We start from the raw sequence: 57,671 nt of genomic DNA, 5'->3' as shown, positions 1-57,671 counted from the left end.
CGTCGCCAACCAGCCCCTCCTGCGGAAAAGCGGTGACGACCATGTCGATGATGTCAGCGCATGCTTCGCGGGCCGCGAGCACGCCCTCGACCGAGACGAGTCCCGTGACAGAGTCGATGTCGGCCTGCCCGGCCACCACGCCGACCCCCTCGATTGCGCAGGCCCGCAAGAAGCGGGAGGCGCGGTCGGTGACGTCTTCCAACGTGAACGCCGCCTTGAGGACCCGCTGCCGCTGCATGAACACCTCGCGCGGACCGCTGGTCGGCAGCCCGAGTTCGGCGATGCGCTCACGGCTGTACACCTTGTCGGGGTGGCTGTGCGGCTCGGCGAACGGCACCGTGGCAAGTCCGCCTCGCGCATCGATGCGCATGGCGGCGGTGACCCCCTCGGCGGAACCTGGGCCGATCGCGGCGATCAAGCCATCTCGCACCACGATGTCCACTGGGTCGTTGGAGCCACCGTCGAGCCGGCAGCCGTCGACGACCAACTCGGCCGGGCCCAATGCGTGTGTCTGCGCGATCGCGCCGTTCTGCTCAGAAGCCATCACGATTCACATCCTTATAAAGCAGATAGGCTGACGGACCCGACCCTGTCGCCGTGAAGGCCTGGGTGCAGTATGGCGCCATGTAGATGAAGTCGTCCTGCTGCACGTCGAGGTGGTCTCCGTCGAGGTGGTAGACGCCACCGCCTTCAAGCAGATAGAGGCCATGCTCCTGATGGTGGATCTCGACCATCCGGAACCGGGCGCCTCCCCGGAAGCGCATGATGTTCATCGCAAGGTCGAAGCGCTGGTCGCCGGGCAGCAACCGACCCCAGCTTCCGTCGATGCTCTCGTCGTCGGCGCCGGCGACCTCGGAGAGCCGGCCAGTGACGACCGGCGGCGCCTCGACACCGTCAACGGCCAGGTAGCGCTTCTTGACCCAAAGCAGGCGAGCAGCGGTCCTTGCCGCCAGTGAGAAACTGCGGCCCTCGGGGAGGAAAAGATAGCCGCCGTCGCCCAGCGCCCACTCCGCGCCTTCCTCAGGGGACGCGACCATGACCTCGCCCTCGAGTACGATAAGGAAGTTCTCGAAGCTCGCGCCCAGCGGCAGCGCACTCGCCGCGCCAGCCGCGAGCTTGAGCAGGTACTGGCCGAAGCGGGCCGGGCTGCCTTGGGGGGCGGCTAGCACGACGGCTGCGTATTCGGGCAGGCCCGGCAGGGTGTTCTCGACCATCGTGTCCGGCGTCATCAGGTAGTAGCGATTGCCGACGCGGCCTCGGCTCGCGCTCAGATGGTCGTTTCGGTACGGCGTCGTCACGCGGGGCTCCGTTCGAGTGTGGGGGAGGAGATGGTGGGAAGCGGATCGAGGTAATGGCCGCCGACGATGAGCGGATGGCCATCCACGGTGATCGTCGGCCGGTCAACGACGAGGTCGACATGCACGCCGGAGCTCCAGTCGGCGCCGGTGTAATCGCCGAAGGGGTGTCCGAGCGCGATGTGGCAGCCGGGCACGTTCTCGTCGAACAGCAGGTTGCCGGTGAGCGCGGTGGACTCCCGGTTGGTGCCGACAGCGAACTCCCCTATGCGGCCGGCATGCTCGTCGCGGTCGAACCATTGGCGCAGCCGCGCCGCCAGCGCGGCATCGGAATGGTCAAGTCGCACAAGCCGTCCCGCCTGTATTTCGAAACGCACAGGTTCGGCCAGCAGGCCGGTGGCGGCGTTGAAAGGGTAACCGATCACGGACGCGGCGATGACGCCGTCGGCGGAAAGCGGCGTACAGAACACTTCGCCCTGCGGCAGCCGGCCTCCTTGGCCGGCGGCGCGGTACAGCCCGGTGAGAGCTATCCACGGTCGCTTGGGATCAAGCTCGAAGCGAATGTCGGTGCCGAGCGTACTGCGCACCGTGATTTCGCGGGCCCCGATGAGCAGTCCTCGCACCTTTTGGCTGAACGCGGCCACCTCGCGATAGTCGGTTGCCATGCCCACGCCCAGACTCGTCGCATCGAGCGCGGGCATCTGCGCATGCCTGGCCCCAAGCTCGTCGAGCCTCTCCCAGAAGCGTGGATCCCAGGCCAGGCGGTCGGTGGCGTCGCGCGCTGCAAAGACGGTGACAGTCGGTCTCATTTCGTCGAGGGCGCGTTCGATGGCAGCGAAGGCAGCGGGGTAGTCGGCGTCGAGGTCGCCGACGAGGCGGACGGCGGTAGGTGCGAACGCGGATGCCGCATCCACGATGTGCTGTGCGAGGTCCCGCGTCGCAAGGTCGGTGAGCACAAGAACCCGGTCGTCATGGGTGACCGCAAGGCAGGTGCGCAGGAGTTCGTCGGCGCCACGGGCTAAGTCGGCGGCGTTGGCCGCAGGCGCGCGAGCGGACGCTTCGCCTGTATCTGATTGTCCGGGGTTCACCGGATGCCTCCATCTGTCACCGCCGCGGGTGCTCCAGCCGACAACGGAATAAACTGTCCCGAACCGGCAGAGCCGACGAGCCGGCCGTCGAGCACGACGGGTTTGCCGCGCATAATCGTCGAGATCAGCTGCAGGGTGCTCGGCCGACCGTCATATGGCGACCAGCGGTCCGGCCCGAATTGCTCTTCGGCGTTGACAGGATGCTCGGCACCGGTCCGCAGCACGGCGAAGTCGGCATCGGCTCCAACGGCGATGCGGCCCTTGCGCGGCGCGGCGGCGCAGAGGTCGGCGGGGCGGCTCGTTACCAGGGCGAGCGCCTCGGGAAGCGTCCAGCCACGCCGCAACGCCTCGTCGAGGAACAGCAACGCGAACTCACGCGCGCTCTGGATGCCGAAGGGGCCGTCAAGCGCGTTGGTGGCGGCAGGCGCCTTGTCGGAGAGCGAATAGGGGCAGTGGTCCGAGACAACCGCATCGATCACGCCGTCGCGCAACCGTCGCCAGAGCGCCTCGACGTCGGAGCGCGGGCGCAGAGGCGGGGCGCATAGGGCACTCCAGCCGAGTCGCAGGAAGTCGTCGCTGTCGAGCAGCAGGTGATGCGTCGTTGCCTCGCAACTTGCTTTCACGCCTCGCTCGCGCGAGGCGGTGACGAGATCAACGGACTCCGGCACGGAGAGGTGTACGAGATGCACCGCGCCCCCGGTCTCCTCGGCGAGTTCGAGCACCCGGCGGACCGCCTCGATCTCGATCTCGGGCGCCCGTGCCGCGAGGACGGCCGCGCAGTCGATCCGGCCCGCCGCGCGCTCGTGGCCGATCGCGGCTCGCAGCCGGTCACGGTCTTCGGCATGCACGAGCACGAACCCGCCTTCGCGGGCGGTATTGGCGAGCCCTTCCCGTAGCTCGTCATCGGTTGCTGGGGGAAAGTCCATGTTGTTATCGGGCAGGAATGCCTTGAAGCCGGCGGCGCCAAGCGCGCGCTGCCCGTCAAGCTCACGGAGGCTGGGTTCCGTAAGCGCGCCCCAGAGGCCGAAGTCGACAACCGCCCCTGTGGCGGCGCGCTCGCGCTTTGCGGCGTAGCGTTCGGCGGTCGTCGTCGGCGGCGTCGAGAACGGGTGCTCGATGACGAAGGTGCAGCCGCCGAGCGCGGAGTTCGCCGTGCCGACGTGGAAGTCGTCGGCGAGGTTGATGGCGGGGTTGTCGAAGTGCACATGAAGGTCGACGAAACCCGGGGAGACGACGTCGCGACCGGCGTCGATCATCCGAGCGGCGCCCGCCGACGTCGTCGGATCGCAATTCGCCTCGATCGCGCTGATGCGGCCGGCATGCACGAGGATCGTGGCTTGCACGAGTTCACCGTCAATGAGTATCCGTTCGCCGCGTACCGCGAGGTCGGGGGCGGTCATCGCGGGATGACTCCGCGTGCCGGCCGAGCGGCCGCACCGCCGCCCAAGGCGGCGCCGAACGCATCGACGTCCATGATCCGCTCCTCGACGGTGCGCCGGGCCACCACGCGCCCACCCTTGATCGTGGTGACCGGCCCGCCGGGCCGGCGCAGTGCCTCAAGCCGGTCATGCGCGCCGAGCAGCACGAGATCGGCGACCATGCCGATATGCACGTCACTGGCTGACTCGACGGCGGTATCCGCCCGAGAGCGGTTGTCGAGCGCGTGCGCCGCGCCGCCCGCGACCATGTGCCAGACTGCATCGACCTCGTCGTCAGCGAAGCCGCCTCCGACGACCGCCATGTAGATCCGGTCGAGCGGATTGAGGGTGCCTAGCGCGTACCAGCCGTCATTGAGGTTGTCGCTTCCGACGATGACCTGGGCTCCCGCCTGCCGCAGCATGTGCGGACGCGAGAGCCCTCGCAGGATGCCGTCGACGAGGTTGAGCGGAATGACGGCGACGCGCACGTCCGCCTCGGCCACCTTGTCGGCGACATAGCGTGCGTTGTCGTGGTAGCACTCGATGCCGCAGCAATGGCTCGCCATGACCCGGCCGTGCAGGCCACGGGTCATCGTCTCTTCGGCGATCACTTCGAGCATGCGCTCGCGCTCCTCGATCCAACAGTCGGCGTGAATGTCGATGTCGACGTCGAATTCCTCGGCAAGGTCGAACACGGTCGCGACATGCGCGCGCTGCGCGTCCTCGCCCTCCTCGACGTTCGGCCAGCCGCCAATGAGGTTGGCGCCGGAGCGCAGCGCCTCGCGCAGCAGGTCATAGGCGCCCGGGTCGCGGCCGAGTCCCTCCTGCGGAAAGGCAACGAGATCGACGTCGAGGATGCTCGCGACCTCTTCGCGCGCCTGCAGCACGCCCTCGAAGCCGCGCAGTCCCGCGATCGAGTCGATGTCGATGTTGGCACGGAGTCTCGTAACGCCGTTCGAGACGGCGAGTTCGAAGGCCCTGCGGGCGCGCCGTGCCACCTGTTCCGGCGTGAACGCAGCCTTGATGCGCGAGGCTCGGGCGAAATGGTTGAGGCCGGAGGCTTCGGCCGCCGGCAGTTCCGACAGGCTGAAGGATTTGTCGGGATGCAGGTGCGGTTCGACGAAGGCGCGAGCGAGGAGGCCGCCGCGTGCCTCGATGACTGTGGCGGGTGCCGCATCGGGCCGGGCCGTGCCTTCAGTCCGGGGTGTCGTGCCGGTCGGTTCAATGCAGGCAACCAGCCCTTGCTCAATAACCACGTCGTGACGGCCGGGGCGGCCGTGGATCGAGGCATCGGTAATGATCAGCGATGTCATGTGCGGTTCACCATTCCCATTCGTTGGCCGGTACGTCGAGGTCGCCTCCGGCATGCGAGATGGCGGCCTCGACGGCGACACGCAATGCCTCGGCCTGCAGCCGCAGGTCCATGCTGGGACCGTTACTGCCGACCCACGCGACGTGCTGGGGCGTGTCGGGCAGGTGGATGAAGCCGGCGCGCGTCGGCAGGTTTCGTTCGGCAATGAGGTGCAGCGCGGTGTACATGACCGAGTTGCAGCCATGCGTGGAGGCCGAGTTCGAGATGAGCGCTGGGATGCCCCGGCTGCGCATCGCATGCGTCATCGCCTTGATAGGCACCGTCGCGAGATAGGCGGTCGGACCGGCTTCCTCGACGGGCTCGCCCGCCGGACGTTGGCCATCGTCACCGGCGAACTGGAAGTCCCGCACATTGACGGCGGTTCGTTCCACGGTGACCGTGGTGCGGCCCGAGAATACCCCGGTCGACAGCACAATCGCCGGCGGCGCGTCCATCGAGGCATCGAGGATCGGGGCAAGCGCCTCGACCGGACGATGCCGCCAGTCGAGCGTGCGGCCAACCACTCGGTGGCCGGCGATCACTTCACCGTCGAGCTCGGTGGCGAGCAGCGAACTCGGGTTCACCGCATAGCGCAAGTCGACCCGCTCGGCGGTGTCTCCGAAGGCGCCGTTGCCGGTGATCAAAATCCACGGTTCGCTCACGTCATGCTCCTCTGCAATGTGCCGGCCGAGGCGTCCGGAATCTGGTCCGGGCGCCTCGCAACGGACGTCACTGTAATGCATCTGTTATCAAAGAGGAACGTTATTTTTATCAAAAAGAACGTTACACTAGCTTGACAACGATTGAGCGTCGCGCCTTTAATTCGTGGACAGCTGGCGCATGGGTTCGCGATTGGCGAGCACCCTTTCAAAGAGACCGGCGGTGGTCCCGGGCACCGATTCTCGGATGAGGTGAGGAGCAGTCATGAAGCGCGCATCCACGGTCGCATGCAGGGCCATGTTCAGAGGAGGAGCGGTGGCTGCCGTCGCGCTGGTCGCCTGCATCGGCCACGTGCAGCCGGGGCAGGCCGGCGGCCATGACATTAAGCTCGTCGAGCTCACCCCCGAGCCAAGCAGCGAACTGGACCGCATCGCCTGGGCCGTCTCTAGCGAGCCAGCTTCGCTCGACTGGATCCGCGACGCGGACACCTCGACCGGGTCGATCCTGGCCAATGTCTGCGAAGGCCTGCTGCGGCTTGCGCCGGACCTCACGCTTGAACCCGCGCTCGCCAAGTCGTTCGAGCATCCAGACGCCACCACCTGGATCTATCACCTCCACGAAGGTGTGGCCTTCCATGATGGCTCGCCGCTGACAGCCGCCGACGTGGTGTTCAGCCTGAAGCGCAACCTCGATCCCAAGGCGGGCTCTTTCTGGTCGGGCGCCTTCACCAAGGTGAAGTCGATAGAGGCGACCGGCCCGCTTGAGGTCACGGTGCGCCTGTCGGCTCCCGACGAGCTCTTCAACGCCTATATGTCGAGCCCGGCCGGCATCGTCGAGCAGGCCGCCACGGTGCAGCGCCTCGGCCAGCAATACGGCACCCCGCAGGGTGGGGTGAACTGCGTCGGACCCTACAAGTTTGCCAGCTGGCAGTCGGGGCAGTCGATCACCCTCGCGCGTGACGACAACTATTTCGACACCAAGCTGCGTGCGAAGACCAAGACGGTCGAGTTCGACATCGTGCGCGACCCCGCCGCGGTCGTGAACGGCTTGCTCTCGGGTTCGCTCGACGGCACCTGGGAAGTCGCCCCGGCCTCGATCGAGCGGCTCTCTTCCAGCGGCGTCGGCGCGGTATATTACGGTCAGAGCACACAGGGCTACAACGCCATCGTCATGGACCCCACCGGGCCGTTGGCCGATCCCGTCGTTCGCAAGGCGCTGTCGATGGCGATCGACCGGCAGGCGATCATCGACGTCGCCATCAAGGGGGCGGGTCAGGAGCAGCGCGCGCCGGCCGTGCCCGGCAGCTGGGGCTATGAGCGCAAGGCCTTCCAGGCAGCCTGGGACGACATCGAGAGTGCGACCCTCGACATTGAAGGGGCGAAAAAACTGCTAGCCACCACCAAGGCGCCCGCCAAGCCGATCGTGCTGGCGACCACCAACGCCGAGGCCCAGTCGTCGGTGATTGGCGCGGAGATCCAGTCGGCCGCTGCAAAGATCGGCCTCAAGGTCGAGCTCAAGTTGATACCGGCCGATCAGTACTACGCGGTCTACACCGACGCCGCGGCCCGCAAGGGCATCGACCTCTACCTTACCGGATGGGGGACCGACTTCGCCGATCCGTTGCAGATGTACCGCTATTTCAAGACCGGGGACCTGTACAATTTCTTCGGCTTCTCGAACCCGGAATATGATGCACTCGTCGAGCAGGCCGACGCCCAGTCCGAGCCTACCGAGCGCGCGCAGTCGATCATCAAGGCGCAGAAGATCGTTGTCGGCCAGACGCTGTGGATCCCGCTCTATGCGTCCTACAACACCGTGTTCCTGAACGCTCGAGCCACAGGCGCGCCTGCGTCCTATGTGCAGTTGCACTCGCCGTGGGCGGCGCGGATCGGAGCCGCAAAATGACACTCTGGCTGATGCCGTTGGCCCGACGGCTCGGGTCGGTCGTGCTGGTGCTCCTGGCCACTTCCTTCATCGTGTTCGGAGCTATGTACCTGGCGCCCGGCTCTCCGGAATCGTTCCTGGTGCGCGGCAACTCGGTTACCGCCGAGACGCTGAAGGCGATCCGCGACCAGTACCATCTCGACCAGCCCTTCCTCGTTCAGTACGCGCTCTGGCTGGGCGGCGTGTTGCATGGCGACTTCGGACTCTCGATCCAGTTCCGCCAGCCGGTCTCCGAGCTCATAGCAAGCCGGGTGCCGACCACGGCGCTGCTCGTCGCCTATGCCGCGTTGCTCATCCTCGTCGTCGGCGTGCTGATCGGCGTTCTCGCCGCCGTGAAGCGGGGGGCTGTCGACAGCGCCGCGATCATTCTGAGCACGGTTGCAATGGCGACGCCGTCATTCGTTGTGGCCATGGCGCTCACCTCGTTCTTTGCGGTCACCCTCGGTTGGTTCCCCGCCTTCGGGGCCGGCACCGGCTTCGGTGATCGGCTATGGCACCTCACGCTGCCGGCCGTAGCGCTCGCGCTCTCTTCAACCGCGCTTGTGCTGCGCACCACACGCACCTCGTTGATCGGCGCCCTCGGCAAGGAATATGTCGAGACAGCCCGAGTGCGTGGCTTCTCGTCGAGCCGGGTGATTTGGGCGCAGGCGTTCCGTGGCGGCATCGTGCCGGTCGTCACGCTGGCCGGGCTCGTCATCTCCGGCCTGCTGGTGACCACGACGATCGTCGAGACGGTGTTCGGCCTGAACGGCATCGGCTCGTTGCTGGTTCAGGCGGTGAACGTCAAGGATTTTCCGGTGGTGCAGGCCGTGATCCTCATCATCGTGGCGGTCTTCGTGTTGTCGAACATCGTTGTCGACCTGCTCTATCCGCTGCTTGAGCCGCGTGCACGGTCGAACGGCGGTGCCCGATGACCATTGAAACCCGGGGGGCGATCCGCTTGCTGAGGCGCCGTTCAAGATCCGTCATCCGTTACCAGGGCAACGTCCTTACGGTCGCGGCAATGATCGCCCTCGGCCTGTCGGTGCTCGTTGCGATCCTGGCGCCTGTCATCGCGCCTTACGATCCCGACCAGGTCTCGCTCGTCGACGCGCTGCAGCCATTGTCGTTTGCGCATCTTCTCGGCACTGACGAGGCGGGGCGCGACGTGCTCTCGCGCGTCATCTGGGGGGCGCGCATCTCGCTGCTCGGGCCCCTCGGCGTCGTGGCCGGCTCAACAATTATCGGCGTCGTGATCGGGGTGCTCTCCGCCTGGCGAGGCGGCTGGGTCGACAGCATACTCTCGCGCATCATCGAGATACTCTTCGCATTCCCCGGCGTGCTTCTCGCGATCCTCATCGTCGCTGTCTTCGGCCCAGGCCTCGGCTCGACGGTGCTCGCGCTCGCCATCGCCTATGTGCCGTACATGGCTCGCACCACCCGCAGCGTCGCGCTCGGCGAACGGCAGATGACGTATGTGAAAGCTCTTGAGCTGCAGGGCATGTCGGCCTGGCGCATCACCGCCCTGCATCTGGTGCCGAACATCGCGCCACTCGTGTTGGCGCAAACCTCGCTCTGCTTCGGCTATGCCATGATCGATCTCGCCGGACTGTCGTTCCTCGGTTTCGGCGTGCAGCCACCCGAAGCCGACTGGGGAGCGATGGTTGCCGCCGGCCAGTCCGCCCTGATCCAGGGCTCACCGGCACCCGCGCTCGCCCCAGGCGTGGTCATCGTCATCACCGTCGTCAGCTTCAGCCTGCTTGGCGAAAGCATCGCGGAGCGCGTGAGGAGGACGAAGGCATGATCGGCTCGATGGGCTCGCGGACGCCGGCGAGGGTGGTGGATGCCCAGGGCGAAGTGCTGCGCATAGACGACCTTTGCCTCGACATCGCGACACGCGATCGCGTCGACCAGATCCTGTGCGGCGTCTCGATCTCGTGCGCGGCCGGTGAAATTGTCGGCCTCGTCGGTGAATCGGGCTCGGGCAAGTCGATGACCCTGCGCGCCGTCGTCGGCCTGCAGCCTCGTGGCTCGCGGGTCACCGGCTCGATCCAGGTCGGCGATCGCCAGATTGTCGGGGCGGACCAGGGCACGGTCCTCGAGGTGCGGCGCGAACTCGCCGCCATGATCTTCCAGGACCCTCGCGCGCATGTGAACCCTTATCAGCGCATCGGCGCTTTCGTCGCCGACGGCCTGCGCCACACTCGAGGCTGGGACCGCATCCGCGCCCGCAAGAAGGTGCTGGACCTGCTCGACGAGGTCGGCTTGCCGGACCCCGCGACACTCGTCGACCGCTACCCGCACGAGCTGTCGGGCGGCATGCTGCAGCGTGTCATGATCGCCTCCGCGCTTTCGACCGAGCCGCGACTGCTGCTCGCGGACGAGTCGACCACCGCCCTCGACGTCACCACGCAGGCCGAGATCATGGGATTGCTGCGCCGCCTGCGCGAAGCTCGCGGCCTCGCTATCGTTTTCGTCACCCATGACCTCGATCTCGCCTCCGCGAGCTGTGACCGTATCCACGTGATGCAGGCGGGTACGGTCGTCGAGCGGGGACCGGCGCTGGATGTGTTCGAGAACCCGCAGCATCCCTATACCCGCAAACTTCTCGCGGCCATGCCGTCCCGGCTCGATACCGAAGCGCCGTTGGGCGAAGGCGCCGCGGAGGCGCGAGCACCGGCTCGCGGGGTGTCCACCAGCATCCTCGCCGTCGACTCGCTGTCCAAGAGCTACGGGCGAGTTCAGGCCGTGCGCGATGTGGCTTTCGAACTCGCCGAGGGCGGCGCCCTCGGTGTTGTCGGCGAGTCGGGTTCGGGCAAGACCACGCTCTCGCGGCTCATCACCGGAATCGAGACGGCGGAGTCGGGCCGCATTGTCATCGCCGGCGAGCCCCTCACTGCGAATGCCTCGCGGCGGGCCAGGCACGCACGCGCAGGCATCATGCAGATGGTCTTCCAGGATCCATATCAGAGCCTAGACCCGCGGCAGACGCCCGAAGAGGCGATCGACGAGATCGTCACGCTGCACACCAGCCTGCGCGGCGCCGCCCGTATCGCCAGACGAAGGGACCTGCTCGACCAGGTCGACCTGCCGGAGCGCGCCCGCGGCGCCTTGCCTCGCGAGTTGTCGGGGGGCCAACGACAGCGGGTCGCCATCGCACGCGCGTTGGCTGCCTCGCCCCGGCTGCTTTTGCTCGACGAGGCGACAAGCGCCCTCGACGTTTCGGTGCAGGCGCAGATTCTGCAATTACTCGCCCGTATCCGCGCCGAGACCGGGGTCGCCCTGATCTTCGTCAGCCACGACCTCGAGGTCGTCCGCTCGATCACCGACGAACTTATCGTCATGTTCCGCGGCGCCGTGGTCGAGGCGGGAAAGACGGAGCGGGTTCTGCGAGATCCGCAGCATCCTTACACGCGGCTGCTGCTCAGCAGCGTGCCCCAGCCTGGTTGGAATCCCGACCAGGTCTCCAGAGATCGTCGAAGCTTCCTCCGCGAGGTCGCCTGAAGAACCGGCCCGCGTCGCCATCATTGCAAGGAGAGATCAATGTCGATGCCCCACCGCCCATCGCGTCTAGCCCAGGTCGCCGCGGCAACCCTGATTGCCATCTGCACGGCGACGGCGCCGTCGCTGGCCACGAACAGCAAGCCCGAACTCACCGCGTCGCTGCCGGCGCCGACCGCCAAGGTCGACCGCCTCAACTGGGCGCTCTATGCCGAACCCTCGTCGCTCGATCCTATCTATCCGAACGATTTCCCGCCGATGGAGGTTCTCGCCAATGTCTGCGAGAGCCTCATGCGGATCACCCCCGATTTCACCATCGAGCCCGCGCTCGCCAAATCGGTCGCACAGCCAAACCCGCTCACGCTTGTCTACACCTTGCGGCCGGGAATCACCTTCCACAGCGGCGCTCCGCTCACCGCCGCCGACGTGGTCTACAGCCTCAATCGCGCCCGCAGCGACAAGCTCGGATCATTCCACAAGGCGGTCTATACGAACGTCGCCGACATCGTCGCGACCGCGCCTGACCAGGTCACGATCACGCTCTCGAAACCCGACCAGACCTTGCCGCAAGCGCTCGCGACCGGCGCCGGCCGCATCGTGAACCAGGCGTCGACCGAGGCGCAAGGCACCCATTTCGGCGGCCCGGGCTCCAACATCGACTGTACCGGCCCCTATCGCCTCGCCTCGTGGCGCGCCGGCGAGGGCATCTCGCTCGAGCGCTTCGATGGCTATTGGGATCATTCGCTGCCCTCGCTGGTGAAAGACGTCGAGTTCTCGTTCGTGCGCGACCCGGCAGCCCGGGTGAACGCGCTGCTCTCGGGCCAGGTCGACGGGACATGGGGCGTGCCGGCATCGGGCTTCACCCGGCTGCGGTCGAGCGGCGTGGGCACGCTTGCCTTCGGACGCACCTCGGGCAGCTATGTCGCGATGGTGACCAGCCTTACCGGACCTCTCGCCGACCCGCGCATCCGCAAGGCGCTTACGATGAGCATCGACAAGCTGGGCATCATCTCCGCGGCTGTCGGCGGGGCGGCCGATCCGCTCGCGACGCCCGCATCGCCGGGCACCTGGGGTTTCGCCCGCAACGATTTCCAGCAGGCGTACGCGGCGATCGACAAAGCCGTAGGCGGCGTCGATGAGGCGAAACGCCTCGTAAAGGAAGCCGGTGCCCCGAGCGAGCCGATCAACATCGCGGTGACGAACTCGCAGGCGGAGATGCCGATCATCGGCGCCGAGCTGCAGCGCGCCGCGCAGGCGATTGGATTGCAGGCCAAGCTGAAATCGCTGCCGGCCGACGGCTACAACGCGCTCTATAGCGATGCGAAAGCCCGCAAGGGGATCGACCTGATCTTCTCGCTCTGGCAAACCGACTTCCCCGATCCGACCCAGATCTACCAGTACCTGGACAGCCGCAATTTCTTCAATCTCGCCCCATGGTCGAACCGGGACTTCGACGCCGCGCTCGACATGTCGCGCGCGACGAACGATCCGTCCCAGCGCGCCGCCGCGCTCATAAAGGCACAGCAGATTGAGGTCGCCGATCCGACCTGGCTGCCGATCTATACCCCCTACAATGCGGTGTTCCTTCGCAAGGGCCTGACCGGCGCCCCGACGGTGGCGGTGCAACTCATCTATCCCTGGGCGGCAATGATCGGCGGCGAGTAATCCAAGCTGGCCATCGCCCCGGAGGCGGGCGGCCTGTCACCGGCCGCCTGGTTGCCGGCGCCCACCAGCGCTGAAAAGTTGAGCGGAAAGCCCGTGGCTGCTGTGACCAACCGCCTTGAGCGGCCGGCTATCTTTCACCCAGGATGAAATCGGCGCAGCGGTCGCCGATCATGATGGCCGGCGCGTTGGTGTTGCCGCTGGTGAGGCGCGGCATGATCGAGGCATCCGCGATGCGCAGGCGCGGCACGCCGCGCACGCGCAATTGCGGATCGACCACCGCCTCGTCGTCCATACCCATCCGGCAGGTGCCGCAGGGGTGATAGACGGTCTTCGCATGGCGGACGATGTGGTCGACGATTGCCTCGTCGCTCAGATCATCGGCACTGCCGGGCGCCAGTTCCTCGGCGATCACTTCGCGCAGTGCCGGCTGGCGCAGGATGGTGCGGGCCACCTTCATTCCGCCGAGCAGGAGCTCGAGGTCGTCAGGGTGGGACAGGAAGCCGGTGGTGAAACGGATCGGATCGCCTGCATCGCCGGAGCGGAGCCGCACCGAGCCGCGCGATTTCGGCCGCAGCACGCAAGGATTCAATTCCATGCCGTGACGCTCGACCGAGCCGTGCTCGGCATTTTCGATCATCACCGGCAGCACATGGAACTGGATGTCGGGCCGGCCATCGCCATCCGTGTCGAAGAAGCCACCGCTCTCGACCACGTTGGAGGCAAGCAGCCCGCGTCGGAACATGAGATATTCGATGCCGTGCCGCAGCGCCTTCAGCCCGCGATCCTCGCCGAGCAGCGAGACCGGCCCGCGCGTCGATGCGTAAAGGGGCGCCGCGACATGGTCCTGCAGGTCCTGGCCGACCGCCGGCATGTCGCGGATGACGGGAATGCCCATCTCGGCAAGGTGCGCGGCGGGGCCGAGGCCGGACAGCATCATCAGCTTCGGCGTCGCGAGCGCGCCGGCCGCGAGGATCACCTCCGCCTTCGCCGAAGCGGCGTGGCTCTGTCCATCCGACGTCCTGTAGGACAGTCCGGCCGCGGCGCCGTTCTCCAGCGTCACCGCTGTCACCAGCGCATCGGTGACGATCTTGAGGTTGGCGTTGCCGGCAAGTGGTCGCAGGAAGACCTTTGCCGCCGACTGCCGCTCACCGTTCGCCGTCGTGGTCTGGTAGAAGCCGACGCCTTCCTGCCGCTCGCCGTTGAAGTCGTCGTTGAAGCGATAGCCCGCCTGCTGGGCGGCCCGCACATAGGCCAGCGACAATGGATGCCTGTAGCGCGGATCGGAGACAGGCAGCGGACCTTCGGTGCCATGCCGTTCGCCAGCCAGGCGCTCGTTGCGCTCCAGACGTCGGTAAACCGGCAGAACGTCGTCCCAGCCCCAGCCGGGGCAGCCGAGATCGCGCCAACCGTCATAGTCTTCCGGCTGGCCCCGGATGTAGAGCATGGCGTTGATCGACGAGCCGCCGCCCAAGGTGCGGCCTTGCGGGATCGGCAGCGAGCGGCCGCCGACGCTCGGCTCGGGGTCGGACTGGTAGATCCAGCTGCGCGCCGTGCCGATCACCTTGGCGAAGGTCGCGGGCATGTCGATGAAGCGCATGTTGTCGGCCGGTCCCGCCTCGACGACGAGCACGCGCTTGCCGGCGGCAACCAGCCGGCTTGCCACCGTGCAGCCGGCCGATCCTGCTCCGGCGACGATGTAGTCGTAGATCTCTGTCATCTGGTCAGGCGTAGCGAATGATGGCGGTCTTGGTCTCGAGATAACCCTCGATCGCCGCGCGGCCGTGCTCGCGGCCGATGCCCGACTGCTTGAAGCCGCCGAAGGGCGCCGCCGGGTCGAGCGTGTTGTGCGAGTTCACCCACACCGTGCCGGCCTTGAGGCCATGGATCGCCGTCATCGCCTTGCCCATGTCGCGGGTCCAGATCGAGGCCGAGAGGCCGTATCGCGTGTCGTTCGCGATGCGGATCGCCTCGTCGAGATCGGCGACCGGCATCGCCGCCACGACGGGACCGAACACCTCCTCGCGCACGATCTCCATGTCCGGTCTCACATGGTGCAGGATGGTCGGCGCCACATAGTGGCCCCTGGCGGGCACGGCGCGCGCGCCACTCACCCGCTCGACGCCCGCCGCTAGGCTGCGTTCGACAAAACCCCGCACGCTGTCACAGTGCTTGGCGGAGACCAATGGATTGATCTGGGCTTCGGCATCGCGGCCGGCGCCCATCGTCATGCCGTCGGCGATCTCCGCGAGCCTTGCCAGCGTCCGGTCATAGATCGACCTCTCGATCAGAAGCCTTGCGGCCGAAGTGCAGACCTGGCCCTGGTTGAAGAACATGCCCAGGCCCGCCAAAAGCGGCTCGATGCCATCCTCCATGTCAGCCAGGAGGATCATCGGCGACTTGGAGCCGAGCTCAAGCGTGAAACGCGCGACGCGATCCACAGCTGCATGGCCGACGCGTTTTCCAACCTCGGTGGAACCGGTAAAGGTCAGCTTGTCGATGCCTGGATGGCGGATCAGGGCCTCGCCGGTGACGCTGCCGCTGCCGGTGACGATGTTGACGACGCCGGGCGGAAAGCCGGCCGCATCGATCAGTTCGGCGAGCCTGAGCAATCCGAGTGGTGTCTCCTGCGGCGGCTTCAATACGACCGTGCAGCCGCAGGCCAGCGCTGGCGCGATCTTCCACATGCCGATCAGCAGCGGGAAGTTCCACGGCACGATGGCGCCGACGACGCCGACCGGCTCCATCACCGTCATGGCATGATGCCTGGCGCCGGGCGGCACGGGTATCGAGACCTGGAAGGTCGAGCCCTCGATCTTGGTCGCCCAGCCGGCATAATAGCGCAGCCAGTCCACCGTCCCGCCGGCGCTGAGCATCCGGGCGACGCCCAGCGACTTGCCGTTCTCGATGCTCTCGATTTCGGCTAAGAGCTCGGCGTCGGCCTCGACCAGATCGGCGAGCTTCAGCATCAGATTCTGGCGGTCGACCGGCCGCATCGAGGCCCACGGTCCTCCGAGCGCCGCGCGCGCCGCGCGCACTGCCTGATCGACCAGCTCGGGGCCGCTCTCCGGTACATGCGCGACGATCTCGCCAGAGGCGGAATCGTCCACCGCGAGACCGTCGCCGGCGAGGCTGTCGACAAATCGTCCGTTGATGAAAGGCCGGTGCGGGCGCGACAGGAAGGCGGCTGCAGCCGCGCTGATCGGCGGCACGGTTCTCTCGTTCACGCCATCCTCCTCGAATGCTGACGACATTTTTCGAGAGGGTTATGGAGCACGCCGGGCGCCTTCAAGCCGAAGCCGTCGTGAGTGCGCTTTCAGTCAAAACAAAGTTCCCGCTCGGACAAGACGGCTCGCTCGAGGCCAATCAAGATTGAATGACGAGATAGGCCACACCGGCCGGCTCTCGGTTGGTCCTGGAGGGCGACGGCGGTTGAGCTCACTTCTCGGCAATCCGATGGTCACCACCGCGGCGCTGCCGCTCTTGCTCGGCATCGTGCTCGCCCTGCTCGCGCGTTTCGTCCCGCCGGCCGGATCGCTTGTGCTGACACTGTTGTGGGCTGCACTGCTTCTGTTCTTCTACGGGGACACGCTCGGCCCGCCTGTCATGCCGCCGGTCGCCGCCAGCCAGAAGCTGATCTACCTTGCCTTCGCCGGCGTCGTCGTCGGCCTTTTGCCTGAACGGATCCTGCGCCAGTCAAAAGGTGTCGTCGCTATTGTAGCTCTGGCTGCGGCATTCCTCTGGCTGGGCTGGCGACGCCTTGCCGCCGGCTCGCTCGACCTGCAGATGATCGCCGCGCTTGCCGTCGCAGTGTTGACGCTGACGGGCGCCGCGATGCTGACCGCACGGCGATCCTCCCCGTCATCATCCGCCGAGGAGCCATTCCTGGTTCCCGCTGGCGTGCTCGCCCTGTCGCTCACCGGCGCTATCGTTTCGGTGCTTGGCGCTTCAATCGTCACCGGACAACTGCTCGGCTCGATTGCCGCGCTGACCGGCGGCTGGTGCCTCGTCCAGTACCTGGCGGCATTGCGCGGTGGTGCCGCCGCTTCTTGGAGCAGGGGCGTTGAATTCCTGATGCTCTATGCCACGGCCACGATCCTGATGCAGGTGGCGCTGCTGGCGCCCAAGGCCAATCCCGTGGCGCTCATCCTATCGTCCTTGCCGCCGATCATGGCCATGCTCATGCGCGGTCGGTTGCAAAGCCTGCTTCCCGGCATTGGGCCACTGCGGCCGCTGATCGCCGGCATCCTGATCGCCATTCCGGCGATGCTGGCCATCGTGACGGCGATCGTCTGGGCGCCGCATGGGGCCGCGCTCGGCTTTTCCTGAGCCGGGTCCGACACAAGCAATCAACAACAGGGAGAAACATGTGAGGACGAGAAAACTGATTGCCGCGCTCGCTTTCGCTGGGGCATCCATGCTGGCCGCGGCGGCCCACGCGGATAACTACGAAATCGACGGCCAGCACGCCTGGGTCACCTTCACCATCAAGCATGGCATCTATGGCGTCGCCCATGGCCAGTTCGACGGCGTCAAAGGCTCGATCGTCATGGACAAGGCGGACGTCACCAAGAGCAGCGTCAAGGCCGAACTCGGTGTCGGTTCGATCCACACCGCCTTCGATCAACGCGACAGCGACCTGAAGGGGCCGGACTTCTTCAACGCGGCCGAGTTCCCGACGATCAGCTTCGAGAGCACCAAGGTGGAGAAGATCGACGACAAGTCAGGCAAGGTCACCGGCAACCTAACCATCAGCGGCGTCAGCAAGGAGGTCACGCTGGACGTCAAGCTGCTCAATGAAGCACAGGCACCATGGGACGCGACGCTGACCAAAGCGGCGTTCAGCGCCAGCGGCAAGGTGAGCACGGCAGACTTTCCGATGGCCAAGGCGGCGCAGGGCTTCGGCCTCGGACCTGAGGTCGACATCACCATCGATCTCGAGGCGGTGAAGAAATAGGGCCGTCGCGGATCGACGGGCATGCGGGGGTGCCGCGCGGCTGAAAGGTCGCGCGGCACCTCGCAGACGAGCTGCAACGAAGTGCGCGCTCAGTCAAAACAAAGTTCCCGCTCGGACAAGACGACCGGCGCCAGCCATCGCACACTCTGCGCCGACGATAAGCGATATCGCGCCTCCGAGGACAGCAAACGATGAGATTTTCCGGCAAGACGGCTTTCATCACCGGCGGCGGCACGGGCATAGGAGCTGCCGTCGCCCGGCGCATGGCCGCCGACGGCGCCAAGGTGGTGCTTATGGGCAGGCGGCGCGAGCCGCTCGAGGCCGTCACCAGGGACATAGGCGGGCTGGTGGTGCAGGGCGACGCAGCCGACGCCAAGGCGGTGCGCGCGGCGCTTGCCGAGGTGCATCAGAAGATCGGCCCGGTCGATATCCTCGTCGCCAATGCCGGCGGCCATGGCGTCGGACCGACGGTGACGATGAGCGACGAGACCTGGGCGCTGGCGACGCGCACCAACCTCGACACCGCATTCGTCTGCGCTCGCGAATGCCTGCCGGACCTCATCGCGCGGAAGGGCAACATCGTCGTCGTCGCCTCGATCGCCGGCCTGTTCGCCGGGCCTGCCGCGGCGGGATACGTCACCATGAAACATGCCTGCATCGGCTTCGGCAAATCGCTGGCGCGCGACTATGGCCGACAAGGAGTTCGCACCAACACGATCTGCCCGGGATGGGTGGCGACAGCCATGGCCGACGAGCAGATGCAGGTGATCGTCGACAAGCACGGGCTTACCTCCATCGACGACGCCTACAAGCTCGTCACCAAGGATGTACCGCTCGGCCGGCCGGCGACGCCGGAGGAGGTTTCCAACGTCATCTGCTTCGTTGCATCGGACGAGGCGGCGATGATGAACGGCTCGATCCTGACCGTCGATGGCGGCGCCACGGTCGTCGACCTGCCGACACTCGCTTTTGTGGATTGATTTGGGCTTTTGCCGACTGACTGGAGATGGCGATGAACGACCAGAACCGACCCGCCGACTGGAAACACTTCGACGACTTCGCCGCCGGCATCGCCACCAACCGGCTGCCGACGACCGACGCGCTACGCGGCCAGACCTTCAAGATCACGCTGAAGACCGGCCGTATCATCGATCTCGCCTTCACCGGGCCTGATACCGTGGCCTGGAGCGAAGGCAGCGATGCCGGCGCCGATTGGTACGAAGCGCTCGAAGTCGCGCGCGGCGTTTTCTTCATCAACATGATCTTCGCCACCAGGCCTGCCGAGGATGAAGCTTTCATCGTCGACACCGGGACGCGGCGCGTGCTGTCGGTGCGCGAGCGGGTGCGTGAAGCCAGCGAGGCGCCCGGCGAGCCGCGCGTCGCGCAGGTCTACTCCGCTGGCGTGCTGGGCGACCCGTCGATCGCGCCGACAGGTAGCGAGCCGGCGCCGACGCGCGACCTGATCGGCCTTACCGCGCACTACACCTACAGCCCCAACCACGTTTACGAGCACATCTATCTGAGCTCCGAGCGCTACGCCTGGCAGAACCTCGTCGGCATCCAGCGCGGCCATGGCGACGTCGATCTCGCCACCACCTGGAAGTTCGCCGAGAACCTTTATGTCTTCGGCTTCCGCGAGTTCATCATCCCGGTCGCCTCGCTGTTCTTCTACAACTGGGACACGATGCGCTCGACCGGGAAATTCCTTGGCGTGACCAGCCAGGGCAAGGTCGAGAACAAGCCGGCCGGCGCCTTCATCGAGAAGAAATCCAGAACTGCCTACGACCCCGGCAAGGCGCCGGTCTGAGCGCGCGGAGCCGCATCATGAGCAACAGGAACTACGACGCCATCAAGGCGCACTACGCCGGCTCCGACGCAAAGGATATGACGGCGATGATGGCGCCGATCACGGGCTCCACCGCATGGACCGAGATGGCCGGATTTCCCTATGCCGGCACCTATATCGGTCCCGACGCCGTCATTGCCGGTGTCTTCAAGCGCATCGGTGAAGATTGGGACGGCTACACCTTCGCGCTCGAAAAGCTGGTCGATGGCGGCTCCACCATTGTCGGCATCGGCACCTATTCCGGCACCCACAGGAAGACCGGCAAGGCGATGACGGCGCGCGTCGTCCATGTCTGGGAAATGCATGACGGCAAGGCCGTGAGTTTCGAACAGTTCACCGACACCAAGCTGGTCGCGGCCGCCATGGGCTAACCCGCCGGCGAGAATGCCTGCGGGCCTCGCCTCGGGAGGATCGGCCCGAAGAAAAACTGGGAGGATGGAAATGGAAATCAGTCTGAAGGGAATGCTGGCCGGGCTGTTGGTGTCGTCGGCGCTTGGGCTTGGCGGCACGCTTGTTGCCCATGCCGCGGGCGACGAGATCGTGATCGGCGCGCCGATCTCGCTGACCGGACCGCTGGCTGGCGACGGCAAGGAGCAGAAATGGGCCTACGAGCAGGCCGTGGCCGACATCAACAAGGCCGGCGGCATCATGGTGAAGTCGGCCGGCAAGAAGCTGCCGGTCAGGCTGGTGGTCGCCGACGACGAAAGCTCCGAAGGCAAGGTGGCGTCCGCGCTGGAGAACCTGATCAAGGTGCAGAAGGTCGATGCGCTGCTGTCGACCCATTCCGGGCCGATGAACATTGCCGGCGCCATCGTCGCCGAGAAATACAAGAAGTTCTACATGATCACGACGGCCTTTCCGTTCGAGTGGCAGCCTCTCAAGTTGAAATACTCGGCGCTGTTCTTCTTCCATCCGGGTCCCGGCGCGGAGGTGCCGTTCGAGATCTGGGACAAGCTGCCGGCCAACGAGAAGCCGAAGCATCCGGCGCTGGTCTCCGAAGACTCGCCTGACGGCAAGGGCTTTGGCGGCGCCTTCGAGGCGGCGGCTAAGAAATACGGCTATACCTTCGCCGTCGACGATCCGTGGGCGATCGGCGCCACGGACTATTCAGCGCTGATCACGAAGCTCAAGGCGGCCGACGTGGACGCGATGCTGGTCTTCGGCTCGCCGGCCGACACCGTCACGTTGCTCAGGCAGATGAAGGAGCTCGGCTTCTCCGTGCCGTACCTGCACGGCTGGAAAGGCACCTGGACCGGCGAGTTCCACGAAGCGCTCGGCGCGGACTCCGACTACATCCTCACCGACGGCTTCTGGTCGGCGAGCTACCCCTACAAGGGCGCCAAGGAACTGGGCGACCGCTACGAGGCCGAGTTCAAGAAAGACTCCGTCACCGTCGGCGCCTTCTACGCCAACGCGCAGGTGCTGGCGCAGGCCATCGAGAAGGCCGGCAGCACCGATGCATCGGCAATCCATGACGCGATCTTTGGCCAGGAATTCAAGGACACAGTGGTCGGCGACCTGAAGTTCGACAACACCGGTTTCGCGCTGATCCCGAGCGTTGCCACGCAATGGTGGCAGGGCAAGCACCAGTTGATCTACCCGAACGGCAACTGGACCTTCAAGCCGGCTCCTGCCTGGGACAAGCGCTAAACGAATAGCAGCGGCGGGCGGGGCGGGCGCCGCGGTGCGACCGCCCCGATATCCTATCCGGAGAGATGAAAGCAGCATGCTGGCTGACAAGACCTTGTTGCGGCTCGAAGCAGTCAAGAAGCGCTTTGGCGGCCTTGTCGTCCTCAACAACATCGACATCGCGGTTGGGGCCAACGAGTTGATCGGCCTGATAGGTCCGAACGGGGCCGGCAAATCGACGCTGTTCAATGTCATCACCGCCATCTATGCCCCGACCGAAGGAAAGGTGTTGTTCCATGGCCAGGACATCACCGGCATAGCGCCGCATCGCATCTCGCGGCTCGGCGTCGCCAGAACGTTCCAACTCGTGCGTACCTTCCTGACGATGACCGCCTTCGAGAACGTCATGGTTGGCGCCGTCTATGGGGCAGGGGGCCGCGTCAAGCACGCGGCCGAGGCGGCCAACGCCGCTCTGGAACTGGTCGGCCTCACGGCAAGGCGCGACATGCGCACCGCGCACATGACGCTCTCCGACCGCCGCATGCTGGAGATCGCGCGGGCTATCGCCTCCAATCCGGCGCTGCTCCTGCTCGACGAACCCATGGCCGGTCTCAACCCGACTGAGATCCAGCGCATGGTCGACGTCATCCGCCGGGTGCGCGCCGAACGCGGCATCTCGATGCTGTGGGTCGAGCACAAGGTCGACGCCATCATGAAAGTGTGCAGCCGCGTGATCGTGCTCGACCATGGCGAGAAGATCGCGGACGGCACGCCGCGCGAGGTCACGCAAAACCGCAAAGTCATCGAGGCCTATCTTGGCGAACCGGCTGCTTGAAGTAAGCGATCTCGAAGTCGCTTACGGCGACGTCGGTGCGCTGTGGGGCGTCTCGCTCCATGTCGATTCCGGCACCATCGTCGCGCTCGTCGGCGCCAACGGCGCCGGCAAGACGACGCTGCTCAGAACCGTGTCCGGGCTGCTCAAGCCGAAGCGCGGTGACATTCGCCTGCTCGGCCAGTCGCTAGTCGGCAAGGCGCCACAGGAGATCGCCCGCATGGGCATCGCCCATGTGCCCGAGGGGCGCGGCCTGTTCCGCCAGATGACGGTGCTGGAGAATCTCGAGCTCGGCGCCTTCCAGCCCAAGGCACGGCCGCGCACGAAGGAGCTGCTGGACAAGGCCTACACGCTGTTTCCGCGGCTCAAGGAACGAGCGCATCAGAAGGCCGGCTCGCTCTCCGGCGGCGAGCAGCAGATGCTGGCCATCGCTAGAGCCACCATGTCGGAGCCGTCGCTGCTGATCCTCGATGAACCTTCGCTGGGGCTCAGTCCGCTCGTCGTGCAGCAGATGTTTTCGCTGATCCAGACTCTGCACGGCCAGGGCGTCACCATCCTTCTGGTCGAGCAGAACATCCACCAGGCGCTGAAGGTCGCCGACTACGCCTTCGTGCTGCAGACGGGCTCGCTTGCCATGCAAGGCACGGGCGCCGATCTCATCGCCGATCCCGAAATCCAGAAAGCCTATATGGGCGTCTTGGAGTAGAAGATGGTCAATCTCCCGTCGCCCGACATCCTGCTCCAGCTCTCGCTCAACGGCGCGCTCGGCGGCGCCATGTATGGCGTCGCCGCGGTGGGCCTGAGCCTGATCTTCGGCACCATGCGGCTGATCTTCCTCGCCCAGGGGGCGATGATCATCCTGGCCGCCTATTTCGTCCGCGCCCTGTTCTACGGCCTCGGCATCGACCCGTTCCTGTCGCTGTTGATCGTCGTGCCGGTCGGGCTTGTCGTCGGCTGGCTGATCTATCAGGGCCTGTTCCGCAAGGCCGCCGCCGAGGAAGACCGAAATGTTTCGCTGCTCATCGCCGTCGGGCTGATGTTCCTGGTCCAGAACCTGATGACGGTGATCTGGGGCGGCAACACCGCCGGCGTGGTGACATCCTATACGGCGAGCGGCATCGAGCTCCTCGGCGTGCGCACCTCGTTTACCCGCTGCATGGGCTTCCTGATCGCGCTCGCCGGCACCGGGCTGGTGGTGCTGTTCCTGCGCAGGACGTTGGTCGGCAAGGCGGTGCGCGCCGCTTCCGAGGACATCGACGCGGCGACGCTGATGGGCATCAGCCCGCACCGCGTCAACGCCATCGCCTTCGCCATCGGCATTGCGCTGGCGGGCGCGGCCGGCGTCGCGGTGGCCACGACGTTCCCGTTCAACCCGTTCGCCGGCTTCATCTTCAGCCTGAAGGCGCTGGTGGCGCTGGCGCTGGGCGGCATCGGCAATGTCGCCGGAGCGCTTGCCGGCGGCATCCTGCTTGGCCTGATCGAAGCCTATGTCCAGTTCTTCATCTCGGGCGGCTGGACGAACGCCATTGCCTACGGCGTCTTCCTCCTGGTGTTGATGTTCAAGCCCGAAGGCCTGTTCAGCCGGCCCTACAAGAAGGCATGAGACCGATGAGCCGAGCCTTGCAATGGATCGCCATCGTCGTCGTTGCGGCACTCGCCGCGCTGCCGTTCCTGCCTGGCGCGGTCGACGCCTACTATTTCTCCTTCCTGTTCTTCGTCTTCCTCTACGCCATCATGGCGCAGAGCTGGAACCTGGTCGCCGGCTATGGCGGCCAGATCAGCCTCGGCAGCCATGCCTTCTTCGGGCTCGGCGCCTACACCACCGCCATATTGTGGACCGGCAACTATCTCTGGGGCTCGCTCTATGACAGCCATCCCAACATCTACTATTTCGACCCGGTGACGATGGCGCTCGGCGGCCTTGTGGCGGCGATTGCGGCGGTCATCATCGGCCTGCCGCTGCTGTCGAAACTGCGCGGCGACTATTTCGCGCTGGGCACGCTCGGCTTCGGCGAGATCGTCAAGGTGCTGTTCGTCAATGGCGGCGACTTCACCGGCAGCGCCTTCGGCATCGTCGCGCCGGCCTCCAGCTTCGACACGCTGCGCCCCCATTATTGGGTCGCGCTCGCCCTGATGGTCGCAACCGCCTTGGCCATCCGCGCCCTGATGCGCTCGCGCTACGGCCTGGCGCTGATCGCCGTACGCGACGATGAGATGGCGGCCTCGGCCAACGGCATCGACGTGCTGAAGGTCAAGGTCGCGGCCTTTGCCGGCAGCGCCTTCATCGCCGGCGTCGCCGGCAGCCTCTACACTTATTACATCTTCCATGTCGGGCCTGACTCGGTGTTCGACCTCGACTGGATGCTGTTGCCGCTGATGATGACCGTAGTCGGCGGCACCGGCACGCTGCTCGGCCCCATCCTCGGCGCGCTGGTGATGTACGCCGTGTTCGACCTCGCCCGTATCGTCGTGCCGGACTACCATCCGGTGATATCGGGCCTCACCATCATCCTGGCGATGCTGTTTCTGCCGAAGGGGTTGACCAGGCTTGGCACGTTGCAGCGCCTGAATCCCGGCAGAAGCTGACTGAAGAACCCTGGAACCCCGACACGGTCATTTCGGATCGACCGGCCTCACGCCTCAATGCACCACGGTGCGCAAGCGCTCCCTCAATTCTCGCGGCGCTACGTCATACTTGCTCTTGAACGCCCGTGAAAAATGCGCGCTGGAGTTAAACCCGCAGGCAAAGGCGATTTCCGATATCGACGCCGAGGTTCGCGCCGGCGAGAGCAGTTCTTCCTTGCTCCGCTCCAGCCGGCGGTCCCAGACGAAGCGCTCCAGGGTCATGCCTTCGCCTTCGAAGGCGCGGTGCAGGTAGCGGCGCGAGCAGCCCATGTGGCGGGCAATGTCCTCGGCCGAAAGGTTGCTCCGAGACAGGTTGGCGTCGATATAGGCGACGATGCGCTCGCGTAGCGCTTCCAGCGGCGAGCGGCGGAATTCGGGCGTCACCGGCTTGGCCTGGATCAGGCCGTTGACGAGCTGGATCAGGCTCTCGCCGACGCGACGGCAGCCAGCTTCGTCAAGCTTGTGCGCCTCGCCGATGGCCATCTGCATCAGGCCGGACACGATATGCGTCAGGCTGTCGTCCTGGCCGGGCAAGGGCACCGGTGCCGCGAGACGGGCGAGCGTCTCGTCGCCGAAGGTCGAGCGCGGCACCTGCAGGATGAGCTGGTCGACATCGCCCAGGTTCTGCAGCGAATAGCTGCGCACCGGATCGTAGATGATGGCTGCACGAGGGCCGAGATCGACGGCAACCTGTTGTTGCTCAAAACGGCTGCGGCCTCTGATCTGCATCAGGATCTTGATCGAGTCGGGGTCGAAGCTGCGCCAGAAGGCACGGTCGTTGACGACCAGATGCGATTTCGCCCGGATCTCGGACAGCCGGCAGGCGCCGAGGTTCACCGAGACGAGTTTCGGCAGCGACGTCGCCTCGCCGCGCGAGAAACGTTGGGTAATCGGACCGAACAGCATCCGCGACGCGGACAGGAAGGCCTCGCCGTCGGCGATGCTCACATGATGGGCGTGCATGGTCTCCTCCATCTTCGTTTCCCGTCTTGATGCGGGATTGAGACGCAACGGCGTACCGATGTACCTGGATTGAAATTAACATGCTAACCATCTCTGCCGCAACGGCGGATTGGGGGCTGATTTCACTCGATTGGGCGTGAGGGGCGGACGCGGCAATCGCCAGCGCTGTGAACAGAGGGCCGGCCGCGACCGGCCCGGCGAGCGAGTGCCGCGGCGCGCCAGGCTCATCGAATTCCATACACCCGAAGACATTGGCGGCCTCACGGCGCTCACGGCCGCGCGCATTGTCGTCAACGCGATCGGGCGCATGTTCAGGCAGGATTTAAGTCTGCGCTCAGTCGGTCTGGATCCAGACCGCCTTCGTCTCCAGATATTCGTGCAGATGTTCGACACCGCCCTCGCGCCCGTAGCCCGACATCTTCATGCCGCCGAACGGAACGGCCGGATCGATGGCGTGGTACATGTTGACCCAGACCGAGCCGGCCTTGACGCGGCGGGCGAGCTTGTGCGCCGTGCCGAGATTGGTGGTGAAGATACCGGCCGCCAGGCCGTAGGGCGTGGCGTTGGCCCGCGCGACCGCCTCGTCCAGCGTGTCGAAAGGCATAGCAGAGATCACCGGCCCGAAAATCTCTTCCCGCGCAATCGTCATCTCATCCGACACCGCGCCGAAGACAGTAGGCGCGATGAAGTTGCCGCCGTCGTATAGCTCACCCGTCAGCCGCGAGCCGCCGGCAACCAGTTCGGCGCCTTCGTCGCTGCCGGCCTTGATGTAGCCTTCGACCTTGCCGGCCTGCCTGGCATTGATCAGCGGCCCGATTTCGGTTTCGGCCTCGATGCCGTGGCCGATGCGCAGCTCGCCGGCGAATTCGGCCACGCGCCGTACGAACTCGTCATGGATTTCGCGCGCCACGAACAAGCGCGAGCCGGCAATGCAGATCTGGCCGGAATGCACGAACACCGCCATCGCCGCGACCGGCACGGCCTTGTCGATATCGGCGTCGCGGCAGACGATGATCGGCGACTTGCCGCCGAGCTCCAGCGAAACGCGCTTGAGATTGGTCACGCCGGCCCGCGCGATCGCCTGGCCGGTGAGCGTCGAGCCGGTGAAGACGATCTTGTTGACATCGGGATGTTCGGCCAACCGCGCGCCGGCCTCGGCGCCGGTGCCGGTCACGATATTGACGACGCCGTCGGGGACGCCCGCTTCCTGCATCAGCCGCGCGATCAAGAGCGGCGTCAGCGATGCATCCTCCGAGGGCTTCAGCACGATGGTGCAGCCGGTGGCCAAAGCTGGTCCGATCTTCCAGATCGAGGCTGCCGTCGGGGCATTCCAGGGGATGATCGCACCGACGACACCGACCGGCTCTCGGCGCGTGAAGCTCACGATCTCGCCCGGGATGGAATTGTCGATCGTCTCGCCATGCAGGGCGGTCGCCATGCCGCCATAGAAGCGCAACATGCCTATGACGCGGCGCCGGTTGGCAAGCGTGCGCGTGATCGGCAGCCCCATATCGAGCGTGTCGGAAACGGAGAGCTCTTCCCAATGCGTCTCGAACAGGTCGGCGATCCTGAGCAGAACGCATTGCCGCTCGTAGGGCGAGAATTTCGACCAGGGGCCCTCGAAGGCCGCGCGCGCGGCGGCCACCGCCGCGTCGATATCGGCGGCCGAACCGCGCGGCACGGTGGCCAGCACTTCGCCCGTCGCGGGGTTGAGCGCCTGCATCTCCTGACCGGACTGCGCCGCGACCCACTTGCCGCCGATGAACATCGGCCGGAATTCGCCATGGTAGAGCGTCGTGGCCTTCGCCCTCGGGTCGAAGTTCAGCGTCATCATCTCCTCCTTACGAATTCCGCCGCGACTATTACTCCCGGCGAGGGCGACCTCAAACAAGGAAAGCTAAAAGGGTGTTCAGATAATCGGACTGTGCAATGCGCCCGTCTTCCCCGATGTTGCCGGCAACAGAGGAACGGATATGAGACTTGCTTGCAAGGTCGCCATCGTCACCGGTGGTGCGACGCACCGCGCGAGCAGCGTTCTTCCGGTTCCAAACCGTCGCCTTGCTTCCCGAAATGGCTCGCCTGCCGCCGCATGGGGAAACTAAGCCGAAGCAGCCCGCCACTTCGGTTTCGGCGAAGCAAAGGACAGAAAAAGACTTCTTTTTGCGATCCGGCCCGGATGCTCTCTTACTATACCTAGAACATGCAAGGCCCGCCTGGGAGGCAACGCATAACAAGAGAGCGGCTGCCGAAACCATTGGCATACGCCACTCGAACAAGGCCGATGCCAACAACACCGATAGGGGAACCATGACAATGAAGACATTCCGGAATTGCCTGCTGACCGCGGTCAGCGCAGGCCTGCTTGGCCTGGGGCTTGCCGCGCCCGCGAACGCGGGCAACATTCGCCTGGGCATGACGACCTGGGTTGGCTACGGGCCGCTGTTCCTGGCCCGCGACCTCGGTTACTTCAAGGAAGCCGGCGTCGATGTCGATCTCAAGATCATAGAAGAATCAGCACTTTACATGGCCGCGGTTGCCGGCGGCGACCTCGATGGCGCGGCTTCCACCGTCGACGAGCTGATGAAATATCGCTCGGACGAACTCTGCTTCAAATATGTGCTGGCGCTCGACGACAGCCACGGCGGAGATGGCGTCGTCACGCAGGCCGACGTCAAGTCGCTCAAGGACCTGAAGGGCCAGCAGGTAGCCTTGAACGAAGGCTCGATTTCCGAATTCTGGTTCAACGTGCTCCTGAAGAAGGAAGGCCTGACCGAGAACGACGTCACCATCACCAACATGACCGCAGATGACGCCGCGACGGCCTTCATCGCCGGCCAGGTTCCCGCTGCCGTGACCTGGGAGCCGCACCTGACCGAGGTCCGCAAGGGCGGGAAGGGCAAGGTGCTGATCGATTCCACCACGACTCCGGGCCTGATCGTCGATGTGATCGCGCTCAAATGCGACCTGATCGAGAAGCATCCCGAGGATGTGAAGGCCCTCATCAAGGGCTATTACAAGGCGGTCGAATACATCAAGGCCAATCCCGAAAAGGCCTATGAGATCATGGCCAAGGGCATTGGCGGCTACCTCGAGAAGCCCGAGGATTTCGCGGCCGGCGCCAAGGGCGTTCGCTACTACGACCGCGACCGCAATCTGGAGTTCTTCGGCACGCCGCAGAAGAGCGAGGCGTCAGACCTGGTGAACTTCGCGCAAGACATCTGGGGCAAGGCCGGCAAGCTCAAGATGACGATCGACGCGAAGACCATTCTCGATACCGATTTCATCAAAGAGCAGTGAGTTTCGAGATCGCGGGGTCGGCCCATCCGAGCCGGCCCCGTTTTCGCGACAGCCTGAATTCGCGCTTTAAATCACGGAGGCCATCCGATGGCACAGAGGCGGACGGCGTGGACACGCCTGACGACCCCATTCGCCAACATTCCCGCCAGCACGGCGACGACGCTCGCGCTGGCGATGTGGGTGGTCGTCATCGGCGGCTGGGCCTTGTTGTCCTACGGACGGGTCGTGCCCAACATGTTCCTGCCCACGCCCGGGACGGTGCTGCAGACGACCTATCGCATGGGCCTGGACGGCAGCCTTTTCTATCACACCTTGACCAGCGCCAAGGTGGTGCTGCTCGGCTTCGTCGTGTCATCGGTGATCGCCGTGCCGCTCGGATTGTGGATGGGCACGTACCGGGCGGTTCAGGCGCCGCTGGAGCCGCTGGTCAACTTTATCCGCTACCTGCCGGTGACCTCGTTCGTGCCGCTGTTCATCTTGTGGATCGGCATCGGCATCGAACAGCGGATTGCGGTGATCTTCTTCGGCACCTTCTTCCAGCAACTGGTGATGATCTCCGATTGCGCGCGCGGCGTATCGAGGGACCTGGTGAACGCCTCCTACACCTTGGGCACGAAGCGCAGGGAAGCCGTGTGGCACGTCATTTTCCCGGCGGCACTCCCCGCGATCCTCGACACGCTTCGCGTCACCATGGGCTGGGCCTGGACCTATCTGGTGGTGGCCGAGCTCGTCGCCGCGTCGAGCGGCCTTGGCTACATCAGCCTGAAGGCGATGCGCGGCTTTCAGGTCGATGTGATCTTCATGGCGATCGCCGCGATCGGGCTTCTGGGGCTGATCACCGACACGGCATTCCGCATCCTGCGAGCGAAGGTGGCGCCATGGGCACCCTGATTTTGAACGCAACCTCACAAACGGCAGCCGGATCAAGGATGGCAATGACCGAATCCACCAAGGCAATCAATCCAGCCGCCACGGCTTCGATGGCCGACCCGCGTTCGGCCGGCATCACGATGGCCATTGAAGACGTGACATTGCGTTACGGCGAAGCCAATGGCGTGCTGGCGCTGGACGATGTCTCGTTGAAGGTGGCGAAGAACGAATTCTGCGTCATCGTCGGTCCCTCCGGCTGCGGCAAATCGAGCCTGCTTTATCTCGCCGCCGGCCTCAATGACGCGACCTCGGGCATCATCAAGGTGGATGGCAGGGAAGTGATCGAGCCAGGCCCCGACAGGGGCATGGTGTTCCAAAGCTACACCCTGTTTCCCTGGCTGACTGTGCGCGCCAACATCGAATACGGCCCGAAGCGCAAGGGCCTGCCCGCGGAGCAGCGCAGGCAGATCGTCGACCAGTATCTCAACGAAGTCGGTCTCGCGCCCTTCGCGGACCATTATCCGGCGCAGCTGTCGGGCGGCATGAAGCAGCGGGTGGCAATCGCGCGCGCGCTCGCAAACGACCCGGCCGTGCTGCTGATGGACGAGCCTTTCGGCGCTCTCGACAGCCAGACGCGAGGCACCATGCAGAAGCTGCTTCTGCACGTCTGGGAGCGGCAGCAGAAGACGGTGCTGTTCGTCACCCACGACATCGACGAGGCGCTCGTTCTGGGCGACCGCGTCCTGGTGATGACCGCCCGGCCAGGCAAGATCAAAGCCGAGATCAAGGTCGACATTTCGCGGCCGCGCTCGATGGACGTGATCCTCGAACCGGACTTCATCGCGCTCAAGCGCCGCATCCTCGGCCTGTTGCACGACGAGATCGACGAGGATCACTGACCCGCGTGTAGGGCGATAGGTTCGGGCGGTCTCCGATCAGAAGAAGCCGCCTTCGCCGTGCAGGGCGATGGCTGTTGGAACCGGCGACGCAAGCCGCTCCGAACTTTCACGGACCGTGATGGTCAGCCCAGGATCATCTCCGAGGCTTTCTGTCCGATCATCATGCTCGGCGCATTGGTGTTGCCGCCGATCAGCTTCGGCATGATGGAGGCATCCGCCACCCGCAAGCCGTCGATGCCTCGCACCCTCAGCGTCGCTGGATCGACGACAGCCATCGAATCCGTACCCATCTTGCAGGTTCCCACTGGATGGTAAACGGTCAGGGCTTCGGCGCGCAGATAGGCGAGGATCTCGTCGTCGCTGCGGACATCCTTGCCGGGCAGCATCTCCTTGCCTCGCACCTCGTCGAACTCCGATGCGGCAAGGATACTGCGCGCGATCTTGATGCCTTCGACCAGAACCTTGGCGTCTTGCTCATCCGTGAAGAAACGGTGGTCGATGAGGACGTCCCGGCGGGAACTGTCCCGTGACAGGGTGATCTCACCCACGCTTTTCGGCCGAAGCACGCAGGTGTGGATGGCATAGCCGTGGCCATACTCGATGAGCCTGCCGCGATGACTGCGGTAGCCCGGGACGAAATGGAACTGGATGTCGGGAAGTCCGTTCGCGTACCTGGTCCTCGCGAAGCCGCCGGCCTCGACATAATTGGTGGTGAGCATGCCCTTGCGGCGCGCGAAATACTGGAAGGGCGCGGCGGCAATGCGGTGCAAATTGGGGAGCGACAGGCCGAGCGTCCTGGTGCTGCTGGAGCGTACCGTGATCATGCCGTCGACGTGGTCCTGCAGGTTCTTGCCGACGCCGGGCAGGTCGAGAACCGGCGTTATGCCGACCTTTGTGAGTTCGCTTGCCGGGCCGATACCGGAGGCCATCAGGATCCTGGGCGAGTTGATAGCACCTGCCGAGAGGACGATGTCGCGGTTGGCCGACAGCAGCTTTTGCCGACCCTCATGTTGCACTCGCATGCCTGTCGCGCGTTGCCCGGCAATGACGAGGTCGATGACCTCGCATTCGCTGAGCAGCGTCAGGTTCTTGCGATCGAGCACCGGACGCATGAAAGCGCTGAAGCTGCTGAAGCGCTGGCCTCGATCCTGGGTGACGTTGTAGATTCCGAGACCGAACTGGCTCTCGGCATTGAAGTCGGCGTTGGCGGGCAGGCCGGCACGTTCGCCGGCCTTGACGAACATGCCGGAAAGCAAGTTCGGATCGCGCGGGTTGTCGACCAGAAGTTCGCCGTCCGCTCCGTGATAGCGCTTGTCCTGGCCAAGCAGATTGCGCTCCAGCTTCCGGAACACCGGCAGCACGTCGCGATAGGCCCAGCCGGCACAGCCGAGTTCAGTCCATTCGTCGTAATCCTCGGCGGCGCCGCGGATATAGACCATCGAGTTGATCGAGCTCGATCCGCCCAGCGCCTTGCCGCGGTTGACGGGGATCCTGCGGTTGTTGAGATGGGGCTGCGGCACGCCCACAAAGCAATAATCGTAGTCCGGGTTGCCGTAGAGCGAGAGAATGCCCGCGGGCACTTTCACCCGCAGGCTGTTGTCGCTGCCGCCGGCCTCGATCAGGCACACCCTGACCGAGGGATTGGCGCTCAGCCTGTTGGCGACCACGCAACCGGCGGAACCCGCGCCTACGACGATGTAGTCAAATTCCGTCGCTTCCATGTCGCCCCCAAGATGCGGTTTCAGGCCGTAGGTTCTTCCCAAACCGATTTTCCGCCGACGATCGTCTTCAGCACCCTGATGTCCGCAAGCTTGTCCGGCTCGACCTTCAGCGGATCATCGGAAAGGACGATGAAGTCGGCGAGCTTCCCCGCCGCCAGACTGCCCTCATCGTTTTCGCGGTGGCCGGCAAAGGCCGCCCCCAGCGTGTAGGCATGGAGCGCCTCCGCGACGGTGACCCTCTGCTCAGGAACCCAACCGGTTTCCGGCTGGTGGTCCCGGCTTTGTCGCAACACCGCATTGCGTATGCCAACGAGCGGATTGAGGTCGACGATAGGCCAATCGGTTCCGAAGGCGACAGCGCCCTCGGCCTCGAGGATGGAACGAACGGGAAAGGCGCGCGGCAAGGATTCGGAGCCGACACGCACTTCCCAAAGCCCCTCCATTCCGAGCCACTGATCGCGTGGATAGATCATGGCGGGCTGGAAGCTGGCTATCGCGCCTATCTGGGCGAAACGCTCGATGTCGCGCGCAGTGGGTATTTCGCAATGCTCGACCCGTGGCCGGCACTGCCTCGAACGTTCTCCATCGGCGCCATATGCGTCGAGGGCCATTTCGATGGCGCCCGTACCAATTGCGTGCGTCCAGACCTGGAAACCTTCCTGCTGGGCACGGCTGACGGCGGCGTTGTAGGCCGAAGCCTTCCACAGGCACGTTCCGGTTTCATCCGGTTTGTCGGCATAGCCCTGCGGCATGAAGCCGGTGTGGGATTCAAGGACTCCGTCCAGGAAGAACTTGATGACGCGCCCGTCGAGAAAGTCGGCGTCGAGGTCATTCCGCCATCCGGAAACGCGCGCAATCACCTCCTCAGGGTTCGAATCCGGATTTACAATGCTGGAAAGCGTGAATCGCAGGCTCAGTTCGTCATTCGCGAATATCTCGGCCAGCAAGGGAGCCGCTTCGTCGTCCATCCCCGCGCTTTGAACGCGCGACAACCCCAAACGGTTAGCTTCCTTGATGGCGCGCAGCAGCGCCGCGCGCAGATCCGATTTCGAAAGCTGGGGGGCCAGGGTTTCAAACTGGGACCACGCTTTCTCCTTCAGCCATCCGGTCGGCTCACCGCTCTCATCCCTTACGATCTGTCCACCTTGGGGATCGGGTGTATCCCGCGTGATGCCAGCGAGTTCCATTGCCTTGCTGTTCACCCAGGCCGCGTGCGCCATGCCTGAGCGGAAGAAGACGGGGCGATCGGCAACGACCTGATCGAGAAGCGATTTGTGGAAGCCGCCTTCCGGGAGATCGGGGTAGCCGTAACTGAACTCGCTGCCCACGATCCATGTCCGACCGGGATGAGCTTGCGCATAGGCCTTCAGCCGGGCGAGAACGTCGCCAAAGGTCTTTGCCTCGCGCAACTGTACTTCATCGAGATATTTGCTTCCCCAGGCGAAGTGGACGTGAGAGTCGATGAAGGCCGGCATCGCGAACCGGCCCTGAAGATCGATAATTTCGGCATCCGCGGAGGCTTGCGGTCTGACGGATGACCAAGGGCCGACAGCGACGATGCGGTCGCCGCGAACGAGCATCGCTTCAGCGACGGGATTCGCCGCATCGACTGTGTACAGCGCACCGTTTGCGTAAAGGGTCTCCTGCGCCATTTCACTCCCGGCGATCGTCGTTTTTCATGTGGGTAATGGATGCAGGGAACCATCAAAAGCGGGGCGCAAGAATAACTTTTTCCAGTACCCGTGCTTAGGGTTTGCCTAAGCTGTCGCAATGTTCGGAGGTGCTTTGCCGACATTGATTGCTGGAAGTCCGGCAACTCGCCGGGCGATCCGCTGCAGCGTTTAGGGATAAGCTAAGCACTGACACATGAAATCATAATTTTCGCTCCGCCAGCCCGTCACTAAAAGCAAAACGGACCTCCATCACAGCGGCGAAAGCCCTATCGGAAGAGACGCGGATATGTCGGTTGAAAAGGTAGACACACTTGTCGTCGGTGGTGGCCAGGCAGGCGTTGCCATGAGCGAGCACCTGAGCAAATGCGGGGTGCCGCATCTGGTTGTCGAGCGCGGCCGGATTGCCGAGCGCTGGCGTTCGCAACGTTGGGACTCCCTGGTGGCCAACGGTCCGGCCTGGCACGACCGGTTCCCGGGTATGGAATTCCCTATTACAGGCCCAGATGGCTTTCCCTCCAAGGAGGAGGTCGCTGACTATTTCGTCGCCTACGCAAAGCAGATCAATGCGCCGATCCGCTGCGGCGTGGAGGTCAAGCTGGTGCAAAGAAATACCGGTCGACCAGGATTCCGCGTCGAGACTTCGGACGGCGTGATCGAGGCCAACAGCATCGTCGCCGCAACCGGACCTTTCCAGGTCCCCGTCATTCCGCCGCTTGTCCCTAAGGAAGCCGGCATCCTGCAAATTCACTCCAGCGCCTATCGCAATCCCGAGCAACTGCCGAAAGGCGCGGTGCTGGTTGTCGGAGCAGGATCGTCGGGCGTGCAGATCGCGGATGAGCTCCAGCGTGCGGGAAGGCGCGTCTATCTGTCGGTCGGTCCGCACGACCGCCCGCCGCGCGCCTATCGCGGGCGCGACTTTTGCTGGTGGCTGGGCGTTCTCGGCAAATGGGACCTCGAAACGCCAGGACCCGGCACGGAACATGTCACGATCGCCGTCAGCGGTGCGCGCGGCGGTGAAACGATCGATTTCCGCCGTCTGGCCGCGCAGGGGCTTACACTGGTCGGCATGACGAAGACCTACCAGGACGGTGTGATGACCTTTGCGCCGGATCTTGCAAAGAACATTGCCCGGGGCGACGCCAATCTGATGTCGCTGCTGGACGAGGCGGACGCCTATGTGGCTCGCAACGGTCTGGACCTTCCGGAAGAACCCGCCCTGCGCAAGATCGGCCCGGACCCGGACTGCGTGACCAATCCGATCCGCGAGCTCAACCTGGCCGATGTCGGGGTAACCACGATCATCTGGGCGACAGGTTTTGCCGTCGATTACAGCTGGCTGAAGGTCGACGCTTTCGACGAGAAGGGCCGGCCAAGGCATCAGCGCGGCGTCTCGATCGAGCCCGGGATCTACTTCCTCGGGCTGCCCTGGCAGTCGCGAAGAGGGTCGAGTTTTATCTGGGGCGTCTGGCACGACGCCAAGCATGTGGCGGATCGCATTTCGACGCAGCGAAAATATCTGGCCTATCACGCTGCCGCGAAGCAAGAGACCGTGGATGCGTGACCAAGGCTGCAAGCCTGATCAAATGGAGACCAAGATGGCGCATACACGAATTCGCAAATTCAACACGAAAGAAACGTACCCCGAGCAGAAGCTCGACAACGATCTTTGCCAGGCGGTTGTCACGCGGGGCGGCCGGACCGTTTACCTTCGCGGCCAATGTCCGCAGGATCTGGACACCGCGAAGAACATCGACAGCCATGATCCGGTCGAACAGACCCACAAGGTCATGCAGAACATCAAGCAGCTCATCGAAGAATGCGGCGGGACGATGGAGCATCTGGTGAAGGTGGTGGTCTACCTCACCGATGTCAGGCATCGCGAGGCCGTCTACCGGACGATGGGCGAGTATATCAAAGGCGTCTATCCGGTTTCGACCGGCCTGGTCGTGTCGGCCCTGGCGCGGCCGGAATGGCTGGTCGAGATCGACGGCACGGCCGTCATCCCGGACTGAGCGTCATGACCTTCTCCATCGTTGCGCGCTGCCGGCGCACGGGCATGTTCGGGGTCGCGGTGTCGTCGTCGTCTCCGGCGGTCGCGGCGCGCTGCGCCTACGCGCAAGCCGGCGTCGGCGCGGTCGCCAGCCAGAATGTCACGGACCCGACGCTTGGGCCGCGGGCATTGGAGCTGATGGCACGCGGCGCTTCCGCCGCCGAGGCTGTCGCGATCATCAAGCGCACGGCCGCCTTCAGCGAATACCGGCAGGTGCTGGCGGTCGATGCGGCCGGCGGCAGCGCAATTCATTCGGGACCGAAGGCGCTCGGCATCTGGGCCGAGGCGCGTGGCGAGGACGTCGCCTGCGGCGGCAATCTGCTTTCGAATGACGGCATTCCCTCCGCCATGGTCGACGCCTTTCTCGCTTCCGAAGGAGAGCTTGGCGACCGGCTGATCTCCACGATGCGTGCCGCGCTGAAAGCTGGAGGGGAGGCGGGACCTGTGCGCTCCGCCGGCATGAAGCTGGTGCGCGATGTCTCATGGCCTGTCGCCGACCTGCGTTGCGACTGGACCGAGGGGTGTCCGATCGAGCAGCTGGCAACGCTGTGGGACATCTACAAGCCTCAGCTGGATGCCTATGTCACCCGTGCCCTCAACCCGTCTGGCGCGCCGAGCTACGGCGTTCCCGGTGACGAATAATCCTGCAAAGCCTGGAGCCAAGGATGAGCGAACTCAGCCATAAGGAGTGGATCGGCAAGGCGTCCGCAATCCGCTTCCCCGACAAGGCCTTCATCGATGGCAAGGCGGTGTCCGCGCGTTCGGGCCGGACCTTTGCCAGCGTCAACCCGGCCACGGGGGAGACGCTCGCCGAGGTCGCCTCCTGCGGCGAAGAAGACATCGATCTTGCTGTTGCCGCGGCCCGACGCAGCTTCGAAGCCGGCGTCTGGTCGCGAACGAGCCCTCAGCATCGCAAGCAGGTGCTGCTGCGGCTGGCTGAGTTGCTGCGGGACAACCTGCAGGAACTCGCGCTGCTGGAATCGCTCGACATGGGCAAGCTGGTCAAGGACGCCGCCACCATCGACGTGCCGGGCTCCGCGGCGATCTTCCAGTGGTACGCCGAAGCGATCGACAAGGTCTATGACGAGGTGGCTCCGACCGGCCAAGGCGACCTCGCTCTGGTGCGGCGCGAGCCGCTCGGAGTGGTTGGCGCCGTCGTGCCGTGGAATTTTCCGCTCGACATGGCGACCTGGAAATGCGCGCCGGCGCTGGCGGCCGGCAATTCGGTGGTGCTGAAGCCGGCCGAACAGTCACCGTTCTCGGCGCTCAGGCTGGCGGAACTGGCCATGCAGGCCGGGCTGCCCGCGGGCGTGCTCAATGTGGTGCCCGGCCTTGGCGAAACCGCCGGCCAGGCGCTTGGCAGGCACATGGATGTCGATTGCCTTGCCTTCACCGGCTCCACCGCCGTCGGCAAGATGTTCATGCAGTATTCCGGCCAGTCGAACATGAAGCAGGTCTGGCTGGAGACCGGCGGCAAGAGCCCCAATCTGGTGTTCGCGGACTGCGCTAACCTGGACGCGGCGGCCGACATGGCCGCTTTCGGCATCTTCTTCAACCAGGGACAGGTGTGCTCGGCCAACTCCCGGCTTCTGGTGGAGCGTAGCGTCAAGGACGCGCTGGTCGAGAAACTGGCGGAGCGCGCCGCGGCCACGCAACCCGGCGATCCTCTCGACCCGGCATCCAAGATGGGCGCCATGGTGGACGCGCGGCACGCCGCAACGGTCATGCGTTTCATCGACAGCGGCAGGAAATCGGCCCGGCTGGTGACCGGCGGCGGTCGCGCCGCGGTCGATGGCCGAGGCAGCTTCGTGCAACCCACGATTTTCGACAACGTGTCGCCGGACGATCCGCTCGCCCGCGACGAGATATTCGGACCGGTGCTGTCGGTCATCGCCTTCGACACGGAAGACGAGGCGCTTCGGATTGCCAATGACAGCATCTATGGCCTGGCCGCTTCGGTTTGGACGGACAGCCTGTCGCGCGCCCACCGCATTTCCGAGCGGCTGCGCGTCGGCACGGTTTCGGTCAATACCGTCGACGCGCTGAGCCCAATGACCCCCTTCGGCGGATTCAAGCAATCCGGCTTCGGGCGCGACCTGTCGCTGCATGCGCTGGACAAATACACCGCGCTGAAGACCACCTGGATCAAGTACTGAGGACGACCACGACTTGATTGCAGCGATCAAACGGGCATCATAGAAGCCCATGCCGCTCCGCTTCACGCTCAGACAGCTCGAATATTTCGTCGCCGTGGGCGAGGCCGGCTCTATCGCCAAGGCGGCCGAGCAGGTGAACGTCTCGCCGCCGTCGATCTCGGCCTCGATCGCGCAGCTCGAGGCGGAGTTCGGTGTCCAGCTCTTCGTGCGCAAGCACTCGCATGCTCTAGCACTGACAGCGGGCGGGCGGCTGTTCCTGAAGGAAGCCGCGCGGCTGCTCAACGATGCGGACGCGCTGCACGACATCGCCGGCGACATCGCCGAAAAAGTGCGCGGACCGCTGGCGATCGGCTGCCTGCTCACTTTCGCGCAGATCGTGCTGCCGGCGCTGCGCAGGAAGTTCGAGGATGCCTATCCGGATGTGCGCGTCAGGCAATTCGAGCGCAACCAGGGGCAGTTGTTCGAAATGCTCCAGCGCGGCGAAATTGACGCAGCGCTGACCTACGACCTCGAGCTGTCGCAGGACATGACGTTCGAGCCCCTGATGCAACTGCCGGCCTATGTCATGCTGCCGGCGGCGCACCACCTGGCGTCGAAAGCGGGCATCACGCCGGAGGAACTGGTGGACGAGCCGATGGTGCTGCTCGATCTGCCCTATAGTCGCGAGTACTTCCTGTCGGCCTTCCAGGCGAAGGCGCTACGGCCCAATATCGTCGAGCGCACCGGCGACATTGCGGTGATGCGCTCGATGGTCGCCAACGGTTTCGGCTACGGCATTGCCAACATGCGGCCGCTCAACACAATGTCGCCGGACGGCAAATTGCTGGTGTTCGTGCCGTTGCTGGGGGACGTCAGGCCGCTGACCATGGGAATAGCGCTGCCGAACGCCGAACACCGCACGCTGACGGTGCAGGCATTCGTCGATCACTGCCGCCGTTTCGTGGTCGAGCAGGGAGTCTTCGGCACCGAGCGCATAGTCAAGTGAAGGCGATCACGGCTGGCCTTCGGCGAGCCGCGACAGCAATCTGTCGAGCATCTCGTCGCAACGCCGCATCTGTTCGACGCCGACATATTCGTCAGGCTTGTGTCCTTGCGCCATGGAGCCCGGTCCGCAGACGACGGCCGGCGTGCCGAGATCGCGGCTGAACAAACCGCCCTCCGTGCCGAAGGCGACCTTCATGGTGCTGTTGGCGCCGGTCAGGGATTTGACGAACGCAACCGCTTCCGAGGCTGCTGGCGTGTCCAGGCCTGGATAGGTGTTGGTGATCTCGATTTCGATCGCGGCTTCTGGCGCGATCGAGGCGGCGTCGGCGGCAATGCGCGCCGCGGCGTCGCGAAGCCTGTCGAGAATCGAGGCTGCATCATCGGTGGCAACGTTGCGGATCTCGAAATCGACCTGGCAGAGATTGGGCACGATGTTGAGCGCGACGCCGGCGTTGATCTTGCCGACATGCACGGTGGTGTACGGAATGTCGTAGTCGCCGTCGCGGGGGCCATCGCTGGCCAGCCGGTCCTGCTCGTCGCGCAAGGCCTGCACGAAGTCGCAACCGAGATGGATGGCGTTAAGCGCCAGCGGCGCCAGCGCCGAATGGCCCTCCCGCCCCCTGCAGATGGCGCGGGCGGCAAGCTTGCCCTTGTGTCCTGTCGCTACCTGCATGTCGGTCGGCTCGCCGACGATGCACAGCAGCGGGCGTTGCGGCGCGGCGCTCAGCATTTCGATAAGGTCGCGCACGCCCAGGCAGCCGACTTCCTCGTCGTAAGAGAGCGCAAGATGCAAGGGTGTGCGAAGCGCCATCTGCGAGGCCTTGAGGCATGCCGCGAGCGCGCAGGCTACAAAACCCTTCATATCGGCCGCGCCGCGACCGTAAAGTTTGCCGTCTCGCTCGGTCATCACAAAAGGAGGCAGTGTCCAGTTCTGGCCGTCGACTGGGACCACGTCGGTATGGCCGGACAGCATGATGCCCTGCTTGTCGTCCGGACCGATGGTGGCAAACAGGTTGGCCTTGTGACCGTCCGCGCTATGGATGATCTGGCAGGCAATACCGTTCGTCTCCAAGAGGCCTGTTGCATAGCCGATCAGGTCGAGATTGGAGTCGCGGCTCACCGTCGGAAACGCGATCAGCCGTTCGAGAATTGTGATGCTGTCCATGTCTGAAGTCCGTTGCGCTCCCGGCTGTTTAGCATCGCGGCACGGCGTGGCTGAAGTCGCATTTGGCTTCGCTTCGTTTCACCCCAGACTAACCCGGGAATGCGCGATTAGGCGTGTCCTAATCCGCGCAGAAGAAATCCATAGTTTTCCCGCGCTCGCGCCAACTTATGAGTAGTCTGCAGAACACCGGCGGCGCCAGCCGGCAGGAAGGAAGCACCATGCGCGACCCACGCTATGACATTCTGTTCGAGCCGATGAAGATCGGCCCGGTGACCGCCAAGAACCGCTTCTACCAGGTTCCTCATTGCAATGGCGGCGGCTATCGCGATCCGTCGGCCGCGGCCGAGATGCGCCGCATGAAGTCCGAAGGCGGATGGGGCGTCATCTTCACCGAGCAGACGGAGATGCACCACACCTCCGAGATCACGCCCTTCATCGAACTCAGGCTGTGGGACGACGCCGACATTCCGGCTCTGGCCAAGATGGCCAGGGCCATGCACCAGTATGGCGCGCTGGCCGGTATCCAGCTTGCTTATTCCGGCATCAACGGTCCCAATCTCTATACCAAGGAGGTTCCGCGCGGACCGTCAGCGCTGCCGATCCGCACTTTCACCAACGATCCCGTGCAGGCGCGTGCCATGGATAAGCAGGACATACGCGACCTGCGGCGCTGGCATCGCAATGCCTTCAAGCGTGCGAAGCAGGCGGGCTTCGACCTGGTCTGCCTCTATGGCGCGCATGGCTTCGGCATCATCCAGCACTTCCTGTCCACCGCCACCAACCAGCGCAGCGACGAATATGGCGGCTCGCTGGAAAACCGCTCGCGGCTGATGCGCGAGCTGATCGAGGAAGGGCGCGACGCGATCGGCGACACCTGCGGCCTGACGCTCCGGCTGTCGCTGGACGAGATGATCGGCGAGCTTGGCTTCGCCAATTCGGAAGTCCGCGACATGATCGAGATGCATGCCGACCTGCCCGACCTGTGGGATCTCGCCCATGGCGCCTGGGAGGATTGCTCGGGTCCGTCGCGCTTCAAGGATGAGGCGGCGCAGGAAAGCCTGGTCTCCGGCATCAAGAAGCTGACCTCGAAGCCTGTCGTCGGCGTCGGCCGCTTCACCTCGCCGGACGTGATGGTCAGGATGATCAAGTCCGGCACGCTCGACTTCATCGGCTGCGCGCGGCCGTCCATCGCCGATCCCTTCCTGCCGAAGAAGGTCGAGGAGGGGCGCATAGAGGACATCCGCGAATGCATCGGCTGCAACATCTGCATCACCGGCGACATGACCATGTCGATCTCGCGCTGCACGCAGAACCCGACCTTCATGGAGGAATGGCGCAAGGGCTGGCATCCCGAGCGCATGCAGGCCAAGGGCGACAGCGACAGCGTGGTGATCGTCGGCGCTGGACCGGCCGGGCTGGAGGCCGCGCGCGCGCTCGGCCTGCGCGGCTATAAGGTGGCGATCGCGGAAGCGGGCACCGAGCTTGGCGGACGCGTGGCGCGCGAGAGCCTGCTGCCCGGCCTGTCGGCCTGGGGCCGGGTGCGCGACTATCGCCAATACCAGCTCAGCCAGATGCCGAATGTCGATATCTATTTCGAAAGCCGGCTGACGGCGGACGACATCCTGTCCTTCGGCTTCCAGAACGTCGCCATCGCCACCGGGTCGACCTGGCGGCGGGACGGCGTCGCGCGCGCGCATGTGGTGCCGATGCCGATCGACGCCTCGATGCCGGTCTACACGCCCGACGATTTGATGGCCGGCAACGTGCCCGGCGGCAATGTCGTGCTGTTCGATGACGACCACTACTATATGGGCGGCGTGCTGGCCGAACTGATGGCGCGGCAGGGCGCGAAGGTGACCCTGGTGACACCGTCGGCCTATGTCTCGGACTGGACCCGCAACACGCTGGAGCAGGGGGCGATCCATCGCCGCCTGGCGGATCTGGGAGTGGACATCGTGCTCAACAGGACCGTTGCGAGCGTCGCGTCAGGCGGTGTCGTCACGGCCTGCGCCTATACGGGCGCGCGGCAGGATCTGACGGCAGACGCCGTCGTCCTGGTGACGTCGCGCGATCAGGACGACGCCGTGTGGCGCGAGCTCAAAACCCGCCAGAACGAGTGGGCCGACAATGGCATCCGCTCGGTCAAGGTGATCGGCGACGCCGAAGCGCCGGGGCCTATCGCCTGGGCAACCTATGCCGGCCATCGCTTCGCTCGCGAGATGGACGAGCCGGACATCGGCGACGCACTGCCTTTCCGGCGTGAGGTGACGGCGCTGGCCGCGGAGTAGATGCCGGACGGCATCTCCTCCACTTCGATGGCCAGCACTAGTTGGGCATTGGCCTCCGCTACTCAGGGCCGAGAGGAACGCCCAGCAGCTCGCTCAGGCGGAGCGGCAATCGGGGTGAGGCGTGCAGCTCGTCGCAGCTGGCCTTCCAGCGTTGCAGATATTCGCCGATCGGCACTCCGCTGCGCCCTGGCCAGCGATTGAGGGCGCCAAGCGCCTCCACGCAATCCGGCGCGGCTTCGTATTCGGCGAGAATAGTTACGGACATGGCCTGCGCGAACGGATTGAGGCCGGGGATCTCGATCTCGCTTCGGTGGACGGCGAACCACGCCGGCGCGTCGGGGGTCAGTCCCTGCCCGGTCGCAAGCGCGGTATAGCTTCTTATGATGTTCTCGCGATACCCGGCGATTGCATCACCGAAGGCGTTGTCGCCGGCGAAGGGTGGGTTCAGCTTCCAGTCGTTCGCCAATCGGCGCAGGCCACGCAGCGAGAAGGCCTCCACCATTGCTTCCTCCAGCCACTGGCAGGGCGCCGCCGGCCTGGCATCGGCCTGCCAGCTGTTGGCGGTCACGTGGCCGAGCTCGTGGCCGAACTGGTAGGCGAGTTTCGACCAATCGCGTTCGCCAATATCGACGATTATCCACGCCATGCTGCTGCCATCCGGATGCAGCCAAATAGCAGGCTGCCCGGAGGTGTGCTCGTCGACGCGAACGCGCGAGGGCTGGCGATCGGAAACAAGGCGAACGCCGTCGAGGCAGGCATGGCGCATGCGTTCCAGAACCAGGTCCGCGGAGTGGGGCAACATGCGGCCCCAGTCGCCGGCGAGCTCGATTGGGGCAGTGAGGAGGGTGGAGGGAGGGGAAGTCGAGGAAGCGAGTTTCGGCATGGCGGCGTAGCCTTTGTCCCAAACAGCCCAACGCAAAGGTGATGAAAAAGTTGGGCCGACCGCCAAAAATCCCGCCGCCACCACAATAAGCCGGCGCCTTTCCATGTTGCCCCTCCTAGCTGCCCACAAGGGATTGAGCTATCGTTTTGTAGTGAGTGCGCCAAAGAGCGAAGAGGAAATAGAGGCCAGAGCGCAAGTCACGAGGGGGTGAATTTGGCCGAGGCGATCTATGCCAAAACTTTTGCCGGGGAGAACTTGGCAACCTGGCAGGTGGTCCATGAGATGTCCGCTCGGATCGAGGGCGGGTCTCTCATAGTCTCAGATTCAGATCGTCTGAGCTATCATCTCTTGAGGATCTACGGCCAGGAATTCGTCTTTCGATTGGTAACGATCAGATGTCTGATCAAATTTCTGCCGGCAGCGTCGGCCAATTTCTACATACACCATTTCGGTAATCTGAACGTCGCCGAACTAGATGCCCGGGGAACAATCGTTGACCGAGGGATCAGCCGCAAAATATCGGTCAGTTCTCGCGAACCTGGTCTACTAGATGTCGAGGTGACATTTCTCAATTGCCACCCTTCGATCTCAATAGGTTGTTCCGACCGAGGGCACCCTGTCTATTCGGGCACAGGGCGTGATCAGTTCGCCTTTCTGAGCATCACTGTCGAAGCGTTTGATGCGGCGGCTGAGTTGTCCCAGATAGCGCCGGAGGAGCGCATTGTCCTTGTGGATGTCGGCGGGCAGGGCGGCCTGCAGACGAAGTGGATGCTGAAGGCAGACCACATTACGCCCATAGTATTCGAGCCGATAGCCTCAGAAGCTGCCGCAGTCAGGGAAACCCTAAGTCGAATTCCCGGTTCAAGGGTCATCGAGAAGGCTTTGGCGGACGCTTCCGGAATGCGAACACTGCACGTCGCGGCGGCTTCTGGTTGCTCGTCCTTGCGCGAGCCCAACTTCAATATCTTGCAGCATTACTCGATAGGCTGGATATTCCGTACTGTTGGCAGGCAGGCGGTAGAGTGCACTCGCTACGACGAATTGGTCGATTCAATGAGGCTGCCATCGCCGGATGTGATCAAGATAGATGTGCAAGGTCTCGAATACGAGGTCCTGGACGGCTTTGGAAAGCATCTGGAAGGATGCCTTGCGATAGAGCTCGAGACTCATTCCGTTGCAATCTACCGCGGTCAAAAATTGATTGGCGACCTCATTGCTTTGTTGTGGGATTGGGGATTTTCCTTGAGACAGATCAGGACAGTACCGAATTTTGATGGCGACGCGATAGAGTTTGATGCTTTGTTCTCAAAGCGAAAGGACAGAATCGGATCCCTCTCCGAAAATTCTAGCCGGAAGCTGAGGTTGATCCAGCAAGTTCTGGAGATCGGGTAAAGTCTCCAACGGACAAAGCCGATATTATTGAGTTGACCAAAAGATCAATCTGCTCAGCGCGATGCTTTGTCATATGTTTATTTCTAACCAAATCCATGCCAGCAAGCCTGATCCTGTCCACCGTTGCGCGATTATCTGGACTAAGTATCCATTCCATTTTCTCATAAAAATCATCTTTTTTTGTAAATATACATGTCTCATTATCAATGAATCCTAATTCGTTCATTTCCTTTTCTGTTTCTTTATCAGCTAACAATAGCGATCCAGACGACGCTATTTCAAAATTCTTCAGGTGGATATATCTGTATAAATGACTGTCGCTGAAGCAGCATAAATAATCAGATAGCTTCACGTAGTATTTTGTTTTGACTGTTTCCTGGCTTCTTTCATCGTATTTTTTGTGATACCCTGGATGTTCAAGTTTATCTATTCTTGGATCATTCAATTCAGAGACAAATTTTCGAAATGGTCGATCCCACGCGACACTCCCCGTCAGCAGAATTTTGTTAATCGGGTTCTTGTTGAAGGTCACGCGCTCGTAGTCCTTGCAGCCTTCCAGCGCTGACGAATACGGAACCCAGACCACTAAACGATGCTTGTAATGGTTCGAAAATTCATAGGCATACGGGCTAATTATCATGTCCGCATGAGCGATGAGGTGATTTAGATACTCGTCATATTTCGGATCGTAGCTAACCAGATCGTCAACTCTGACAATTGTGTAGGTATTTATTTTATCGATAGGTACCGAGACGTATCCTTGATACGCAACGATTATCACTGAGTACATGCCAATAGAATTTATCACGTCTTCGTCGCTGAAATTTGTATTCTTTGAGTCTATGATGTCAAATCCATGTACTTCGTTAAGTATTTTTATGCAATGATAGTGTTCATCCGCTAAATATGACTTTAGCCAGTTTATATCGCAAATTATTCCCTTTCTTAGCGTCTTTACGGGTTTCTCAACCCGACGCACAGGCGGCACGCTACGATCGGATGAGTCAATCAGCGTTACCCACTCATCGATCGAGTGTACCCAGTCAAAATTTCGCGCGGCATTTTGTATTGATTTGCATTTTTCCGTATATAAACCTGGATTATCTTTATAGAAGCGCAATGTTTCTGTCGTGAAAGCTTTGAATTTACCGGCTTCAATGGGTGCCATGATGCCGGCGCCTTGGTATGCTTTGCGAGGGAAGTGTCCAACTGGAGTGCCGATGACCAGTCTGCCTGCCGCGGCGGCCTCCATAACCGGCAATTGAGCGGCCTCGCTAACTGAACTCGTCACCACGGCGTCGACGGATCGGTAGAATTCCGGCATGTCAAGAAACGACGTTTGATTTCCAGTCGAGCCAGCGATCCTGAATGTGAGCCCGGCATCCGCGACGGCAGCCTGAGCAAGCTCACCCCGTTTCCATTCCACACCATATGTCTTGACCGACATCGATGAAGCATAACCGACGGCAGCCAGTTTATCAGATACATCTGAGTAGAATTCATCGAAATTTACGCCGAGGGACGCGACCATCGGAACTCTTGGCACACCGCGCATCAATGAAGCGCAATATACGTACTCGCTAACTACGCCATAGTTGGCGAACTTTTCGAAGACCTCAATGCCCTTCTGCTCGACCAGCATCCGTATGTCGAACTCATGATGGGAGATGGCGATGATTTTGTCGAAGGGAACATGATAGCTATCCGCCAGGGTCGATACCCCATCCAGAGCGGCAATTACGAAATCGTAGTACGAGATCAGTTGGTGAGCGTATTCGGCGTGATTTTGCTGCCAATCGAGTATGTCGACCAGATAGCCTCTATCATGTAGGTGCCTGCACAGGTCGTAATAGACTCGACCGTGGGACCACTTGGTGTAGCCGTATATCAAAATCTTCTTCGCCCGCGGCTGGCGGGCCGATTTCATCCGGTTCAGCGGATGAACGATATGGCTCGCAATATGGCGCCTGTTGAAGGCGGCTTCGTCGCGACGCCAAGCGCCGTTCAGCGCAGGTTCCGGGCTGTCCGTACACCAGTTCTCTGAGGCGATGAACAATTCCCATGTGCTGCAAACCGAGGCTCTGTGCATCACGCGGCCATCCGGTATCGCCGACAAAAACCGACCGTCGGATCCCAATGCAAGCAGGCCGCGCTCCAGCGGAACCAATTCGAGCGTAGCGGCGCCGGAATCCGATCGATCTTTACCCTGCGACTGCGAGGCCGTCAGGCAAACGTCATAGAAGCAATAGATCGGCTCGTCCGACCCGCCGGCGGCGTGGACCAGCTGACCTCGCCTGTAGCCGCTGGCCGATCCGTCTCTCGGTTGGAAATATGCGTTTGCGGGGCTGGCCTCGATCGGCCCATGCTTGAGCTCGCCGGTGGCGCGATCGACGTACAGTACCGTGCCGAATGCCGTGAACAGTCGGGCGCGCGGAGACGTGGATTGAGAGAGCTCGCTCATTTCTGCAGTCGCACCTCTTCCCGCCGCCGAACGAAGAAATCCAGATTGTTTTTGAGGCGCTGATTGCTTTGGTCGAGGTCGAGCGCCTTTTGTCCCCACTCAACGGCTCGGTCCATGGCGTTGAGATGCCAGGATGCAATCGCCCCAAGGTCATAGAGCCGGAAGCCCCAGGAGTTCATGTCGTCCAGGTAGCTGCCTGTCCGGCGCGTCTTCTCGATTCCGTTGGCGCACGCCCAGAACAGATTCAGCCAGTCACCCTTGCCATGGAAATCCTCGGCAAGGTCGAGCCAAACCTCTCGGCGGTGAGGGGCTTCGATTCTTGCCCGGTCCAGCCACAGGGCCCGTTGCTCGGGAACCATCCGCGCCAGATAACGCATTGCTTCCGATCGCTCATCAGGCCAGGTGCTTGTCGGGAGTACTAAATACCGTTCGAGTAACTTGGCGCTTTGTTCCAACTGATTGGCGTACATATGTTCGCGCCCGAGCCAAAAGCAGATCTGGGGATCACGAGGGTCCTCTGCCGCCGCAATTTCCATCAGGCGCAAATATTTTTCATGATTGGCCGCGTTGCTCCTCAGGTGGTGCATCACAATCTGGTCTGTGCTGGACGAGACCTCCTTGTCGGAAAAGAACAGCGCCTCGTGTATGGGTCTCTTGAAGCGGTAGCCCCATCGACTATGAAAGCTCTTCGACGGGTAGACATGGGTGGGGTTCGGATCGTCGACGCTCGATCTGATCAACATCCGGCAGTACAACGCGGTCGTGTCGTTGGCCCAGGCGGACTCGAGTTTGGAACGCCATCCTGGCTCGAGGAACATGTCCATATCCATGGTGCAGCAAATATCGACATCGGGCGGGATAAGGGCCATCGCTGTGTTGCGAGCATCGTCAAAACGCCAAGGACGTACTGCGATGCGATGAACAGTGACTCCGGCATTTGTGAGCCGTTCGACCGTGTCGTCCGTACTGCCTGTATCCGCGACAATCCGATAGTCCGCTTCCGCGGCAGATTCCGCCCACCTCTCGACGTGGACTGCTTCGTTCAATGCGATCGTATAAACGGCCACTTTCATTGGACCGCCTTGTTCGGCGATATCGGGGTGTCGCCCTCAAGCCCGATCCGGGCCTTGGCGAAGAATGCAAGGTTGTTCTTGAGGCGATCATTGTTCGGTTCGATATCCAGTGCTGCTTGGCACCATTCGATCGCGCGGTTCATTGCATCCATTCGCCATGCGGAAATCGAACCTAAGTCGAACAGTCGGAAACCCCAGCTATGAGGATCGTCCAGGTAACTGTTGGTTCTACGCGTGGTTTGGATCCCGTTTGTGCATGCCCAAAACAGAGCCGGCCAATCGGCCTTGCCGTGAAACTCTTCAGCCAAATCAAGCCAGATCTCGCGCCTATGCGGCGCCTCGACCCGCGCTTTGTCTAGCCAAAACATTCTCTTGTCGGGTTGCATGCGAGCGAGATAGCGCATTGCTTCGGACCTTTCCTCGGCCCAGGTGCTCGTAGGCAGATAGAGATAGTGCTCCAGCAACCCGACACCTTCCGGGTGCCGATTGGCCCACATGTAGTCGCGGCCCAACCAGAAACATATCTGCGCGTCGTCAGGGTCCTCCCGATGAGCGAGCTCCATCAGCGGCAAGTAGTTCCTGCGAGTTTCCTTGCCCAGATCTTGGACCTCGCGCATAACAATCTCGTGGCCAGAGCGCTCGACCTGCCTGTCGCCAGTGAAAACCAATGCCTCATGGACTGGCCGCTTGAACCGATATCCCCAGCGATGATGAAAATTCTTCGCCGGCCAACCGCGCAGCTCGACCGGGTCATCGATGTTCGATCGATAAGACACCCTGCAGAACAGTGCGGTCGTCTCGGGTGTCCAGGCTGCCTCCAGCTTGGCGCGCCAGCCGGGCTCCAGAAACCGGTCCATGTCCATGGTGCAGCAAACGTCGACGTCGGGAGGAATCAACGCCATGGCGGCATTGCGAGCGATGTCGAAACGCCATGGGCGAACTGTTATCCGGTGCACCGTCACCCCGGCCGCTGTCAGCCGCTCGACCGTATCGTCGGTGCTGCCGGTGTCGGCCACGATCCGGTAGTCGGCGTCGACCGCGGACTGAGCCCAACGTTCGGCGTTGGCAGCTTCGTTCAATGCGATGGTGTAGACAGCGACTTTCAAGACGCCTTCCTCGACCAGCGAAGGTCTTCTCTACATGCCCGACTTGCCACTCTTGCGGATGGCCACCAGCCCGCCGAGCAGCTTTGCTCGATTGATCTCGTAGTGGCTGTCGAAGAACAGGATCTCGTCGAATTGCCCGGCCAGCGCGCCGACGCCGAGCGGATCGACGGAGCGTGCCGCGCCATGGTCCTTGATCTCGCGCAGCAGTGTCTTGGTCAGCGTTATCTTGCTCAGGTCCTCTCCGGGCGGCTGCCAGTCGAGATCCTCAATGAAATACCAACCGCCCTCGGCCAGCAGAGGGAAAAACTCGCGCAATGTCAGCTGCTCGTCGAAGGACGCGTGGCTGCCGTCATCGATGATGACATCGAGTGAGCCGTGTTCGATCGTCCCTGCAACCCGACGCAGGTCCTCCACCTTCGACTGGTCGCAGACGAAGGATTTGAACCGGTCGTTGTTGAGCCGGGAGAAGTCCGTGAGGTCGACACCGATCACCTGGCAGAAAGGGAAATAGCTCTGCCAGAGCGAAACGGAAGGTGTCTCGGTCTGATTGCCTTCCGCCAATCCGCGACACAGGCCAATCTCCATCAACCGCCGCATCGACAAGCGCCGCTCCGATAGCAGGCGATCGTAGATCCGGGCATAGAAATGGCGGTTGCCGGTGTGTCGATTCTTGTCCGTATTGAACCGGTCGGCGAGGCCAGTGAAGGCAGGGAAGCCCTCCAGCGGGCTGATCAACCGCGATATGAGCGGCGCGCCTTTATCGTCCGGCATGGCCGAGTTGCGCGCCGTCCACAAATGAATACCGAAAACGCGTTCATCGTTCAGGTAGTCGGCCAATTCCGCGATCGGCCTTTCAAATCGATCGATTTCCGTCCAGTCGATGGCGTTGAAGAACATCGGGCCGAAGACCTGATCGCGCAATTCGGCGCCAGCATCCGACGCAATGTAGTCGGAGAGCAGCTTCGGGCCAATGTCGCCAAATTCCTTGCCGTGAGCTTGGTGGAAGCGGTCGATCGACATTTCGTAGAGCGCCCGCATGTGCCGGCTGTAGGGCTTGGCATACATGACGTTGCCGCAGATGAAATGACCCTTGTGCGACCCGCGCCACTGCAGGTTGAAGAAATGGTCGCCCCGGAACGGGAACGGCCGCAGCAGGATCACGTCGGTATCCATCCACAGCCCGCCGTGCTCGTAGAGAACGGCGTAGCGAAAGACGTCGCTGAAGTAGCGGATTTCGGAGCCGGCGACGATCCGCTCGAACAAGGCTCGCGGCATGACATCTTCGGCGCCCCGAACCTCGATCCCGTGCTGGAGGAGGAATTCGAGCTTCTTCGGCGAATAGGTCCATACCCGCACCGGATGGCCCGCAGCCCGCATCGAGGTAACAGCCGCGATCAGCGTCCGGTGTTCGGCCTTTTCGGACGTGACCTCGTAAAAGCAATTGATCTGGGCAAGCGTGGCGTCGTTGGTGTCCAAAAGGTTGGCGATCCGCGCGTCGAACTCTCGCGATCGATCGCGGCGCTCGCTCGGCGAGGAAACGTCGCGCAGGAACGGCGCCAGCTCGTGAAAAATCTCGTCAGTGGATCTTCCCCTGCCGGGTTCTGAAGCTTTTCGTCCGAGCTGGTCGGCTTTTCCCGAAGCGGCTTTCGGCGCAGTGGAGGCCTTTTGCGCAGCCGCTTCCGGCAGGCCGGATCTCAGGCGATCCACGTCCTCCAGCAGAGCCTCGACATCCGCCGCGTCGACGGTTGCGAGCCAGGATTCGCTGTCAGCCACGCTGTAGGAAATCAGCAGGCGTTTTCCGTCCGGGTGCAAGGCCAGGCCGGCGGCGAACTCGACGCCCTTTTTGTTGAAGAAGAACGGGCGGCTTGCCTTTCGCAAGTCGTTCTTTTCGTCTAGCCAGATGAACCGGTGCAGGTAGTAACGTCGGTTCTCCGCCGTCTTCAGCTGCACCTCATGGATCAAGGCGAGCCATCCCCCGGCGAATTCGATCGCCTGGCTGCCCCCTCGAAATTTCTGCGCGGCGATTGCCGGTGAACTCTCGCTGATGGCGCCAGCCTTCTCGTCCAATATCCGCGTGGGATCGCAAAGGTAGATGAATTGCAGCGCTTCGGCAGTCGCCGCGGCGCCGGGCTTCACCATCGGCATCCAGTTCTTCTCATGCACGCGTGGTCCAGATGGACGAAGCAATCGCCAGTCCGTCAGCCGACAGGGGCCGCTCTGATCGAGGCGGGCGACAACCTGTTCGCACCACGCCTCCGGCGTGAGCTCGCGCACGCACGCCGAGCCCCAAAGTTCACCGTTCCATGCAAAGAGCCGAAGGTCCTCGAAACCACGTACGCCCTCGTAGGTTGGCTTCGGCATGTCAATGGGAGCCAGAATCTCGGTGGCGGATTCCACGGCGAGTTGATCGCTCAGGTGGAGCAGGAAATTGCGGGTCCTGATCGCGTCGCCATCCTTCGTTTCGTAGCGAAGGCCGTCCTCTGTCATCTCGTAGTTCACAGTTCGCTGCGAGAGGACTATCTGCCGGCCAAGTCGCGCAACCGACGGGTTGAGCGGCCGATACCCGTCGGGCGCCGTGAACTCGACCTTGCCGGCATTGAAGGTCGGCATCATCGTCTTGGCCGGCTGGACGTAATAGAACAGGTTGGACCACGCCAGATCCCGGGGCCCGTCCGCGATGTTGCGGTTGAGCGCCAGCCAGTTGCAGGCGGCGAAGCCGCGATCCTTTCGCGCGGGATCGCGTGCGTAGTTGGCGACAATCGAATACTCTTCCCACAGACCGGAAGTGTAGACGGAGTCCTCTATGAACAGGATATCCTGCTCGGGCCGACGGATCGCCAGACCCGCCTCGCAGAACAGCGCGGCCGCCTCGTTCAATCCCTTCTCACGGTGGTACCGCGCCAGGTCGTAGAGCGGCTCGGCGCGCTGCGGGCGCTGGTTGAAGGCCGCCAGAGCCTCGCGGATGAAGCCTTCGTCGTCGCCGAGTTTGCGCAGGCAACGCGCCTGTTGCAGGCGCGCGTTCCAAGCCTCCTCGTCCCATCCGCCCATGGTGGCGCGCTTGGCATATGCAAGCGCCGCCTCAGCCGTCCGCCCGGCATCGCGATAGGACTGCGCGAGGTAGAACCAGTAGCGATGGTTCTCGGGGTCCTTTTCGAGCGCCTCCAGCAGCAGTCTGGCGTCCCGTTCGAACTTGTCGACGCGGTTCGATCCGCTGGCGTGATCTTTGTACCAGGCGCTGCGCAATTCCTGCACACCTCCTGGCACGTCGAGATATTCATGGGTCACGCCATGATAGCGCGCGCCTGCGTCGCGCCTCACCAGGCGCGTGTTCCAGTAGGCGAGCCCGGAGTCCGAGCGTTGCAGCAACCGATAGCCGGCACCGCCAAGCCGCTCGCGGAAGCTGGCGTCCTCGACCATGAGTTCCATGTCGGCGTCGTCGAACAGCAGGTAGTCGTAGGACAGCGTCGAGGCATATGCCCGATCGAGCGCGTCGTTGCGTGCCTGTTCAAAATTATGAAAAGGGAACTCGTGCAGTTCGCCTTGCAGGTTGCGGGCGGCAAAGAACGATCTGATGAAGTCCTGGGTGCCATCGGTCGAGCCGGTATCGCCTATGACCCAGCAATCGATATGGTCGACGACCGCCCCAAGGCAGCGCGGCAGATTTGCCATCTCGTTCTTGACGATCATGTTGAGGCAGAGGCGCTTGCCGTTTGTCATAGGCCCGCCGTCGGCTTTCCGGATTGCGGGCCGAGGCGGTTGTATCCGCGCCCCGATGCTTCCTGGAACCACGATTGCCCCGGCTGAGGATTCATCCGCTCACGCTCCGTACCCGCCTCGCTAGGTTGGCCTGTTGGCTCGTTCCACGCAAGATCGCGTTCTGGCGTGTCGGTTCGGGGGCCGCCCAGCGCTGAAAGGGCGTCTGCTTCACCCATGTCGGCGGCACTCTCGCGGCGGCAAGAGCGTGCGTGGCCCAAAGCGGTCATCCTAAAACGACGCCGCGCCTGCTTCGGTCGGCCCGATCCCGGCGTCAAATTTTTCGTGAACTGTCCCCTTGGCCTTAAGCCTCGATTTTTCAAAGGCATGCGGACAGGACGTGTCATCTGTGTGTCAAGCGGCATGCCAGGCTGCAACTTTTCCAAGTCATAATTTGTTAACCAAGCCATTTACAAGCCTATCATTTTCGAATTTACTAATAGCTAATGCAACTGAGGGTGGGCGCAGATCGAGCGAAGGGCCGCGCTTTGCGGATGGGCGCGAAGCTGGGAGAGGAATAGGGAAGCAAGCCACTTTCCTGCGTGAGGGCGTAGTAGTTTTAGTGGTGTGCCAATTTACCGTCGTTTTTGACTTCAGCCTTTGTTCAGAGGCCGACGGTCCCAATTTGTTTCCTTGAAGTAGTCGGTTCCCTCGCAGGTCGTCGTCGAGAAGTCGCGACAGGCGTGATGGAGTTGACGTTGGTTCGAGTGTTGCCGCCTACAAGGCTGGGCCCGGCTCGTGCGGGCCCCCGCATCGATGCATCCCCCGTTTGTCCGAACCTTTCTTCCGGCGACGGTCTTCCGCCGGCTGATGCTATTCGGCCAAGGGATCGCGACGCCTTCCTACGGGAATTTGATGATTTTCATGGCCTGCCACCACGGCCCGCCTGGTCCGGTTGCGGGCGTTCGGCACTGATTGAACCCTGAGAAAGAAACGAAAGAGGCAGCGGCGCGGTCGCGGTCTGCAAGGAGGATGTGATGAGCTACACAGCGGGCTTAGCGGTGATGGAAGTTACCGTTCGGGGCGCCTTGCCCATCGGGGATACGACGGAGAATGAGACGTATTTCATTCTGGACGCGGCCAAGGCTGCGATCGTCGGCCAGGTGATCCTTCCCAAGGCGGTCAAGCAGAGCCTTGCCGTGGCGATTACCGTCAAGGTCCCAAGCACTGCCGGCTCATTCGCGATCGGCACATTTGACGATGGCGGCAATTTCCAGGTTGCGGACTTCCTCCGCGTGGAGGGCCCCTCAGTCCACAGCCCCGGTGGCGCTGTCGGTCCGGCGGGGCGATGACCGCCCCCGCTTTTCTTGTCCGCTACGCCCGCCGGCCATGCCGGTGGGCATTTCCCTTTTGAACTGAATTCGACGCCAACAGGAGCCAGTCATGGCCGCCCGCGCCTCTGAAATCCTCTTTGTGGATCCTTCGATCTCCGACATCGAGACCGTTCTTGGCAATCTGAGGCCAGAAGTCCGGGCTGTGGTGCTCGATGGCCGTCAACCGGCGGCACGGCAGATCGCTGCGGCCCTCGCAGGTCATCAGCAGCTCAAGGCAGTGCACGTCATCGCGCATGGCGAGCCGGGACGGGTTAGGTTCTCGGCAGGGGAATGGTCCGCCACCACAGTGAATGAGGCCGGCGAGGATTTCGCAGCGATCGGCCGGGCGCTTTCCGCCGAGGGCGAACTGCGGTTGTGGAGCTGCGAAACGGCACTGGGAAGCACCGGCGAGACGTTTGTCGCGGCTCTGGAAGAGGCTACCGGCGCGGATGTCCGGGCATCAAGGTCGCTGGTGGGCGCGGCCAGCCTGGGTGGTTCCTGGCATATGGCGACTAGCGCATTTATGGCTCTGCCGCCGCTCACCGCGATTGGCGTGGGGAGTTATGCCGGCATTCTCGCATCGGCTAATCTGACACTTAGTGGCCAGATAACGGCTACGGGCAACGGCAAGAATGTCAACGTCTATTATCTGGTCGATACGTCAGCAAATCCAGCTACAGTTGTTGGATCATTCCAACTTCCATCGGCGCAGAATGGTTTGGTTTTTAATTTTGCGTCGACAATTACCATTCCAAACACAACGGATACTTATGTTGTTTACAATACAAACTTTGGCTTGGTCGGAACACTGACCCCTGGCCCAGGCAATCCCCCTTCGACTTACAGTTTCGTGACCGGCGCCGCCAACGGGACTGGAGGGACCTCCAATGGTGGAAATGAGTTTACCGGCGGGACACTCAATCTGACGAACAACGGCACCGCGGGCCCGACGGGTCCGGCTGGTGCAACGGGTGCCACTGGCGCTACGGGTGCTACCGGCGCCACGGGTGCGACGGGTGCAAGCGGCCCGACAGGGGCGACAGGCGCAACCGGGGCCACTGGTGCGACAGGCGCAACGGGTGCGACAGGCGCAACGGGTGCGACAGGTGCAACCGGCGCCAGCGGCGCGACAGGTGCAACGGGTGCCGGCGGCGCGACAGGCGCGACAGGTGCCGGCGGCGCTACGGGTGCAACAGGCGCGACCGGGGCCACTGGTGCTACGGGGTCGACAGGTGCAACGGGTGCTGGTGGCGCGACTGGTGCCACAGGCGCGACCGGGGCCACTGGTGCTACAGGGTCGACGGGTGCAACGGGTGCTGGCGGCGCGACTGGTGCTACGGGTGCAACAGGCACGACCGGGGCCACTGGCTCGACGGGTGCCACAGGTGCAACGGGTGCTGGCGGTGCAACTGGTGCCACAGGCGCGACGGGCGCAACTGGCGCGACTGGTGATACGGGTTCGGCCGGTGCGACGGGTGCAACTGGAGCCACCGGCGCGACCGGATCCACTGGTGCGACTGGCGATACCGGAGCAACTGGAGCCACGGGCGCAACAGGCTCGACTGGTGCTACGGGTGCAACAGGCACGACCGGGGCCACTGGCTCGACGGGTGCCACAGGTGCAACGGGTGCTGGCGGTGCAACTGGTGCCACAGGCGCGACGGGCGCAACTGGCGCGACTGGTGATACGGGTTCGGCCGGTGCGACGGGTGCAACTGGAGCCACCGGCGCGACCGGATCCACTGGTGCGACTGGCGATACCGGAGCAACTGGAGCCACGGGCGCAACAGGCTCGACTGGTGCGACTGGGGACACGGGTGCCACGGGTTCGACTGGAGCAACAGGCTCGACTGGAGCAAGTGGAGCCACGGGCGCAACCGGTTCGACTGGCGCGACTGGTGACACCGGCGCGACCGGAGCCACGGGTGCAACCGGAGCTACTGGCGCAACGGGCTCGACCGGAGCAACTGGTGCCACGGGCGCGACAGGTGCGACTGGGGACACGGGTGCCACGGGTTCGACCGGCGCAACCGGTTCGACTGGCGCGACTGGTGACACCGGCGCGACCGGATCCACCGGTGCAACCGGCGACACGGGCGCAACTGGTGCAACAGGTTCGACCGGCGCAACGGGCTCGACTGGTGCAACCGGAGCGACCGGCGACACCGGGGCAACTGGAGCCACAGGTGCAACCGGCTCGACCGGAGCTACTGGTGCGACGGGCTCAACCGGAGCTACCGGCGCGACGGGTTCGACCGGTGCAACGGGCTCGACTGGTGCAACGGGCTCGACTGGTGCAACTGGAGCCACGGGTGCAACCGGAGCCACCGGCGCGACAGGTTCGACCGGTGCAACAGGCTCGACTGGAGCCACGGGCGCGACTGGCGACACGGGTGCAACTGGAGCCACGGGTGCAACCGGAGCTACTGGCGCAACGGGCTCGACCGGCGCAACAGGCTCGACTGGAGCCACGGGTGCGACTGGCGACACAGGTTCGACCGGCGCAACCGGTTCGACTGGCGCGACTGGATCCACTGGTGCGACTGGCTCGACCGGAGCAACTGGAGCCACGGGCGCAACAGGTGCGACTGGGGACACGGGTGCCACGGGTTCGACTGGTGCAACAGGCTCGACTGGTGCGACTGGCGACACGGGTGCAACAGGTTCGACTGGAGCAACGGGAGCCACCGGCGCGACCGGATCCACTGGTGCTACTGGTGATACCGGGGCAACTGGAGCCACGGGTGCAACCGGAGCAACAGGCGCGACGGGCGACACTGGAGCGACGGGTGATACCGGGGCAACTGGAGCCACAGGTGCAACCGGAGCTACTGGCG

The 57,671-nt window shown here is 63.5% G+C and carries 45 protein-coding genes and 1 pseudogene (1 of these 46 running past the window's edge); 28 read left to right on the top strand and 18 right to left on the bottom strand.

The features are described 5' to 3' along the window. The 6 genes in view from Q0L57_RS30840 to Q0L57_RS30815 are tightly spaced (at most 7 nt apart) and all read right to left on the bottom strand, a layout consistent with a single transcriptional unit that may run on beyond the window. Window positions 1-544, bottom strand: partial view of an amidohydrolase family protein gene (locus Q0L57_RS30840; RefSeq protein ID WP_296746866.1) — the 5' portion only. 749 nt of this gene lie to the left of the window's left edge; 544 of the gene's 1,293 nt are visible here — the first part of the coding sequence; the start codon lies at window positions 542-544; its stop codon lies off the left edge, out of view. Then, window positions 534-1,298, bottom strand: coding sequence for a (S)-ureidoglycine aminohydrolase (gene allE, locus Q0L57_RS30835; protein ID WP_296746865.1), 765 nt, complete (start codon window positions 1,296-1,298; stop codon window positions 534-536). The genes Q0L57_RS30840 and allE overlap by 11 nt, the downstream gene beginning before the upstream one ends. Further along, complete coding sequence (locus Q0L57_RS30830; protein ID WP_296746864.1) at window positions 1,295-2,383, bottom strand: aminopeptidase; 1,089 nt, start codon at window positions 2,381-2,383, stop codon at window positions 1,295-1,297. Before Q0L57_RS30830 ends, allE begins: the two co-directional genes overlap by 4 nt. After that, the gene (locus Q0L57_RS30825; RefSeq protein WP_296746863.1) at window positions 2,380-3,783 is read right to left on the bottom strand and encodes an amidohydrolase family protein; all 1,404 of its coding nucleotides are present in this window, start codon (window positions 3,781-3,783) and stop codon (window positions 2,380-2,382) included. Before Q0L57_RS30825 ends, Q0L57_RS30830 begins: the two co-directional genes overlap by 4 nt. Continuing rightward, window positions 3,780-5,114 (bottom strand): amidohydrolase family protein, encoded by a 1,335-nt coding sequence (locus Q0L57_RS30820; protein WP_296746862.1) that lies wholly within the window; start codon window positions 5,112-5,114, stop codon window positions 3,780-3,782. Before Q0L57_RS30820 ends, Q0L57_RS30825 begins: the two co-directional genes overlap by 4 nt. A gap of 7 nt (window positions 5,115-5,121) precedes the next feature. Further along, the gene (locus Q0L57_RS30815; RefSeq protein ID WP_296746861.1) at window positions 5,122-5,814 is read right to left on the bottom strand and encodes a hypothetical protein; all 693 of its coding nucleotides are present in this window, start codon (window positions 5,812-5,814) and stop codon (window positions 5,122-5,124) included. 313 nt (window positions 5,815-6,127) lie between these two features. Here Q0L57_RS30815 and Q0L57_RS30810 point away from each other — a divergent pair, with 313 nt between their 5' ends. Genes Q0L57_RS30810 through Q0L57_RS30790 form a run of 5 tightly spaced genes read left to right on the top strand, consistent with a single transcriptional unit; the run spans window position 6,128 to window position 12,901 of the window. Next, window positions 6,128-7,717, top strand: coding sequence for an ABC transporter substrate-binding protein (locus Q0L57_RS30810; protein WP_296746860.1), 1,590 nt, complete (start codon window positions 6,128-6,130; stop codon window positions 7,715-7,717). Continuing rightward, the gene (locus Q0L57_RS30805) at window positions 7,714-8,670 is read left to right on the top strand and encodes an ABC transporter permease (protein ID WP_296746859.1); all 957 of its coding nucleotides are present in this window, start codon (window positions 7,714-7,716) and stop codon (window positions 8,668-8,670) included. The genes Q0L57_RS30810 and Q0L57_RS30805 overlap by 4 nt, the downstream gene beginning before the upstream one ends. After that, window positions 8,667-9,539, top strand: coding sequence for an ABC transporter permease (locus Q0L57_RS30800; RefSeq protein WP_296746858.1), 873 nt, complete (start codon window positions 8,667-8,669; stop codon window positions 9,537-9,539). Before Q0L57_RS30805 ends, Q0L57_RS30800 begins: the two co-directional genes overlap by 4 nt. After that, on the top strand, window positions 9,536-11,239 hold the full coding sequence (locus tag Q0L57_RS30795) for an ABC transporter ATP-binding protein (protein WP_296746857.1): 1,704 nt from the start codon (window positions 9,536-9,538) through the stop codon (window positions 11,237-11,239). The genes Q0L57_RS30800 and Q0L57_RS30795 overlap by 4 nt, the downstream gene beginning before the upstream one ends. 39 nt (window positions 11,240-11,278) lie before the next feature. Continuing rightward, on the top strand, window positions 11,279-12,901 hold the full coding sequence (locus tag Q0L57_RS30790; protein ID WP_296746856.1) for an ABC transporter substrate-binding protein: 1,623 nt from the start codon (window positions 11,279-11,281) through the stop codon (window positions 12,899-12,901). Window positions 12,902-13,028: 127 nt separating this feature from the next. On the opposite strand, the gene Q0L57_RS30785 is transcribed toward Q0L57_RS30790, so the two are convergent. Continuing rightward, on the bottom strand, window positions 13,029-14,618 hold the full coding sequence (locus tag Q0L57_RS30785; RefSeq protein WP_296746855.1) for a GMC family oxidoreductase N-terminal domain-containing protein: 1,590 nt from the start codon (window positions 14,616-14,618) through the stop codon (window positions 13,029-13,031). 4 nt (window positions 14,619-14,622) lie between these two features. Beyond that, entirely contained in the window at window positions 14,623-16,125 is a 1,503-nt protein-coding gene (locus Q0L57_RS30780) for an aldehyde dehydrogenase family protein (protein WP_296746854.1), read from the bottom strand. Between the two features lie 205 nt (window positions 16,126-16,330). On the opposite strand from Q0L57_RS30780, the gene Q0L57_RS30775 reads away from it, so the two are divergent. The 10 genes from Q0L57_RS30775 to Q0L57_RS30730 all read left to right on the top strand — a co-directional run bounded on the left by Q0L57_RS30775 (window position 16,331) and on the right by Q0L57_RS30730 (window position 24,748). Beyond that, window positions 16,331-17,227 (top strand): hypothetical protein, encoded by an 897-nt coding sequence (locus Q0L57_RS30775; protein WP_296746853.1) that lies wholly within the window; start codon window positions 16,331-16,333, stop codon window positions 17,225-17,227. A 40-nt stretch (window positions 17,228-17,267) separates the two neighbouring features. After that, window positions 17,268-17,855, top strand: a complete 588-nt coding sequence (locus Q0L57_RS30770) for a YceI family protein (protein ID WP_296746852.1) — start codon at window positions 17,268-17,270, stop codon at window positions 17,853-17,855. A gap of 191 nt (window positions 17,856-18,046) precedes the next feature. After that, window positions 18,047-18,835, top strand: coding sequence for an SDR family NAD(P)-dependent oxidoreductase (locus Q0L57_RS30765; protein ID WP_296746851.1), 789 nt, complete (start codon window positions 18,047-18,049; stop codon window positions 18,833-18,835). A 32-nt stretch (window positions 18,836-18,867) separates the two neighbouring features. Beyond that, a complete protein-coding gene (locus tag Q0L57_RS30760) occupies window positions 18,868-19,662 on the top strand; it encodes a MoaF C-terminal domain-containing protein (RefSeq protein WP_296746850.1) in 795 nt (264 codons plus the stop codon). 17 nt (window positions 19,663-19,679) lie between these two features. Then, window positions 19,680-20,072 (top strand): nuclear transport factor 2 family protein, encoded by a 393-nt coding sequence (locus Q0L57_RS30755; protein ID WP_296746849.1) that lies wholly within the window; start codon window positions 19,680-19,682, stop codon window positions 20,070-20,072. 70 nt (window positions 20,073-20,142) lie between these two features. Then, window positions 20,143-21,351: an amino acid ABC transporter substrate-binding protein gene (locus Q0L57_RS30750; RefSeq protein ID WP_296746848.1), complete on the top strand. Its 1,209-nt coding sequence runs from the start codon at window positions 20,143-20,145 to the stop codon at window positions 21,349-21,351. A 76-nt stretch (window positions 21,352-21,427) separates the two neighbouring features. Then, complete coding sequence (locus Q0L57_RS30745; protein ID WP_296746847.1) at window positions 21,428-22,165, top strand: ABC transporter ATP-binding protein; 738 nt, start codon at window positions 21,428-21,430, stop codon at window positions 22,163-22,165. Then, window positions 22,158-22,868 (top strand): ABC transporter ATP-binding protein, encoded by a 711-nt coding sequence (locus Q0L57_RS30740; RefSeq protein WP_296746899.1) that lies wholly within the window; start codon window positions 22,158-22,160, stop codon window positions 22,866-22,868. Before Q0L57_RS30745 ends, Q0L57_RS30740 begins: the two co-directional genes overlap by 8 nt. Before the next feature lie 3 nt (window positions 22,869-22,871). Further along, a complete protein-coding gene (locus Q0L57_RS30735) occupies window positions 22,872-23,765 on the top strand; it encodes a branched-chain amino acid ABC transporter permease (RefSeq protein WP_296746846.1) in 894 nt (297 codons plus the stop codon). Between the two features lie 5 nt (window positions 23,766-23,770). Beyond that, window positions 23,771-24,748 carry a branched-chain amino acid ABC transporter permease gene (locus Q0L57_RS30730; protein WP_296746845.1) on the top strand — a complete coding sequence of 326 codons (978 nt, stop codon included), beginning with the start codon at window positions 23,771-23,773 and terminating at the stop codon, window positions 24,746-24,748. A gap of 54 nt (window positions 24,749-24,802) precedes the next feature. Here the strand turns inward: Q0L57_RS30730 and Q0L57_RS30725 are convergent, their stop codons facing one another. Then, a complete protein-coding gene (locus Q0L57_RS30725) occupies window positions 24,803-25,762 on the bottom strand; it encodes a helix-turn-helix domain-containing protein (RefSeq protein ID WP_296746844.1) in 960 nt (319 codons plus the stop codon). Between the two features lie 211 nt (window positions 25,763-25,973). Here Q0L57_RS30725 and Q0L57_RS30720 point away from each other — a divergent pair. Next, window positions 25,974-26,072, top strand: a pseudogene (locus Q0L57_RS30720) (agmatinase); the annotation flags it as partial. Window positions 26,073-26,084: 12 nt separating this feature from the next. Here the strand turns inward: Q0L57_RS30720 and Q0L57_RS30715 are convergent. Next, on the bottom strand, window positions 26,085-27,581 hold the full coding sequence (locus Q0L57_RS30715) for an aldehyde dehydrogenase family protein (RefSeq protein ID WP_296746898.1): 1,497 nt from the start codon (window positions 27,579-27,581) through the stop codon (window positions 26,085-26,087). Between the two features lie 482 nt (window positions 27,582-28,063). Here Q0L57_RS30715 and Q0L57_RS30710 point away from each other — a divergent pair, with 482 nt between their 5' ends. The 3 genes from Q0L57_RS30710 (at window position 28,064) to Q0L57_RS30700 (ending at window position 30,816) form a co-directional block, all read left to right on the top strand. Further along, window positions 28,064-29,047, top strand: a complete 984-nt coding sequence (locus tag Q0L57_RS30710) for an ABC transporter substrate-binding protein (RefSeq protein ID WP_296746843.1) — start codon at window positions 28,064-28,066, stop codon at window positions 29,045-29,047. 87 nt (window positions 29,048-29,134) lie between these two features. Then, a complete protein-coding gene (locus tag Q0L57_RS30705; protein ID WP_296746842.1) occupies window positions 29,135-29,938 on the top strand; it encodes an ABC transporter permease in 804 nt (267 codons plus the stop codon). A gap of 119 nt (window positions 29,939-30,057) precedes the next feature. Continuing rightward, window positions 30,058-30,816, top strand: a complete 759-nt coding sequence (locus Q0L57_RS30700) for an ABC transporter ATP-binding protein (RefSeq protein WP_296746896.1) — start codon at window positions 30,058-30,060, stop codon at window positions 30,814-30,816. A gap of 122 nt (window positions 30,817-30,938) precedes the next feature. Here the strand turns inward: Q0L57_RS30700 and Q0L57_RS30695 are convergent, their stop codons facing one another. Both Q0L57_RS30695 and Q0L57_RS30690 read right to left on the bottom strand, forming a co-directional pair. Continuing rightward, the gene (locus Q0L57_RS30695) at window positions 30,939-32,537 is read right to left on the bottom strand and encodes a GMC family oxidoreductase N-terminal domain-containing protein (protein ID WP_296746841.1); all 1,599 of its coding nucleotides are present in this window, start codon (window positions 32,535-32,537) and stop codon (window positions 30,939-30,941) included. Window positions 32,538-32,557: 20 nt separating this feature from the next. Further along, a complete protein-coding gene (locus Q0L57_RS30690) occupies window positions 32,558-34,117 on the bottom strand; it encodes an amidohydrolase (RefSeq protein ID WP_296746895.1) in 1,560 nt (519 codons plus the stop codon). A gap of 379 nt (window positions 34,118-34,496) precedes the next feature. On the opposite strand from Q0L57_RS30690, the gene Q0L57_RS30685 reads away from it, so the two are divergent. From Q0L57_RS30685 to Q0L57_RS30665, 5 genes are read left to right on the top strand one after another with little or no spacing between them, the layout of a single operon-like run. Further along, the gene (locus Q0L57_RS30685; RefSeq protein ID WP_296746840.1) at window positions 34,497-35,771 is read left to right on the top strand and encodes an NAD(P)/FAD-dependent oxidoreductase; all 1,275 of its coding nucleotides are present in this window, start codon (window positions 34,497-34,499) and stop codon (window positions 35,769-35,771) included. A gap of 34 nt (window positions 35,772-35,805) precedes the next feature. Beyond that, the gene (locus Q0L57_RS30680) at window positions 35,806-36,222 is read left to right on the top strand and encodes a RidA family protein (protein WP_296746839.1); all 417 of its coding nucleotides are present in this window, start codon (window positions 35,806-35,808) and stop codon (window positions 36,220-36,222) included. Window positions 36,223-36,227: 5 nt separating this feature from the next. After that, the gene (locus Q0L57_RS30675) at window positions 36,228-36,902 is read left to right on the top strand and encodes a DUF1028 domain-containing protein (protein ID WP_296746838.1); all 675 of its coding nucleotides are present in this window, start codon (window positions 36,228-36,230) and stop codon (window positions 36,900-36,902) included. A 23-nt stretch (window positions 36,903-36,925) separates the two neighbouring features. Continuing rightward, a complete protein-coding gene (locus Q0L57_RS30670) occupies window positions 36,926-38,416 on the top strand; it encodes an aldehyde dehydrogenase (protein ID WP_296746837.1) in 1,491 nt (496 codons plus the stop codon). A 49-nt stretch (window positions 38,417-38,465) separates the two neighbouring features. Beyond that, on the top strand, window positions 38,466-39,401 hold the full coding sequence (locus Q0L57_RS30665) for a LysR family transcriptional regulator (RefSeq protein WP_296746836.1): 936 nt from the start codon (window positions 38,466-38,468) through the stop codon (window positions 39,399-39,401). A gap of 6 nt (window positions 39,402-39,407) precedes the next feature. Here the strand turns inward: Q0L57_RS30665 and argE are convergent, their stop codons facing one another. Continuing rightward, complete coding sequence (argE, locus tag Q0L57_RS30660) at window positions 39,408-40,565, bottom strand: acetylornithine deacetylase (RefSeq protein ID WP_296746835.1); 1,158 nt, start codon at window positions 40,563-40,565, stop codon at window positions 39,408-39,410. Between the two features lie 218 nt (window positions 40,566-40,783). On the opposite strand from argE, the gene Q0L57_RS30655 reads away from it, so the two are divergent. Next, window positions 40,784-42,853, top strand: coding sequence for an FAD-dependent oxidoreductase (locus tag Q0L57_RS30655; RefSeq protein WP_296746834.1), 2,070 nt, complete (start codon window positions 40,784-40,786; stop codon window positions 42,851-42,853). 58 nt (window positions 42,854-42,911) lie between these two features. Here the strand turns inward: Q0L57_RS30655 and Q0L57_RS30650 are convergent, their stop codons facing one another. After that, a complete protein-coding gene (locus Q0L57_RS30650) occupies window positions 42,912-43,841 on the bottom strand; it encodes a hypothetical protein (RefSeq protein WP_296746833.1) in 930 nt (309 codons plus the stop codon). Window positions 43,842-43,949: 108 nt separating this feature from the next. On the opposite strand from Q0L57_RS30650, the gene Q0L57_RS30645 reads away from it, so the two are divergent. Further along, on the top strand, window positions 43,950-45,128 hold the full coding sequence (locus Q0L57_RS30645; protein WP_296746832.1) for an FkbM family methyltransferase: 1,179 nt from the start codon (window positions 43,950-43,952) through the stop codon (window positions 45,126-45,128). Here Q0L57_RS30645 and Q0L57_RS30640 read toward each other — a convergent pair. From Q0L57_RS30640 to Q0L57_RS30625, 4 genes are read right to left on the bottom strand one after another with little or no spacing between them, the layout of a single operon-like run. Next, window positions 45,082-47,589, bottom strand: coding sequence for a glycosyltransferase (locus Q0L57_RS30640; protein WP_296746831.1), 2,508 nt, complete (start codon window positions 47,587-47,589; stop codon window positions 45,082-45,084). The two genes, Q0L57_RS30645 and Q0L57_RS30640, sit on opposite strands and share 47 nt — an antisense overlap. After that, window positions 47,586-48,662: a glycosyltransferase gene (locus tag Q0L57_RS30635; RefSeq protein WP_296746830.1), complete on the bottom strand. Its 1,077-nt coding sequence runs from the start codon at window positions 48,660-48,662 to the stop codon at window positions 47,586-47,588. The genes Q0L57_RS30640 and Q0L57_RS30635 overlap by 4 nt, the downstream gene beginning before the upstream one ends. Continuing rightward, window positions 48,659-49,768: a hypothetical protein gene (locus Q0L57_RS30630; protein ID WP_296746829.1), complete on the bottom strand. Its 1,110-nt coding sequence runs from the start codon at window positions 49,766-49,768 to the stop codon at window positions 48,659-48,661. Before Q0L57_RS30630 ends, Q0L57_RS30635 begins: the two co-directional genes overlap by 4 nt. Before the next feature lie 30 nt (window positions 49,769-49,798). Next, complete coding sequence (locus tag Q0L57_RS30625) at window positions 49,799-53,485, bottom strand: glycosyltransferase (RefSeq protein WP_296746828.1); 3,687 nt, start codon at window positions 53,483-53,485, stop codon at window positions 49,799-49,801. 1,013 nt (window positions 53,486-54,498) lie between these two features. Here Q0L57_RS30625 and Q0L57_RS30620 point away from each other — a divergent pair. Both Q0L57_RS30620 and Q0L57_RS30615 read left to right on the top strand, forming a co-directional pair. After that, window positions 54,499-54,813, top strand: coding sequence for a hypothetical protein (locus Q0L57_RS30620; RefSeq protein WP_296746827.1), 315 nt, complete (start codon window positions 54,499-54,501; stop codon window positions 54,811-54,813). 91 nt (window positions 54,814-54,904) lie between these two features. Beyond that, the coding region (locus Q0L57_RS30615) for a DUF4347 domain-containing protein (protein ID WP_296746894.1) at window positions 54,905-57,671 on the top strand (2,767 nt) is incomplete at its 3' end.

The sequence above is a fragment of the Mesorhizobium sp. genome (genome assembly GCF_024509055.1).
Classification (GTDB): domain Bacteria; phylum Pseudomonadota; class Alphaproteobacteria; order Rhizobiales; family Rhizobiaceae; genus Mesorhizobium.
This window is presented reverse-complemented; position numbering and strand designations above follow the sequence as displayed.

Coding starts and splice junctions, on each gene's coding strand:
- Q0L57_RS30825 (WP_296746863.1), bottom strand. CDS start 3,783: ATGACCGCCCCCGACCTCGCGGTACGCGGCGAACGGATACTCATTGAC.
- Q0L57_RS30820 (WP_296746862.1), bottom strand. CDS start 5,114: ATGACATCGCTGATCATTACCGATGCCTCGATCCACGGCCGCCCCGGC.
- Q0L57_RS30805 (WP_296746859.1), top strand. CDS start 7,714: ATGACACTCTGGCTGATGCCGTTGGCCCGACGGCTCGGGTCGGTCGTG.
- Q0L57_RS30800 (WP_296746858.1), top strand. CDS start 8,667: ATGACCATTGAAACCCGGGGGGCGATCCGCTTGCTGAGGCGCCGTTCA.
- Q0L57_RS30795 (WP_296746857.1), top strand. CDS start 9,536: ATGATCGGCTCGATGGGCTCGCGGACGCCGGCGAGGGTGGTGGATGCC.
- Q0L57_RS30790 (WP_296746856.1), top strand. CDS start 11,279: ATGTCGATGCCCCACCGCCCATCGCGTCTAGCCCAGGTCGCCGCGGCA.
- Q0L57_RS30785 (WP_296746855.1), bottom strand. CDS start 14,618: ATGACAGAGATCTACGACTACATCGTCGCCGGAGCAGGATCGGCCGGC.
- Q0L57_RS30765 (WP_296746851.1), top strand. CDS start 18,047: ATGAGATTTTCCGGCAAGACGGCTTTCATCACCGGCGGCGGCACGGGC.
- Q0L57_RS30760 (WP_296746850.1), top strand. CDS start 18,868: ATGAACGACCAGAACCGACCCGCCGACTGGAAACACTTCGACGACTTC.
- Q0L57_RS30755 (WP_296746849.1), top strand. CDS start 19,680: ATGAGCAACAGGAACTACGACGCCATCAAGGCGCACTACGCCGGCTCC.
- Q0L57_RS30750 (WP_296746848.1), top strand. CDS start 20,143: ATGGAAATCAGTCTGAAGGGAATGCTGGCCGGGCTGTTGGTGTCGTCG.
- Q0L57_RS30745 (WP_296746847.1), top strand. CDS start 21,428: ATGCTGGCTGACAAGACCTTGTTGCGGCTCGAAGCAGTCAAGAAGCGC.
- Q0L57_RS30735 (WP_296746846.1), top strand. CDS start 22,872: ATGGTCAATCTCCCGTCGCCCGACATCCTGCTCCAGCTCTCGCTCAAC.
- Q0L57_RS30730 (WP_296746845.1), top strand. CDS start 23,771: ATGAGCCGAGCCTTGCAATGGATCGCCATCGTCGTCGTTGCGGCACTC.
- Q0L57_RS30725 (WP_296746844.1), bottom strand. CDS start 25,762: ATGGAGGAGACCATGCACGCCCATCATGTGAGCATCGCCGACGGCGAG.
- Q0L57_RS30715 (WP_296746898.1), bottom strand. CDS start 27,581: ATGACGCTGAACTTCGACCCGAGGGCGAAGGCCACGACGCTCTACCAT.
- Q0L57_RS30710 (WP_296746843.1), top strand. CDS start 28,064: ATGAAGACATTCCGGAATTGCCTGCTGACCGCGGTCAGCGCAGGCCTG.
- Q0L57_RS30705 (WP_296746842.1), top strand. CDS start 29,135: ATGGCACAGAGGCGGACGGCGTGGACACGCCTGACGACCCCATTCGCC.
- Q0L57_RS30700 (WP_296746896.1), top strand. CDS start 30,058: ATGGCCATTGAAGACGTGACATTGCGTTACGGCGAAGCCAATGGCGTG.
- Q0L57_RS30695 (WP_296746841.1), bottom strand. CDS start 32,537: ATGGAAGCGACGGAATTTGACTACATCGTCGTAGGCGCGGGTTCCGCC.
- Q0L57_RS30690 (WP_296746895.1), bottom strand. CDS start 34,117: ATGCTCGTTCGCGGCGACCGCATCGTCGCTGTCGGCCCTTGGTCATCC.
- Q0L57_RS30685 (WP_296746840.1), top strand. CDS start 34,497: ATGTCGGTTGAAAAGGTAGACACACTTGTCGTCGGTGGTGGCCAGGCA.
- Q0L57_RS30680 (WP_296746839.1), top strand. CDS start 35,806: ATGGCGCATACACGAATTCGCAAATTCAACACGAAAGAAACGTACCCC.
- Q0L57_RS30675 (WP_296746838.1), top strand. CDS start 36,228: ATGACCTTCTCCATCGTTGCGCGCTGCCGGCGCACGGGCATGTTCGGG.
- Q0L57_RS30670 (WP_296746837.1), top strand. CDS start 36,926: ATGAGCGAACTCAGCCATAAGGAGTGGATCGGCAAGGCGTCCGCAATC.
- Q0L57_RS30665 (WP_296746836.1), top strand. CDS start 38,466: ATGCCGCTCCGCTTCACGCTCAGACAGCTCGAATATTTCGTCGCCGTG.
- argE (WP_296746835.1), bottom strand. CDS start 40,565: ATGGACAGCATCACAATTCTCGAACGGCTGATCGCGTTTCCGACGGTG.
- Q0L57_RS30655 (WP_296746834.1), top strand. CDS start 40,784: ATGCGCGACCCACGCTATGACATTCTGTTCGAGCCGATGAAGATCGGC.
- Q0L57_RS30650 (WP_296746833.1), bottom strand. CDS start 43,841: ATGGAAAGGCGCCGGCTTATTGTGGTGGCGGCGGGATTTTTGGCGGTC.
- Q0L57_RS30640 (WP_296746831.1), bottom strand. CDS start 47,589: ATGAGCGAGCTCTCTCAATCCACGTCTCCGCGCGCCCGACTGTTCACG.
- Q0L57_RS30635 (WP_296746830.1), bottom strand. CDS start 48,662: ATGAAAGTGGCCGTTTATACGATCGCATTGAACGAAGCAGTCCACGTC.
- Q0L57_RS30625 (WP_296746828.1), bottom strand. CDS start 53,485: ATGACAAACGGCAAGCGCCTCTGCCTCAACATGATCGTCAAGAACGAG.
- Q0L57_RS30620 (WP_296746827.1), top strand. CDS start 54,499: ATGAGCTACACAGCGGGCTTAGCGGTGATGGAAGTTACCGTTCGGGGC.